Raw genomic sequence first — 55,874 nt, 5'->3', positions numbered from 1 at the left:
TTCGGTAACGACATCACCATCACCTTCGCCGCCGAAGCCGGTCAGCTGCAGCTGAACGTCATGGAGCCGGTGATTGGTCAAGCGATGTTCGAATCCCTGAGCCTGATGGAAAAAGCCTGTATTTCCCTGCGCGAGAAGTGCGTGGAAGGTATCACCGCCAACCCGGAAATCTGCATGAATCACGTGCTGAACTCCATCGGTATCGTGACCTACCTGAACCCCTTCATCGGCCACCACGAAGGGGATATCGTCGGCAAGATCTGTGCCCAGACCGGCAAGAACGTCCGCGAAGTCGTTCTGGAGCGCGGCCTGCTGAGCGCCGAGCAGCTGGACGAAATTCTCTCCATCGAGAACCTGATGAACCCGCAATACAAAGCCAAGCGTTTCACCCGCGAAGCTGCCGTATAAGCGAGTGTGGGCCGGGATCTTCCCGGCCCATAAAGTCAGTTCCCGATTGGTCTTTATCCCCAGCCCGATCGGGAATTGGCTTTTTGCCAAATAAAAACCAAAAACTAAAAAATGGAGTTATCGCTATGATTGGAATCGAGTTACTTGTCGTGCTCGCCGCTATCTATCTGGGGGCCCGGATAGGCAGCATCGGCATCGGCTTTGCCGGTGGTCTGGGGGTACTGGTATTGACGTGGGGTCTGGGCATGCCCATCCCGAGCGATCAACTGGTCAGCTACATCCCTTGGGATGTGATCATGATCATCGCGTCCGTCATCTGTGCCATCGCCTGTATGCAACTGGCTGGCGGGATGGACTATCTGGTCTCCCTGGCTGAGAAAGCGCTGCGCAAGAACCCCAAATACATCACCTTCGCCGCCCCGGTGGTCACCTACCTGATGACCATGCTGGCCGGTACCGGTCATACCGCCTTCTCTACCCTGCCGGTGATCGCTGAAGTGGCCAAAGAGCAAGGGATCCGCCCATCCCGTCCGCTCTCCATCGCGGTTGTCGCCTCCCAGATCGCCATCACTGCTTCCCCGATCTCTGCCGCTGTGGTTGCCTTCTCCGGCATGCTCGAGCCGTTTGGTGTTGACTACCTGACCCTGCTGGCCATCTGCATCCCCTCTACCTTCCTGGCCTGTATCCTGGGCGCCTTCATTGCCAACATGATGGGCAAACCGCTGGATCAGGACGAAGTCTATCTGGAGCGTAAAGCCAAGGGCCTGATCAAACTGCGTGGTACTACCAAGCTCGAGATCAAACCGTACGCCAAACTGTCTGTCTGGATCTTCATCGCCGCCATCGTTGCTGTCATGGCTTATGCCACTGCCATCTCCGGTAAAGTGGGCCTGATCACCAACCCGCCAATCCCCCGTGACGGTGCCATCATGGGCATCATGCTGGCCGCGGCCACCATCATGACCCTAGTGTGCAAACTGGACGCCACCCAGGTCACCAACATGCCGACCTTCAAGTCCGGTATGTCTGCCTGTATCTGCGTACTGGGTGTGGCCTGGCTGGGTAACGTCTTCGTGAAAGGCAACATGGACACCATCCAGCTGATCGCTGGCGACCTGCTGAACCAGTACTCCTGGCTGCTGGCCGTGGTACTGTTCTTTGCCGCCATGCTGCTCTACTCACAGGGTGCAACCACCAAAGCCCTGATGCCTGCCGCTCTGGCACTGGGTGTCAGCCCGCTGACTGCGATTGCCTCCTTCGCAGCCGTGAGCGCCCTGTTCGTACTGCCGACCTACCCGACTCTGCTGGCCGCGGTAGAGATGGACGACACCGGCTCCACCCGTATCGGTAAGGCGGTCTTCAACCACCCCTTCTTCGTACCGGGCACCGCCACCATCGCCATCGCCGTGGCGCTGGGCTTCTTCTTCGGCGGCATCCTGCTTTAATTCCATCGCCTGCCGATCGCCAAACAAAAATCCCCGCCAGTTGGCGGGGATTTTTTTATCTCTTTACTCTGTGCTTGGCTGTCTGCCAGCAAGAGGGCTGACCTCTTATCCGGATGGCTCAACCACGGCGACAGAAGACACCGCAACAGCGTGCCAGCGGCACTATAACCACCGCTGCCGGATTGCAGGAGCTGTAGGCCACCATGGTACTCACCACCACGCCAGAAGGCGGGATCTGTCGGATCAGACCGGATCCAGGGTATCCAGCGGCCAGCGCGGCACGGCTTTGACCACCAGCGGTTCGAACACGCCAGCTTTCAGGCGCTGCATACCGGCGTAAGCGATCATGGCGCCGTTATCGGTGCAATATTCAGTGCGCGGATAGAACACCTCGCCCTTGAGGCCCTCCATCAGCTCGGCCAGCTGGGCGCGCAGATGACGGTTGGCACTGACGCCGCCAGCAACCACCAGACGCTTAAGACCGGTCTCTTTCAAAGCACGACGGCACTTGATGGCCAGGGTATCAACCACCGCATCTTCAAACGCCCGAGCGATATCGGCACGGGTCTGCTCATCATCACCATTGGCGGCGATGGTGTTGGCGGTGAAGGTCTTGAGGCCAGAGAAGCTCATATCGAGCCCGGGACGGTCAGTCATGGGACGGGGGAAGTGGAAGCGCCCGGTGGTGCCCTTCTCGGCCAGACGGGAGAGCAGCGGACCACCCGGATAGTCCAACCCCATCAGCTTGGCGGTCTTGTCGAACGCTTCGCCAGCGGCATCATCGATGGATTCCCCCAGCAGCTGATAGCTGCCGATACCGTCGACCCGCACCAGCATGGAGTGACCACCGGAGACCAGCAGCGCCACGAAGGGGAACTCGGGGGCCTTTTCTTCCAGCATGGGAGCCAGCAGGTGGCCTTCCATATGGTGGACGGCGATAGCCGGCTTGTTCCACGCCATCGCCAGCGAGCGGCCAATGGTCGCCCCCACCAGAATGGCGCCAACCAGACCCGGCCCCGCGGTATACGCGATGCCGTCGATGTCATCTTTGCCCAGTCCCGCCTCTTGCAATGCGGCCTGGATCAACGGGATCGTCTTGCGAACATGATCCCGGCTGGCGAGTTCGGGGACGACGCCACCGTAGTCCGCATGCAGCTTGACCTGGCTGTATAACTGATGGGAAAGGATCCCTTTTTGATCGTCGAAGATCGCGATCCCGGTTTCGTCACAGGATGTCTCTATGCCCAATACACGCATTGCTAAAAAATTTCACTGCTAAAATGAGACGGCTATGGTAACCTTCGCGGGTTTTTTAAACCAGAGCGATCTCTGCGGGTTTACTTTCATTCCCTGTCCAGAGTATAATTTCGCACCATTTTAAGACATGCTGATCGATTGAAGGTCAGCTAACAATTTATCACTGAGGTGAAAGGCACATGCCAGTAATCAAAGTCCGTGAAAATGAGCCGTTTGACGTTGCTCTGCGTCGTTTCAAGCGTTCTTGCGAAAAAGCCGGTATCCTGTCCGAAGTTCGTAGCCGTGAGTTCTACGAGAAGCCGACTACCATTCGTAAGCGCGCCAAAGCGTCTGCTGTCAAGCGTCACGCCAAGAAGCTGTCTCGCGAAAACGCACGTCGTATCCGCCTGTACTAATCGGGAGATATTGCCGTGTCTCTGAAGGATCAACTCAAGGATCAGCAAAAGCTCGCTATGCTTGCCAAAGATAAGGCACGTCTGGGAGCGATCCGCTTGTTGATGGCAGAAATCAAGCAACGTGAAGTCGATACCCGTATCGAGCTGAATGATGAGGATATCCTCGCTGTCGTGACCAAAATGGTCAAACAGCGCCGCGATTCCATCAGCCAATTTGAAGCTGCAGGTCGCCAGGATCTCGCCGACAAAGAGTCCGCCGAGATCGTTGTGTTGCAGGAATTCCTGCCGCAACAGCTGACCGCAGATGAAATTGCTGCCCTGATCGAGCAAGCCATCACTGAAAGTGGTGCTGCCGTCATGGCTGATATGGGCAAAGTCATGGCTGTCTTGAAGCCGAAAATTCAGGGTCGTGCCGATGTCGGCGCCGTCAGTGCTCAGGTGAAAACCCGCTTGGCGTAACAGGCAACTCTCTTGTTTGGTCGAAGAAGCCGTGCTTCCCTTGGAATGCGCGGCTTTTTTATTTTCTCCGCAATGAAACAGGACGGTTATGGCAGGCAGGATCCCCCAATCCTTTATCGACGATCTGCTCGTACGCACAGACATAGTCGAGCTGATCGACTCGCGAGTGCGGCTGAAAAAAGCCGGTAAGAACTACCAGGCTTGCTGCCCTTTTCATAACGAAAAAAGCCCCTCTTTTACCGTTAGCCAGGAGAAGCAGTTCTACCACTGTTTCGGTTGTGGCGCCCACGGCAACGCCATCGGCTTTGTCATGGAGTACGACGGTCTCGAATTTCCCGATGCCATCGAAGAGCTCGCCAGCATGCAGGGCATGCAGGTACCTCGCGAGCAGAGCATCGGCGGCTCGGCCAATAGTCAGCCCGCTGTTAGCAAGGATCTGTTCGAGCTGATGAACCAGATCGCCCGCTTCTACGAGAGCAATCTCAAGAGTGCTCCCCACGCGGTGGAGTACCTCAAAGGGCGCGGTCTGACCGGCGAAGTAGTCAAGCGCTTCAACATCGGTTATGCCCCAAGTGACTGGGATCAGGTACGCCGCCGCTTCGGCGCCAGCCGAGATCACGAACAGCTGCTTATCTCGGGCGGCATGCTGATCACCCGTGACAATGGCCCGGGCAGCTATGACCGTTTCCGCGATCGCATCATGTTCCCAATCCGCGACAAGCGTGGCCGGGTTATCGGTTTCGGTGGCCGGGTGCTGGGTGATGGCACCCCCAAGTACCTGAACTCGCCAGAAACCCCTATCTTCCATAAAGGGCGGGAGCTGTTCGGTCTCTACGAGGTGAAGCAAGCACACAAGGACCCGCGCAGGATCCTGGTGGTGGAAGGATACATGGATGTGGTGGCACTCGGTCAGTACGACATCGACTACGCGGTGGCGGCGCTGGGTACTGCAACGACCAGCGACCATATCCACACCCTGTTTCGCACCACCGCCGAGGTCGTCTGCTGCTACGACGGTGACAACGCCGGTCGTGAAGCCGCCTGGCGCGCTCTGGATAATGCCCTCCCTCATCTGCAGGATGGCCGCGAGCTGAAGTTCGTGTTTCTGCCCGATGGCGAGGATCCCGACTCGCTGGTACGCAAGATTGGCAAGGAGGGCTTCGAAGCTCTGCTCGATGAAGCCCAGCCGTTCGCCGACTTCATGTTCCAGCGCCTAAGGCGGGACGCAATACTACTAGGTGAAGCAGGCAAGCATGAGATAGCTCATGAGGCTGCTGAACTCATCCGCCGCGTACCGGAAGGCTTTACCCGCGAAGGGTTGATCACCCGCCTCTCCAGCATGATGCGCTGGGGCGAGAACAAGCAGCGCATCGCCGAGCTCTTTGCCCGCAACAGTCAGCCCAAGGCCGAGGTCAACAAACCAAAAGCGATCAAGTTGACTCCACTGCGGCGGGCGCTGGCGCTGATGGTGCAATATCCGGCGGTAGCAGCCAAACTGCCCTCCATGCCGGAATTGGCCGGACTGCGCGTACAGGGCATCAAGTTCCTGCTGCAACTGCACCAGCAGATCCTGGCACAGCCCGGTATTACCACAGGTATCCTGCTGGAACATTGGCGCGGCACCAAGGAGGGAGAGATCCTCGCACAACTGGCAATGTATTACCCATTTGAAGAGATCAATCCGGATCAAGCTCCGGACATTCAGAGGGAACTGGAAGACACTTTCTTTGGCTTTACCAGTCAGGTTTTGAATCAGCGTATAGAAGAGTTACAAAACAAGGAAAGACCAAGCCAAGCGGAGATGCAGGAGTTAATGATGCTACTCAGGGAGATGAAGACTGAGAAAAGAAATGAGTGTGGGGCTTGATATTTGAGTGAATAGTCCCAATATGAATAACGTTGCCCGAATCGACGGGATGAAAAGCAAAAATTTTATAACCACCTGGCCCCGACAATACTGCGGGCAGGGGTTTCTCATGACCGACGCCGCAACCAGACATAGCATGTCTGGCGGTTTTCTATTAGAATTGGCTATTTGCGCAGCAGCGCACTGTACGCGCAACCTAGCAACACCAACCGGATGAGTTCTATGGAGCAAACCCCGCAGTCTCAGCTTAAACTCCTCGTTGCCAAAGGTAAAGAACAGGGCTACCTGACCTATGCCGAGGTGAACGATCACCTCCCGCAAGACATTGTCGATTCAGACCAGATCGAAGACATCATTCAGATGATCAACGATATGGGCATTCAAGTGGTTGAAAACGCTCCGGATGCCGATGACCTTATCATGGCTGAAGGTGGTACCGCCGATGAGGACGCTGCCGAAGCAGCGGCCCAGGCTCTGGCATCTGTTGAATCTGAGATTGGTCGCACGACCGATCCCGTCCGCATGTACATGCGGGAAATGGGTACCGTCGAACTGCTGACCCGTGAAGGCGAAATCGACATCGCCAAGCGGATCGAAGACGGTATCAACCAGGTACAAAGCTCCGTAGCCGAGTACCCTGAAGCAATTACTTACCTGCTCGAACAGTACGACAAGTACGAAGCCGAGCAGCTGCGTCTCTCTGACATCATCTCTGGTTTTATTGATCCGAACGAAACCGAAGACATTGCGCCTACCGCCACGCATATCGGTTCCGAGCTCGGCGAAGACGATCTGGCCGACGAAGATGAAGAAGACGAAGAAGACGAAGACGAAGATGGCGACAGCTCTGACGACGACGGTGATGGTGGTCCGGATCCGGAAGTCGCTCGCGAGAAGTTCGGCGAACTGCGTGCCCAGTATGAAGTGACCCGCCTCTCCATTCAGAAGAATGGTCGCGCGCACGAAGATACCCAGGCCGCCATCGCCCAGCTGGCCGATGTATTCCGTCAATTCCGCCTGATGCCCAAGCAGTTCGATCGCCTGGTCAACAACATGCGTGAAATGATGGAGCGCGTCCGCGTGCAGGAACGCATCATCATGAAGCTCTGCGTTGAGCAGGCCAAGATGCCGAAGAAAACCTTCGTCGCGGCCTTCACCAACAACGAGTGTGAAACTGCCTGGTTTGAATACCAGAAGCAGGCTGGCAAAGCCTGGTCTCCCCGTCTGGTTGAAATGGACGAGGATATTCAGCGCGCCATCGGCAAGCTGCAGCAGATTGAAGAAGAGACCGGTCTGTCGATTGCCCAGATCAAGGATATCAACCGTCGCATGAGCATCGGTGAGGCCAAAGCCCGCCGTGCGAAGAAAGAGATGGTTGAGGCCAACTTGCGTCTGGTTATCTCCATCGCCAAGAAGTACACCAACCGTGGTCTGCAGTTCCTGGATCTGATCCAGGAGGGTAACATCGGTTTGATGAAGGCGGTAGACAAGTTTGAATACCGTCGTGGCTACAAGTTCTCGACCTATGCAACCTGGTGGATCCGTCAGGCCATTACCCGCTCCATCGCGGATCAGGCCCGTACCATCCGTATCCCGGTACACATGATCGAGACCATCAACAAGCTCAACCGTATCTCCCGTCAGATGCTGCAGGAGATGGGTCGTGAACCGAACCCGGAAGAGCTGGCCATGCGCATGGGCATGCCGGAAGACAAGATCCGCAAGGTACTGAAAATCGCCAAAGAGCCTATCTCCATGGAGACGCCCATCGGTGATGATGAAGATTCCCACTTGGGCGACTTTATCGAAGATACCACCCTGGCTCTGCCAGCGGATGCGGCGACCAGCGAAAGCCTGCGCAACGCCACCCGCGAAGTGCTGGCTGGCCTGACCGCCCGCGAAGCCAAGGTACTGCGGATGCGTTTCGGTATCGACATGAACACTGACCACACCCTAGAGGAAGTGGGCAAACAGTTCGACGTTACCCGTGAGCGTATTCGTCAGATCGAAGCCAAGGCACTGCGTAAACTGCGCCACCCGAGTCGCTCGGAAGTGCTGCGCAGCTTCCTGGACGAATAGTCCTGACCCTGTGTCAAACTGCTCTGCCAAAGCCCCGCCATGCGGGGCTTTGTTTTGTCTGGCATTTACCCTTGCGACCCGCTTTGCACCCTCTATAGACCTGGACAATTAGTCGCCAAGTGGTTGATATGCCTATAGACTGCCCCTTCCTCTTCCCCTATAATCCACGCCGCTAAACGCACAATTTGGCCCCTTAGCTCAGTTGGTCAGAGCAGTCGACTCATAATCGATTGGTCACTGGTTCAAGTCCAGTAGGGGCCACCAGATTTAGAACGGCGTAGCAGGTTAGTAACCGCTACGCCTTTTTTGTATCTGACGTTTTTGGGTGCTTTAATGGGTGCTTTTAAGGGAAGGCTAGGCGCTTAACAACATGGGGCGAGCGTTCTTTTTAGGTGCCTATAAATGGACTGCTAGACGGCTATCTCTTTTATCTGTGTCGGAAAATGGACTAAGCGGAGGTTGTCCCGCTATCGCTGTAGCTTGAGTCGCATTCAGGTAATTTTTTGGAGAAATTAGTTTATCATTATCAGCATCTTCAAGTAGCCTATTACGAGGTTCTTAAACCGGAGATGTTGTTTATGACGAGCCATAAAACATTATTGGCGACTAGCTTAGCCTGTTTACTAAGCGCGTGTACTATCGCCCCCAAGGGAAACTATATAACTGCTCCATCTATTCCTGCCCCCGATGGCATGAGCGGGACATGGTTAGCGTCTGCTGGTGGGTCTCTTGGGGATGCGATTTATAATTTGTACATTACCCAAAGCGGTAAATACATGATATGTGGTGACTTTCTTGGTCAGGCTACAGCAGGAAGCTCAGGAAAGCTCACCCAGCATGATGGACAACTCTCAACCATTCAATCTGATGGCTATATCACTAACGTACAGCTCAAGGGTGATTCCCTTATCTTTAAAGATTATATGAATTTCACCAAGGGAGATGAACCGACCCCAAATTGCTACAAAGTGTTCAAGGATAGAGGCTTAATCCGATAGGCCTTCTTATTACCCGCCGCATCCGATAATTGGATCTTAGCGCTCATTTAAATAACGCAACTGGCGACACGCTACACAATGGCCGTCACTCGTATAACGGGGCGAGTGGTGGCCGTAGTGACAGGGCATTACGGGCTGATAGTACCGCTCCCCCTGCTCACGGGCTCGCCGCTTTCTAGCTCGGTTGATTGCGTCACTCGTCATCTAGCCCCCTCGCTTATTGCCAATATCAAGTTTTATCCAGTTTTGTCAGGCGTGAATAGCCGAAATCACGCGCCCCGTCCGGTCGGTATCCCTTGCCCCGCTCCTTGGTTAGATATGAGGCTCGCTTAACCGCCTCGGTGATATTGTGGTCATTGGTCATCAAGTAGCCATTTTCAGGAATGGATAACCGCCCCCCTTTGCGTTGCCAGATCTCGGCCAATTCCTCATACAATCGGGCGGGGTGGCGTAGCTTGTCGCCATCTATGAACAAGGCCAGATGGTAGTGCTGACGCTTGGCCTTCTCCTGCTCACGACACCAAACGTATTCTAGGCGCGTTTGATACTCTCGCCTTACATAGCGAGCGGCCAGCTTTAGGAATGCGCTCAGGCGCTCACTGGTGGCGGCTCCCTCACCCATGCTCAGGTCTAGCCGAACAAACAGCACCCGCCGATAACGCGCCACTGCTTCTACGATGCGCCGGATTATCTCGCTCAGTGGTTGGGTGTAACAGCCGCTCGCTGGCGTGGTGTTGATCGGGTAATCCTTCCCTTGATAGCAGTAAACGGGCTGGTGGGTTACGTGCCCATATCGCTTGCCCTGTTTGCGCTTGGTCTTGCCCGCTAGCTTGGCAGCAACGGCGCTTGGCAGGTCATCGGCTCGTTTCATTGGGCCGCCCTCTGCTCTAGCCCCTGCTTGGTTGTATTTCCCCCCAGATATAAACCTCTTACCCCATAGATATTATAAAATACCGCTCGTATTCCCGATTTCTCATTCCCCGCTAGGCCGCGCCATTGCTGTGCTTTGCCCTGTTTGGCGATCCCAATTAGCATGTCCCAATTAGCGTAAATCGATTCACAGCGGCTCAAGCCAGCGAACGGGCACGACAACGGGCGGCAAGGATTACCGTTGGTGGTTATTGTCATGGGTGGTATGCTCGATGGTGCCGGTGGGTTGAAAGTTTGGAGACCAAAACCCACCAGCGGACTTACTAGGCGGCGCTGTTCTTTTGGTCAGCGCCGTTTTCATATTGCTTCAGGTATTGGGCCTCTTGCTCAGGTGAGATCAACACCCCGCCCCGCTTGCCCCGCTTCAGATTCACAAGCGCAACCACTTTCCGCACATCCTCGACTGTGGCAAGCCAATACCGCTTCATCTGTACTCTGCCACCGCCGCTGTGTTGGTGGGTAAAGTACTCATCAAGTATCGATACTCCCATTTTGCGCAGATCTGACACCCCGTTGCGGTAATTGAGATCGCGGCAGTTGGCCAACCCAGTCAAAGCGGTACAACCTTTTTGCGGGCCTTGTTCCAGTAGGTGGTAGGCGGTCAATTCCAGCTTGGTTGCGATTTTGCTCATTGAGCCCCCCCCACACGACTGCGCAGCACCTCAGCCGGATCTTGACCAGCATCCAGCATATCTCGCACGTCATTACAGAAACAGGTCAACATGCCATCCAGCACGTCCTTACCCCAGTCATTCAGCTTGCCAGCCGTAAACATGGCATCAATGAATATCAGCGCACGGGCATTGCCCAGTTCGCCGCCATACTCGGTCAGCAGGCTCCCCACTATTTGGGATTGAATTGCGATGGTCAGTACCGCCACATCCAGCGGCAACGACACGCCAGCATGACGAAATTGACCGCCGTTGTGGCTCAGATACTGGCGGGCGGTCTCGTTTACCCGTTCGTTTAATGGCTGATTCATTCGCGAGCCCCCTTTGCGAGGAGGTGTTCGATATAGGCCTCTACATCAACCTGCTTGAAGCGCACGGCGCGGGGGCCAATATAAACGGGCTGGGGGAACGCCGGATCATCATGGCGGCGACGCCATAAGGTGGGCCGGGAAATACCTAACTGCTCACACACTACATATTGGGTTAATAGCTTGGTTGCCTGATTCATTGTCTCAGCTCCTGTTATGTGTTGAAACAGGAGCAATTTTGTTTGAATAACTCAGGCTTTGTGAGGGCAAAAAAAGGCGCTATTTATTCTCCGGTCTTGCCGTGCGCTTCCCCCATTTGAGCCTGATATCTCCCTATTTCAGCTTCAAGTGCGCGTATTTTTTCAAGTCCCTGAATGATTTCATACTCTTTATCCAACCATTCCATGGCAACAGAGGCAGGGTATAGCTCACCTGCAACATGAACAACTGGCAGTTTGTACATGCGTATCAATCGCGAGATCTCAGCATCAAAAGCAGTGTTAAACAAAAGCGGTGGACTTAGTTTTTCGTATTTCCTAACCTCTCGCTCATCAATTCCCATGAGGTCAGCCAACTCGGTCTGTGTCGGAGCAGCCCGCCCGTCAAACATTGGCAGCATTTTGCGGTGGAATTTAATAAACGCCTCGTTCACTTGCGCGGATTCCAGCGGCTCCTTTCGTGCTGGACGCCCCCGCGATCTTTCAGGCCAAGGATCTATTGGCTTAGATTTTGGTGCCCGAACCTTCCTATCTAGGTGGCGTTCAACACCATCGGCGACCAGTGCCAGCAGCTCATCACTAACCATGCTGCCCGCTCTAACGCAATCAACAAACAGACGCAACCTCTCGCGCACACTTGGCTCGGCAAGCTGCTCATTTTCAATTACATCCTCGAGCCATGCCTCATAACGCAGCGCGTCTTGATCCATCACCCACGCCCCCCGAAGTTAGCCGGAATCACGTTATCCGCCGCCAAATCCAACAACCGCCGCTCCCATAGCTCCAGTGCTCGCCGCTTCTCTGGCAGATACTCGTAGCGATCATAGTGTTTGCTGGATACATCATTCAGAGCGTGATTCTGTAGGCGGTCGCGCAGGTCTTTGGCTATGCCCAGCTCGCCCATCAGGGTTTTACAAGTTCGGCGGAAATCACGGGGGATAAAGTGCGCCATTTCGGCGCGTTTGCGGTAACGGTCAATCGCTTGGCTCAGTGAGGCCATCGGCATTGGTTCGCTCGGCTTAGTTGCGTGGGCAAAGATAAAGGGACTATCCCCCGTGGCCGCTTGTTGCTCTCTCAACACCCGTAAGGCGCTATCGGTGAGCGGGATCAGGTGAGGGCGGCCATTCTTGGAAAGCTCGGCGGTAATCGTCAGGGTTTTGGCTTGCCAGTCGATACTTGCCCAGCGTGAGGCGGCCAGCTCATAAGGGCGTTGGCCGCCCGTGAAGAAACAGAGCCGGATCAGGGTGCGCAGGGTCAAACCTAGGCTGGTGGGCTGCTCCATATCATCGAGCAACTGGCGAGCCTCTGCCCACGTCAGGAAGCGTTCCCCGACACGTTCAGCGGCCTTTTGCTTTGGTATGGCCGCCACCGGATTAAGCACCAAGCCAAATTTGGCATCGTCTATGAAATTGGCGGGGTCGTTGTCATGTTTGAGACCGTGATTAAACGCCGCCATCAGGTAGCTTCTGACGCGATTGGATTGGGTATCAGCGCCACGGCGGATCATGTGCGCCAGAATGATTTTTATGTCGTGCGCGGTCACGTCCTTGGCTTTGGTCGTGGGTTTGATGACTGGATACGTCTCTTTCTCCAAGGCCAGCAGCACGGCGGCATAGGTGCGCTTGCCATCCTTCTTCATCTGCTCGGTGTAGCTTTTGAATAGCTGTTCAACAGTGCCTTGCTGTTCATGCTCCCGCTGTTCTTGATCCCGCTCTCTTGTTTGGCGCGTCAGCTCATCTTTGGGGTCTAGGCCATCGCGGATCATTTGGCTGAATGCCTTGGCCTTTTCGCGGGCATCGGCAAGGGAGAGGGTTGGAAAGCGGCCAAGCTGAATGAAGGCGCGTTTCTCGTTGCGGGTATAGCGAAACACAAACATCTTGCCGCCACTCGGCAACACCTTGACGCCTAGCCCACCAGCTCCACGGGTGCGGTCATCATCCATCCTGTAATAGGCGCTTTCTTTCGCCACCAGCGCGGCGATCTCGTTGTGTGTTAGCGGCATAGTCGATTGGTCTCAGCTAAAGGCACCCAAACGTTAAAATGGGTGCTGTAATGGGTGCTTTTAAGGTGAAGCTACCCGATACTTTATGAGTTCCAATGATACAAGTGATTTGGCTATATGTCTGTGATTTAAGGGGTTTTTCTGACAATATCAAGACAAACTGAAACGTTGTGAAAACGTTAAATTCACGACTCATAATCGATTGGTCGTGGGTTCAAGTCCCCCAGGGGCCACCAAATTGAAAAAGGCCGCTCATGATGAGCGGCCTTTTTGCTTCTGCTGATCGGGCAATGTCCAGTGATGAGCTCGATGAGGTCATAGAAAAGACCCGCCATGGGCGGGTCTGGGCAGGGTCCGGATCAGGCGCCTCACTCAGAGACAAGGAGCCTAATGCTGAGCCTCAGGTTTGCTCGTTGCTGCCGCTCTGGATGGACGAGCGACGCCCGATGGCTGGCAGCATCCGGGTAACCAGATTGCTGCGCTGGCGCCAGGAGGTAAAGACAATGGCCAGCAGGTGCAGACCAATCAGCCCCTGCAGCGCCACCACGCACCACTCATGCCACTCGTCAGCCCCCAGTTCAAATCCCGTCTCGGTATTTTGAAACCAGCCGCTGCCAGCGGTGGCCAGCACAACCAGCCAGAGCGCCCACACGGCCAGCTTGCCGCTGCCGTGATGACCCGGTGCCGGAGGCTGCCGCTCACGCATCTCGCGCGCTTGCTGGCGAAAATCCTCACCGCTGGGGATTAGGGCACCAAGGCGAGCGTAGCCACGGGCGAAAGTGAGCCCCCAGAGCAGACGCAAGGAGACCAGCCCAATGGCGCCGTAACCCAGCCACTCGTGCCACTCCTCCCCCGCTTCGTTAACCCAGAGGTTGCCGATGCAGACCGCCGCCAAGCCCCAGTGGGTCAGGCGAACCAGCGGATCCCAGCGAAAGAGCTCACCCTTTTTGCTTGGCATATTTGTGGTACTCCTTCTTCAGGTCGTTGACCTTGGCCAGATGTTCGCGCGCCTTGGCCTCATCACCCGCCTTGAGTGCGGCCAGGCTGGCGTCCAGCTCGGTCTGTACCTCGTTCATCCCTTCAAGGAATTTCTCTTTCTTGGCGGCCGGCATGTTCTTCTGCTTGGCCACATCCAGCTGGGCCTTCATCTCGTTGATGTGCTTCTCCATGGTGGCTGCATCATCAGCCTTGACGGCCTGCTTGTAGTTGAAGCCAATCTTCTTCATCGGCTGTTCCAGATCACCCGCCACGGCAGGCAGGGTCATCAGGCCAAACATCAGGGGCAACAGCAGGGGGCGGACGGTTTTCAACATGGGATTTCCTTATATAACGACATGCTCGAATTGTTAGGGGTACTTATGAATCCAAACAAGAATTCATCACCAGCATGATGCCATGACTCATGGTGAAACGTTTGTGAAAAATGCTGTTTTTTGTGGCAAATAGTGACAAGTATGCCGCGCTTGTTTGCGCTTGGTAACTGATTGAACGCAGGTGACACGCAGCATGAGGATGGTTGAAAGCGGTAAACAGGGACAAAAAACCCCGCCGTAGCGGGGTCTGAATCAGCTGGCCATTTGCGTGCGTCAGTTACTCCTGTTCGCGAGCAATGGCGCGCCAGCCGATATCCTTGCGGTAGAAGACGCCATCCCACTTGATACGGCCAGCGAGCTGATAGGCACGCTGCTGGGCTTCTGCCACAGTGTGGCCGAGGGCGGTGGCGCACAACACGCGGCCGCCAGCGGTCAGGCTGGTATCGCCCTCCAGGCGGGTACCGGCATGGAACACCTTCTCGCCCGCCACTTCATCCACCGGCAAGCCGCTGATGGGGTGGTTGGTGCTGTAATCGCCGGGATAGCCTCCCGCCGCCAACACCACGCCGATAGCGGCGCGGGGATCATAGATAGCCTCTTTCTGATCCAGCTTGCCTGCGCAAGCGGCCAGGCAGAGCTCCACCAGATCGGACTGCATCCGCAGCATGATGGGCTGGGTCTCGGGATCGCCGAAACGACAGTTGAACTCGATCACCTTGGGATTGCCTGCACCGTCGATCATCAGACCGGCGTAGAGGAAACCGGTGTAGACGTTGCCTTCGGCCGCCATGCCTCGCACTGTCGGCATGATCACCTGCTCCATCACGCGTCGATGTACCTCGGCGGTCACCACAGGCGCCGGGGAGTAAGCCCCCATACCGCCGGTGTTGAGGCCGATATCACCGTCGCCAACTCGCTTGTGATCCTGACTGGTGGCCATCGGCAGCACGTGCTCGCCATCGACCATGACGATGAAGCTCGCCTCTTCACCTTCCAGAAACTCCTCGATCACCACCCGGGAGCCCGCTTCGCCAAAGGCATTGCCGGAGAGCATGTCGCGCACCGCGTCTTCCGCCTCCTGCAAGGTCATGGCGACAATCACCCCCTTGCCTGCCGCCAGACCATCGGCCTTGATGACGATGGGGGCCCCCTTCTCGCGCAAGTAGGCGAGCGCAGGCTCCACTTCGGTGAAGTTCTGGTACTCGGCAGTCGGGATGGCGTGACGGGCCAGGAAATCCTTGGTGAAAGCCTTGGAGCCTTCCAGCTGGGCAGCGGCAGCGGTCGGGCCAAAGATCGGCTGACCGGCGGCGCGGAAGGCATCCACCACCCCTTTCACCAGAGGCGCTTCCGGCCCGACGATGGTGAGGCCGACCTGCTTCTCTTTGGCAAAGGCCAGCAGCCCTTCGATATCGGTCGCCTCGATGGCGACGTTCTCGACACCCGGCTCAAGCTGGGTGCCCGCATTGCCCGGCGCCACAAAAACGTGGCGTACCAGCGGGGAGTGTTTGGCCTTCCAGGCCAGGGCGTGTTCGCGGCCACCGTTGCCAATGATCAGTACTTTCATCGTATCGCTCGCTTCTATTTGTGGTCACTGGACGGCCACCCGGGCCGTCAGTCAGCGGAAATAGTCAGTTGAAAAGAGACAACAAAAGGGCCGCCATCGGCAGCCCCTGACCCATCAATGACGGAAATGGCGCATGTTGGTGAACACCATGCACATACCGTGTTCGTCGGCGGCATCGATCACCTCCTGATCGCGCATCGAGCCACCCGGCTGGATCACGCAGGAGATACCGGCCTGCGCGGCAGCATCAATACCGTCGCGGAACGGGAAGAAGGCATCGGAGGCCATCACGGAGCCCGCCACGGTCAGCCCTTCATCCGCCGCCTTGATACCGGCGATTTTGGCCGAATAAACACGGCTCATCTGGCCTGCGCCGACGCCGATGGTCTGGCCATCTTTGGCGTAGACAATGGCGTTGGATTTGACGAACTTGGCCACTTTCCAGCAGAACAGCAGATCTTGCAGCTCGGCCTCGGTCGGCTGGCGCTTGCTGACCACGGTCAGGTCACCCAGAGTCACCATGCCGAGATCCCGCTCCTGTACCAGCAGACCGCCGTTGACGCGCTTGAGGTCAAAGCCTTGCGCCGGAGCCGTCCACTGCCCGCATTCGAGCAGACGCACGTTCTGCTTGGCGGCGACCGCATCGCGGGCCTCCTGGCTGACGGTTGGGGCGATGATCACTTCGACAAACTGGCGGGCCACGATGGCTGCCGCAGTGGCACCATCCAGCTCACGGTTAAAGGCGATGATGCCGCCAAAGGCGGAGGTGGGGTCGGTCTGGTAAGCGCGATCGTAGGCACTCAGCAGGTCGCTACCGATGGCCACACCGCAGGGGTTGGCATGCTTGACGATGACGCAGGCCGGCTCGTCGAACTCCTTCACACACTCCAGCGCCGCATCGGTATCGGCGATGTTGTTGTAGGAGAGCGCCTTGCCCTGCAGCTGGATAGCGCTGGAGACAGAACCCGGAGCTGCATGCTCTTCGGCGTAGAAGGCGGCAGCCTGATGGCTGTTTTCGCCGTAACGCATGTCCTGCTTCTTGATGAACTGGCTGTTGAAGGTGCGCGGGAAACGGGACTCCTCGTCACCCTCCTTGTTGTCACCGTAGGAAGGAACCATGGTGCCGAAGTAGTTGGCGATCATGCCGTCGTAGGCAGCAGTGTGCTCGAATGCGGCGATGGCCAGATCGAAACGGGTCGCCAGTTTCAGGCTGTTGCCGTTGGCATCCATTTCGCGAATAACCCGATCATAGTCGGCAGCTTTGACGACGATAGCGACATCCTTATGGTTTTTGGCGGCAGAACGCACCATGGTCGGACCGCCGATGTCGATGTTCTCGACCGCATCGGCCAGAGTGCAGCCCGCTTTGGCCACGGTTGCAGCAAAGGGGTAAAGGTTGACGACAACCATGTCGATGGGGGAGATAGCGTGCTGAGCCATGATGGCGTCATCCTGATCCCGACGGCCGAGGATGCCGCCATGAACCTTGGGATGCAGGGTCTTGACCCGGCCATCCATCATTTCAGGGAAACCCGTGTAATCGGAGACCTCGGTCACCGGCAGACCCGCCTCGCCAAGCAGCTTGGCGGTACCGCCCGTGGAGAGCAGGGCAACACCACGCTCGTTGAGTGCCTTGGCAAATTCCAGAATGCCAGTTTTGTCAGACACACTCAGCAGTGCACGGCGAATGGGTCGAGCTTGTTCCATCACACTATCGTCCTCAACATAACGGGGACCGTTCCATGGGAGGCGAGGCTCAACACAGAGAGTCCCCAAATAAATGGAAGTGGGGGATTTCGCAAACCACTCTCGCCCCGACATCCGGCAAAAGCGTTTTAGGAAATGCCCGCTTGGTGCGGCGCTCTGTTATGGGCGCGTATTCTACACAAAAAATGTGACCTGTGGTGGATTTTTTGAAACAGCAAAGCCTTATTTGGCGCGGCGTTAAACGTTTTCCACTTGATTTTCTCGAAACGTTTGCACTTTCAGTGTTTTATGGGAAAAAGGGTCGCCAGGAGATGTTTATCTGCCCCTTTTATGCCCTTGGCTGGCAATCCATGGGCAAAGGGGTGATAGTGGATTCCGGTTTTTGTGGCGGCATACATTCAAGGAGAGAGAGAGCATGTATCGGATCGGTGAACTGGCCAAGGCGTGCGGGGTCAAGGCAGATACCCTGCGTTTTTACGAGAAGAACGGGCTTATCTCACCGGGGATCCGCAACGAATCCGGCTACCGTCTCTACAGCGAACAGGACAAGCGGCGGCTGGAGTTTATTATCCGCGCCAAGTCGGTCGGATTCTCGCTGGCCGATATTGGCGAGCTGCTCGACCTCGATACCAACAAGGCCAAAGTCACCTGTCAGGAGGTAAAAGCGGTAGCCGACACCAAGCTGGCCCAGGTGGAGCAGAAGATCATCGAACTGACCCGCTTTCGCGACAATCTGCGCGAGCTCTCCAATATCTGCTGCGGCGGGCCGCGCTCGGCGGAGCACTGCGCCATCCTCGAGACGCTGGAATCTGGCGCTCCGGCCCATCACGAGCACCACAGCCACGACCAGCATGACCCGGTTCACGGCTGACATGGTACGCCTGACTGAGCGTGCCTGGCTCAGTGTGACTGACTCGGCGCCGCCGACGCATTGCTCTGGCGGCGATTTGGTGACAAAATCGCCGCGTTTTTAACCGGTGCCAGTGCATCCGGTTGCCGGGCGCTCAGCTGAACAGGCGCTCGCAGCGAAAACCACCATCCAGACACAAGAATCAACACACCAAGAGAAAAGAAGAGGAGCCATCATGGCCAAGATCCGGGTCGACCAACCCGTCCTCCCCCGTGAGGAAGATGCGCAAGGGGGCTGCTATGCCCATCAGCGCGGCGAGATAAAGGATAACCATCTGCACGCCCTGCTCTCCGATCCCCTGTTTCGCAGCCGGGTCGAGCGCAACAAGAAGGGCAAGGGGAGTTACCAGCGCAAGGCCAAATTCGGCAAGCGGTGGGAGCCCGGCCAACAGCAGATGATCCGCGTCTGCTGCTGAGCGGGTTTCTACCGACCAAAACAATCAGGGCGCCATTGGCGCCCTGATTGTTTTGACAGAAGAAGCGATATGGCAACGCCAACTCACCACCTCAAAGTTGCGCCTCAACAGGCCGCTCACTCATCCATAAACAGTTCGAGCAGCACGTTGAGATAGCGATGGCCGAGAGAAGTGAGCTGCCAGCTCTCTCCCAGATCCTCGATCAGCTCCTTGCTTTGGGCGATGGCGAGCACCGTCTCGACCCGCTCCAACGGCAAGCCGGTATAGGCCTCGAACTCCGCCTTGGGGGCCGGTTCAAACAGGCGGAAGCGGTTCATAAAGTATTCGAGCGGCAGATCGTCTGCCGTCACCTGCCACTGCTCGTCCAGATAGGAGCGGCTCTTGTCCAGATACCCTTTTGGATGCTTCACCTTGGCGGTGCGCAGGATCTGTTGGTTAGCGAGATCGGTCACCTTGCCGTGAGCACCACAGCCGATCCCCAGATAGTCGCCAAAGCGCCAGTAGTTGAGGTTGTGATGGCACTGGTAGCCCTCTTTGGCGTAAGCCGAGATCTCGTACTGGCGATAACCGCTGGCGGTGAGCATGGCGTGGCCCTGCTCGTAGATATCCCACAGGGTGTCATCTTCCGGCAGTTTGGGCGGTTTGGAGGCAAAGGCCGTGTTCGGCTCTATGGTGAGCTGATACCAGGAGAGGTGCGGCGGGGCGCAGTCGATAGCCTGCTGCAGGTCATAAAGGGCATCGTCCAGACTCTGATCCGGCAGACCGTGCATCAGATCCAGATTGAAGGTAGGCAACTTGATGGCATGGGCCAGTGCCGCGGCCTTGCGCGCCTCTTCCGGGCCGTGGATACGCCCAAGCCGAGTCAGCTTCTCCTGCTGGAAGCTCTGCACACCGATGGAGATACGGTTGATGCCGGCGCGCTGGAAACCGGCAAACTTGTCCGCCTCCACCGTGCCCGGATTGGCCTCCATGGTGATCTCGCAATCTGCGGTGAGCGGAATGCGGGCTCGCACCCCGTCTAGCAAGGCTTGCATCGCCTCCACCGTCAACAGGCTGGGGGTGCCGCCGCCGATAAAGATGGAGGAGAGTGGCCGCCCCTGCGCCCACTTCAGATCCTGATCCAGATCCTCCAGCAGGGCGGCGACATATTCGAGGTGAGGCAACTCCCCCTTCTGGGCATGGGAGTTGAAGTCACAGTAAGGGCACTTCTGGACGCACCAGGGCACATGAATGTAGAGAGAGAGCGGCGGCAGTTGCAGCATGGGGCTTCCAATAAAACGGGGGCTCAAGGCCCCCATTGTAGATGACTATGTGTAATTGACCGTGTGTAACCGACAAGGTGGCGAAGTAACTCAGTGCGCCGCAGCCAGCGCCGCTTTGAGCTTGGCCAGCGCCTGACCGCGATGGCTGAGCTGGTTCTTCAGCTCGGCGGGCATCTGGGCGGCGGTGCAGTCGTGATCCGGCACGAAGAAGACGGGGTCATAGCCAAAGCCATGTTGACCGCGCGGCTCGTCGATGATCATCCCTTCCCAGCTCGCCTGACAGATGATGGGAGTGGGATCGTCAGCGTGGCGCATATAGACCAGCACACACCAGAAGCGGGCGCTCTTCAGGTACTCGGGGGCACCTTGCAGCTCGCCGAGCAGCTTCTCGATGTTGGCCTTGTCACCGGCACCCACACCGGCAAAGCGGGCGGAGTAAACGCCGGGGCGCCCTTGCAGCAGATCGACTTCCAGACCGGAGTCATCGGCCACGGCGGGCAGACCGGTAATACGGGCGGCGTGGCGGGCCTTGATGATGGCATTCTCGACGAAGGTGGTGCCGGTCTCATCGGCATCGGAGACCGCAAACTCGCTCTGTGGGATCACCTGGATCTTCATATCGGCCAACATGGCGGCCAATTCCTTCACCTTTTTCTGGTTACCTGTTGCCAGGACAAGCTTGTTCATCGAGCACCTCCGCAAAAATAATCTGCGCATTCTATGCGGCGCAAGCGTTTAGTAAAAGCGTCAATTACACCCGCTGTGATGGGGTTACGGGGGATTTGCCGCCATCGAATAACCAGCTTTTTAATACATGTTTCCATAATGGAATAACCAAAGTGATTAAATACCATTTCTATTCATTACTGTGAGTCAGTAGACTCGCGCCCCAATTCATTAACCTGGCTGACTAAAGAGGTGACAGATGCCATTGATACTTTTACTCGTACTACTGGTGCTGTTCAGTCCGCTGGCTATCGACATCTACCTGCCCGCCATTCCGCAGATGGCCGAGCAGCTGGGCGCCGAAGTAACTCTGATGCAGGGCACCATCACCTGGTTCCTGTTCAGCATGGGACTGGGGCAACTGCTTGTTGGCCCGCTGGCCGATCGTTACGGTCGCAAGCCCATCGCGCTGGGCGGCGTGCTGCTCTATGGCCTGAGCGCGCTGGGGGCCGGTTTTGCAGCCAGCCTCGGTGAATTGATGCTGGCCCGGGTGCTGCAGGGCTTCGGCGCCTGCGCTACCTCGGTCGCCGCCTTCTCGGTGGTGCGTGACAGCTATGGCCCGAAAAAGAGCGGTCAGATGATCTCCTACCTCAATGGCGCCATCTGCTTTATTCCTGCGCTGGCCCCCCTGCTCGGTGGCTGGCTCACCGCCAAGGCGGGCTGGTCTGCAAACTTCTGGTTTATGGCCGGTTATGCGCTCATCGTCGGCAGCTGGCTGATGTGGCGGATGCCGGAGACCCGCCCGGAGGAGACCCGCAGCGAAGGGGCTCTCATCAGCTGGTCCCGCTACAGCCCGGTGCTGCGCTCCCCCAGCTTCCTGTTCAACGCGGCGCTGTGCATGCTGGCGATGGCGGTGATCCTCGCTTATGTCACAGCCGCACCGGTGCAGCTGATGGTGAAACTGGGGCTCGATATGAGCGGCTTTAGCTACTGGTTTACCGCCAACGCAGCCCTCAACATCCTGGCCTGCTTCATGGCGCCGCGTTTTATCGCCAAGGTGGGGCCAAGACGCACCCTGCGCATCGGCCTGCTGGTATTGATGCTCTCGGCCATCACCCTGACGCTGGCGATGCACATCGAGCATCCGCTGGCGATGATGGGGCCGGTATTCCTCTCCAGCATCGGCTTTGCCATGATCCTGGGCGCTGCCGCCGGGATGGCGCTGGCACCGTTCGGCCACTGCGCCGGTACCGCCGCCGCTCTGCTCGGCCTGTTCCAGATGAGCGGCTCCGGCGCCCTCGTTGGCTTGACTGGCGCCCTGATGCACGACCCGATCAGCCAGCTGGCGCTGCATATGTGGCTGCTGCTGCCGCCTCTGGTGATGCTGATGACCCGACGCGGCCGCCGCTTGTGTTTGCAATAAATCCTGTGCTCTGATGGGCACACTCAGGGGGCCATCGGCCCCCTTCTCGTTTGTATCGCCTTTACAACGAATGGCCATCCGGCAGAGAGCCTGTGATGGCGACCCCACTCACTCGATGTCAGCGGAGAACTCCCGATGAGCCACACTCTCAACGCAGCCCTGGTGGGCTATGGCTTTGCAGGCAAGACCTTCCACGCCCCCTTCCTCGCCACCACGCCGGGCTTGTCCCTGAGTTGGGTGGTGAGCCGCGATGCCGCCAAGGTGCAGGCCGATCTGCCCGGCTGCCGGGTCGGTTCACTGGAGGAGGTGCTAAGCGATGAGACCGTCGATCTGGTGGTGATCGCCACCCCCAACGACACCCACGCTCCTCTGGCCCGCCAGGCGCTGCTGGCAGGCAAACATGTGGTGATCGATAAGCCCTTTGCACTGGATCTGGCCGAGGCGCAAGCGCTGGTCGAGCTGGCCGAAAAGCAGCAGCGGCTGCTCAGTATCTTCCACAACCGTCGTTGGGACGGGGATTTCCTTACCGTGCGCCGTTTGATTGCCGAGGGGACGCTGGGACAGATCGCCCAGTTCGAATCCCACTTCGATCGCTATCGCCCCGAGGTGCGCCAGCGCTGGCGCGAAGCGGGTGGCCCGGGTTCCGGCCTCTGGTTCGATCTCGGCCCTCACGTGCTGGATCAAGCATTGCAGTTGTTCGGCCAACCGGACTGGTTGCAGGCCGATCTGGCCGAGCAACGCCCCGGCGCACTGGCGGACGACTACTTCCATGTGGTGCTGGGTTACGGTGCTCTGCGGGTTATTCTGCATGGCAGCTGTCTGGTCTCGGCCACCATGCCGCGCTTTGTCATTCACGGCAGCCAGGGTTCGTTCGTGAAATTCGGTATGGATGTGCAGGAAGATCAGCTCAAGCTGGGCAAGCGGCCACCAGCAGCTGATTGGGGCATTGATAGTGAACCCGGTCAGCTCAGCCGCATTGTCGATGGTCAGCTGCAGCAGCAGAGCGTGGTGGGTGAGGCGGGGGATTATGGCGCCTACTATCGCGGTGTCTGCGCCGCCATCAAGGGCGAAGGGAGCAACCCGGTGCCAGCAAGTGAAGCGCTGGCGGTGATGGCGCTGCTGGATCTGGCCCGTCAGAGCCACCTTGAGGGAAAACGGCTGCCCTGTCAGAAGCTGTCTGACTAAGGTGCGGGTCATCAGCCACTATTGAATAACCTTGACCTTGCTAAACCGCCATAAGATGGCAGCAAAGCGGTGTTTTATTGTGCAATTAGCGCCATTTAACGGCATCTTGTATTGATATCAGTCGTTGCAGTGGAGCTTTTTATCCACGGCACGAAAAAATGTCATTGTGATATCCGTTTTCATCGGTAACTAATGAGGCTATATTGCGCCCGCCTGCTGCCTCCCGGCTTCTTGTTTCAATACCGGGCAACGGTGGGCGCTGTGATGGTTGCACAGACCATCTCTCCATATTTATTTGAGGGAATGCACATGAACAAAGTACTGGTAGCCGGTATCCTGGGTCTGATGTTGACTGCTTGCGGTCAGAAAGAAGAAAAAGCTGCCGCTCCTGCTGCTGCTCCGGCCGCCGAAGTTGCTGCCACTGTAGAAAAAGCCGCTAGCGAAGCCACCTCTACCGTAGAGAAGGCCACCTCCGAAGCGACTGCAACCGTAGAAAAAGCTGCTACCGAAGCCGCTACCAAGGTTGAAGCTGCAGTGAGCGATGCCAAGGCCAACTAAGCCTGCACCTCATTCGAAGACGGGTCCGAAGGCAACTTCGGACCCGTTTTTTTATCTGTCGCTCAGGGGGCCGGATTAATCAGCGAGGTGAGGATGTGATCCTCCCAGCGGCCATTGATCATCAGATACGCCCGTGCGAATCCCTCCCGCTCGAAGCCGAGCCGCTCCAGCAAGGCGCCACTACGCTGATTGGCAGGCATATAGCAAGCCATGATGCGATGCAGATCGTGCTCCCGAAACAGGTAGTCAATGGCGGCTGACAGCACCTCTCTCATCACCCCCTGCCCCTGATGCTGCTGGTCGATGGCATAGCCCAGATGACACGCCTTGAAGACCCCCATCAGGATATTGCTGAAGTTGCAGGTGGCGATCACCCGCTCGCCAGCCGGATCGAGGGCCACCAGATTGACGCCGGTGCCGTTAAAGAACTGGCTGTAGCTGTCCTGCAGCCGGGCATGCCAGTAAGAGAGTGTGTAAAAGTGCTCGTCCCGCAGCGGCTCCCAGGGGGCGAGATGGGCGCGGTTGCGCCGGTAGAAGTCGAGCATCATGGGGGCCTGGTCCGGCGACAGTATGGTCAGGTGGGTGCGGGCCGTCTTGATATGTGGCAGCGCCATCAGGACTCCCGCTGTCTTAACCACTCATCGCGCAGCAAGCTGTAGTGGGCATGGTCCACAATCCGGTTGCCCAGCCGCTCTGCGCGCCGGGTCACCCCCTCCAGCTGCATCCCGAGCCGTTCACAAACAGCCCTGCTGGGCTCGTTATCGGTGGCGGCGCTGATCTCCACCTTCTCCATCCCCATCTCTTCGAAGGCGTGGTGGATCAGGGCCTGACAGGCACGGGTGATGATGCCGTTACCCTGCCAGCGCTCCGCCAGCCAGTAACCGATGACCACCTTGCCAAGATCGTGATCGATGCTGTTGTAACCTATGACCCCCACCACCTCCCCCTGATACTCGATGGCAGTGGTGAGCCCCTCGCCGCGGGCGAACTTCTCGATGGCACTGCGAATGAAGAGGGCGCTGTCAACGGGGCGCTGGATCAGTGGCGGCCAGGGTAGCCACTGGGAGAGGTACTCCCGGTTGTCATTGCAGAGGGCAAACAGTTCGCTCGCCATATCGGGCTGCAAGAAGAGCAGCGCAAGCTCGTCGTCCAACTGCCATGAAAACATGGGATTCTCCTTTCAAATCAGTGATCAAATCGAAAGCCAGCACCCAATGTAGCCAATCGCCACTGGCCGCGCCAGCCACTTTTACGGCCCTCCTCCGGCAGGCTTCGCAGAGGGTGACTGCGCACGGACTCTCCTCCCTCCAAAGAGGAGGGTGGGTGTCTGAAACCGGATAATGCTCTCCACATGGAGCCGGCGAATGCCCCAAAACGGCACTTTGGCAGATCCTGCTACCCCTTTGTGCTGCGCTGTCACTTTTGACAGGGGGCACTTTCCCCCACCGGCACTAGCTTCAAAACGCCCGACCTTCGGTCGGTTTATCAACCTCATCGATTTAAGGAAAGAAGAGATGAATAAAATTTATCTGGCCGTTGCGCTGGCCTGCTGGGGAAGCGCCGCACTGGCGGCGCAAGAGGTAGAGATCAACGTAACGGCAAACGGCATCCTGGCCATGACAGGCCTCAGTGCCGCGAGTGGTACCTTGCAGCTGGAAGATGGCGAGTTTCGCCAGGTGCGGGTGGTCAAGCTGCCCAACGGCCAGCAGCGGATCCGCTACGAGCAGGTCTGGAACGGCATCCCGGTAATGGGTCAGGTGGTGGTGGCTGACAAGAGCCTGAACGGCCAGCTGCAACAGGCCAGCGGGCGCATGCTGCGCCAGATCGATCAGGATGTGGCAAGCCCGGCCGCCACCCTCTCGCCACAGGATGCCGCCAGCAAGGCCAAAGCGGGCAGCAAGGGGAGCAACGAGCAGGTCAAACTCTACGTGATGCAGGATGAGAACGGGCTGGCCCGGCTGGTTTATCAGGTCTCCTTCATCGCCGAAGGTGACAAGCCAAGCCGCCCCTTCGTCATTCTTGATGCCCAGAGTGGTGAGGAGCTCAAACGCTGGGAGGGGATCAACCACAAGGATGCCACCGGCCCGGGGGGCAACATCAAGACCGGCAAATACGTCTACGGCACCGACTTTGGCCCGCTCATCGTGGATGACAACTGCCGGATGACCAGCCCCAACGTCGATACCATCAACCTCAACCACGCCACCTCTGGCGGCGCCATCCACCAGTTCACCTGCCCGGAGAACCGGGTCAAGGAGATCAACGGCGCTTACTCGCCCCTCAACGACGCCCACTACTTTGGCAACGTGGTGTTCGACATGTACCGCAACTGGTACAACACGGCGCCCCTCACCTTCAAACTGAAGATGCGGGTTCACTACAGCAAGAATTACGAAAATGCCTTCTGGGATGGCAGCCAGATGACCTTCGGTGACGGCGCCACCACCTTCCACCCGCTGGTAAGCCTCGATGTGGCGGCCCACGAGGTGAGCCACGGCTTTACCGAGCAGAACTCCGGGCTGATCTATTCAGGACAATCCGGCGGCATCAACGAGGCCTTCTCCGATATGGCGGGGGAAGCGGCCGAGTTCTACATGAAGGGGAGCAACGACTGGCTGGTCGGCGCCCAGATCTTCAAGGGCAACGGCTCCCTGCGCTACTTCGAGGATCCGACCCGGGATGGCAGATCCATCGGCCATGCGGCGGATTATCAGGAGGGGATGGATGTACACCACAGCTCAGGGGTCTATAACCGCGCCTTCTACCTGCTCGCCACCAGCAGTGGCTGGAACACCCGCAAGGCATTTGAAGTGTTCCTGCTGGCCAACCGCCTCTACTGGGGCGCCAACACCAACTACCAGCAAGGGGCCTGCGGCGTCAGCCGGGCGACCGCCGATCTGGGTTACAGTCAGGCGGATGTGGCACGGGCCTTCCAGACCGTCGGGGTCGATGCCAGCTGCGGCACCACGCCGCCACCGAGCGACAACGTGCTGCAAAACGGCGTGCCGGTGAGCAACCTCGCCGCCAGCAAGGGTGGCAAACTCAACTACACCCTGAACGTACCGGCGGGCACCAGGTCGCTGCAGATCAGCAGCAGCGGCGGTACCGGTGATGCCGACCTCTACGTCCGCTTTGGCAGCGCCCCCACCAGCAGCAGTTACGACTGCCGCCCCTACAAGGGGGGCAATAACGAAAGCTGCTCGTTCACCAATCCCAAGGCGGGCACCTGGCATGTGCAGCTGTCAGGGTTTGCAGCGTTCAGTGGCGTGACCCTCAAGGCCAGCTACTGATCCACCCGGTGCGGGCCTTGTCCCGCATCGCTCTACTCATTGCGCCACCGTTTCGCCAGCGTGCGGGCGGTGGCCAACACGGTTTCCCGAGCCGGGTTGGGCCGCTTGCCACCGCGCCACGCCATCATCACATCCCAATGCTCCTGCGGCAGATTGCGCACATCGAGCCTGACCAGCCGCCCCACCTCCAGATCCCGCTTGATAGCCAGCTCCGGCATCAGGGTGATAAACCCGTGTTCCAGCGCCAGATCCCGCGCTGCACTGGCGGGTTGCACCGCATGCAGGGGGCTGGCAGCCCGCCGCAGCCGCCGCAACTGCTGGATAAAGACGTCACACCCCGGCCCCCATACCTGAGGCGCCAGCCGCTGGTCGGCAATATCCTCCAGAGTGAGACCGTGACAACCGGCCAGCGGATGCAATGGCGAGGCGATAGCGATAATGGGGGAGCAGCAGAGCAGCTCCATCTGCAGGCCCGCAACTGGCGGACGCTTGAGTACAAAGCCGATATCGGCCTCGCCGGTCAGCAGCGACTGCATGATCTCGCCGGAGTGATCCGTGGTACAGCGGATTTCGAACGGCTCATCCACCAGCTCCATCAATAGCGAGCCAAACACCACCGAAGTAAGAGATGGCAGGCTGGAGAGACGGATACAAGGCAGCGCTGGCGCCCCCTGCAGTGCCAGCCGCCCTTCGCTCAGGATCGCCAGCGCAGAGCGGGCTGATGGCAGAAACTCCTCGCAGGCACGGGTCGGCGTCACGCCGCGCCGATGACGCTGAAACAGCGGCGCCCCGAGGCTCTCCTCCAGCTGGGCAATCCGCTGGCTCACCAGCGGCTGTGACCAGCCACGAATGGCCGCCGCCTGACTGAAGCTGCCCAGCTCGGCCACATCCAGCAGCAGTTGCAGATCGTCCAGATCCATAGACATAAATAATCCTGATATGAAATATAGGTAGTTGTCGTCTACCACTATATCTAAACCCTCTCCAGAATGAAGGTATCTGTGAATGAGAGGGCGCTATGGTCGATAGGGCGAGGTTTTGGGGACGCTGGTTTCTGGCGCTGGATACCACACTGGTGATCCTGGGTTTCTTTGTGGTGATGCCGATGATCAGCCTGCGCTTCGTCGATCAACTCGGCTGGGCGGCCGGTCTGGTGGGGCTGGCACTCGGCCTGCGCCAGCTGACCCAGCAGGGGCTGGGGATCTTTGGCGGTTCGCTGGCCGACCGCTTTGGCGCCCGCCCACTCATCGTCACCGGCATGTTGCTGCGCGCCGTCGGCTTTGCCACCCTGGCCTGGGCCGACAGCGGCGCCATGCTGATCTTCTCCTGCTTCCTCTCCGGACTGGGCGGTTGCCTGTTCGACCCGCCACGGGCCGCACTGGTGATCAAATTTACCCGTCCCCATGAACGGGGCCGCTTTATCTCCCTGCTGATGATGCTGGAGAGTGCGGGAGCCGTCACCGGTGCCCTGCTAGGCAGCTGGCTGCTGCGCTTTGACTTCACCTATGTCTGCCTGCTGGGCGCCGGACTCTTCACCCTGGCGGCTCTCTGCAACTGGACCCTGCTGCCCGCCTACCGCCTCTCGGTCAAACCGACTCCGATGCGGGAAGGGTTGGGACAGGTGCTGGCGGATCGCGCCTTCTGCCGACTGGTGCTGATCTTAAGCGGCTACTACATGCTGTGGGTACAGGTGATGCTGATTTTCCCCATTCTGGTCAAACAACTATCCGGCAGCACCACCGCCGTGGGCTGGATGTACAGCCTGGAAACGGCGCTGTCACTGGCGCTGCTCTACCCTATCGCCCGTTTTAGCGAGCGGCGCTATCGGCTGGAGAGCCGACTGATGGCAGGTATCCTGCTGATGACGGTGGGGATCGGGCTGGTCGCCTTCGTCAGCACCCTCTCCGGCATCTTCGTACTGCTGGCCTGCTTCTATCTGGGGATTATCATCTGTGAACCGGCCCGGGAGACCCTGATGACCAGGCTTGCCAACCCAACAGCCCGCGGCAGCTACATGGGCTTCAGCCGCCTCGGACTGGCGCTGGGGGGCATGACCGGCTACGTGGGCGGCGGCTCCCTCTATGACTTCTCGCTGCAACAGGGACAACCGGCCCTCCCCTGGCTGGTGCTGGGCACCATAGGCGTCGCCACCATGTTGCTGCTCGCCCGCTGCTTCTCCCGCCGCCCGGAGCTGGCTATCAGAGCCGCCGCCTGACGACCGCCCCACCTGCGGCAGCCCCGCCAACGGTGCTGCCGCTCACCCCATATTCTGCAAGTCATCACAGCAAAAGGTTGCGAATTACAACTTTTACGCTATTTTAGTTGTCATGCACAACTAAAAAGGAAACCACGATATGGATCCCCGTCCCCTGCGCGCCCTGTCGCGCGATCTGGTTCGCGAACTCGGCATGCTCTCCCAGCAGTGCGGCAATCTGGCCCTCACCCCCATCGAGGCTCACCTGCTGATCGAGCTGGAAAACGCCCCGGCTACCAACCAGCAGCTGGCAGAAAAGCTGCACATCGACAAATCCAACGCCAGTCGTCCGCTGGCGCGCCTCGCCGAGCGGGAGCTCATCAGCTGGCACCCGCACCCCTCCGACGGCCGCAGCAAGGAGGCCCGCCTTACCGTCAACGGTCAGGGGATGCTGCTGGAGTTGCACCGGGAGATGGACGGGGCGATGGAAGAGATGCTGGCGCAGTTGAGCCTGCCCGAGCGGGAGCAGTTGTGGCAAGGGCTGCGGCTCTATCGCAGCGCCCTCTCCCGCGCCCGCCGCCAGCGGGGTTACCAGATCCGCCCCATCAAGGCGGCGGACAATGCCCAGATCGCCTTGGTGATCCGCGCCGTATCGGCCGAATATGGTCTCACCGCAGACAAGGGCTATGGGGTCTCGGATCCCAATCTCGATACCCTCTCCCAGAGCTATCAGGGGGAGAAGAGTCGCTACTGGGTCATCGAAGGACCAGACGGTTCCATCCTCGGCGGTGGCGGTATCGCGCCATTGGCGGGAGAAGAGGGAGTCTGCGAGCTGCAGAAGATGTACTTTATGCCCGCCCTGCGCGGACTGGGCCTTGGCAAGCGGTTGGTGTTGCAAGCACTGGATGCCGCTCGTAGTTTGGGCTATCGCCGCTGCTATCTGGAGACCACTGAGGTACTGCGCGAAGCCACCAGCCTCTACGAATCACTGGGCTTTGAACACCTGCCCGGCCCCCTTGGCTGCACCGGCCACGGGGATTGCGAGATCTGTATGGTGCTGACACTGGGGTAGCCCCCTCATCCCCAACCCTTCTCCCGCAAGGGGAGAAGGGGGTAAAAACACTTCCGCGATCTTTCAGGCTGACCTCTGATGGTTCCCTCTCCCTCCGGGAGAGGGCTAGGGTGAGGGCTGCTTGCGACTGGTATATGCTGAACCATTACCCCCTGCATCCCTCCTTAAACAGGCAAAACGGCACAAAACAAGAGACCCCGCCGAAGCGGGGCCTCTTTTATCTTGTCTGCCGAGCAGGCAGGCACTTATCAGTGCTCGCGAGTCTGGCGGAACTCAACGTCCGGGTGGCGCTCCTGTGCCAGGCGCAGGTTGACCATGGTCGGTGCGATATAGGTGAGGTTGTCACCGCCATCGAGGGCCAGGTTGACCTCGTTCTTACGCTTGAACTCTTCGAACTTCTTGACGTCGGTCCCTTCCACCCAGCGGGCGGTGGAGACGTTGACCGCCTCGTAGATGGCCTCGACGTTGTACTCGCTCTTGAGGCGCGAAACCACCACGTCAAACTGCAGCACACCGACCGCACCGACGATGAGATCGTTGCTGATCAGCGGACGGAACACCTGCACCGCGCCCTCTTCGGAGAGCTGGACCAACCCCTTGAGCAGCTGCTTCTGCTTGAGCGGGTCGCGCAGGCGGATGCGACGGAACAGTTCCGGTGCAAAGTTCGGGATACCGGTGAACTTGAGATCCTCACCCTGGGTGAAGGTGTCGCCGATCTGGATGGTACCGTGGTTGTGCAGACCGATGATGTCACCGGCGAAGGCGTCTTCCGCCTGCTCACGGTCACCGGCCATAAAGGTCACGGCGTCGGAGATGTTCACATCCTTGCCGATACGCACATGGCGCATCTTCATGCCCTTGCTGTAAGTACCTGACACGATACGCATAAAAGCGATACGGTCACGGTGCTTCGGATCCATGTTTGCCTGGATCTTGAATACGAAACCGGAGAACTTCTCCTCGGTCGCCACCACTTCGCGGCTCTCGGCCTTGCGCGGCATGGGAGACGGCGCCCAGTCAGTCAGGCCATCCAGCATGTGGTCAACACCGAAGTTACCCAGTGCGGTACCGAAGAAGACCGGGGTCATCTCGCCAGCGATAAAGGCATCGTGATCGAACTCGGGAGAGGCGCCCTGCACCAGCTCCAGCTCGTCACGCAGTTGCCGGGCTAGATCTTCGCCGACGGCGGCATCCAGATCCGGGTTGTTCAGCCCCTTGACTACACGCTTCTCCTGAATGGTGTGGCCCTGACCGCTCTGGTAGAGATAGGTCTCATCCTTGTAGAGGTGATAGACACCCTTGAAGGATTTACCGCAGCCGATAGGCCAGGTGATGGGGGCGCACATGATCTTCAGCTCGCGCTCCACCTCGTCCATCACTTCCATCGGATCGCGCACTTCACGGTCCAGCTTGTTCATGAAGGTGAGGATGGGGGTATCGCGCAGACGGGTGACTTCCATCAGCTTGCGAGTCCGGTCTTCAACACCCTTGGCGGCGTCGATGACCATCAGGCAGCAGTCGACCGCCGTCAGGGTACGGTAGGTATCTTCGGAGAAGTCCTCGTGACCCGGGGTGTCGAGCAGGTTGACCAGACAGTCGGCATAGGGGAACTGCATCACCGAGGTGGTGATGGAGATACCACGCTGCTTCTCCATCTCCATCCAGTCGGATTTGGCGTGCTGGCCCGAGCCACGGCCCTTGACGGTACCGGCGCGCTGAATGGCCTGTCCGAACAGCAGGACTTTCTCGGTGATAGTGGTTTTACCCGCATCCGGGTGCGAAATGATCGCAAAAGTGCGTCTCTTGGAGACTTCACTCAGAAATTCAGCTGACATAATTCAACGTTCTTCTATTGAGCGGTGGCATCAGCCACCGTGGGAATAAATCCGGAATGCCGCTCACGGCACATGTATACGCAACGAAAGCCACGCCAGCTGGCGTTTTGCCAACCAGGTGGAGAGAGGGAGGAGGGTTGCGTTACATGGGTCTTCTCGCCTGAGTCAAAGCAAAATTGCGCGACATTATACCCGCGCGAGTGAAAAATACCCAGCATGACAAGAGATGATAATTTGGCCGCTCAGCCGTTTCACAGGTTCCAACTGAACAGGAAATCAAACACTCCGAATCGGATGGCAGCATCCGGACCACGTGGACTTGGCCCCCTCCTCATGCCAGCAACAACCACTCTTGATAAATTTTCATACTTGGACTTTCCCTACCCAGCTACAAATATGTAAATCGTATCTACATAATGGAGAGGTCATTACATGAAACATTCCACCCTGCACAATCAACAGATCGTCATTATCGGTGGTACCTCGGGTCTTGGCCTGGCCACCGCCCAGCAAGCGATCGAGCAAGGCGCCAAGGTCATTATCGGCGGTTCCAGCCGTGAGCAGCTTGCCACTGCGCTGGCTGAACTGGGCCCAAGTGCCAGTGGCCATCAACTGGATATTCTCGACGTCGACTCCGTCAATCACTTTTTCAACCAGCTGGATTCGCTGGATCATCTCGTCATCACCGCCGCCGTCATGCGACCAGGCAGCTTTCTCACCGCTGCCATCGAGGATTTGAAAATCAACATGGACAGCCGCTTCTGGGGAAGTGTTCATGCGATCCGCGCCGCAGCACCCAAACTGTCAGAACGCGGCTCCATCGTGCTCACGTCCGGGATGGTGACGCGCCGCCCACAACCGGGTAAAGCACTCCCTGCCGTTGCAGCTGGCGCCGTCGAAACACTGGCTCACAGTCTGGTTACCGAGCTGACCCCCCGTCGGATCAACGTTATCAACCCGGGCCCCATGCGCACCCCCATGCTGCTTAAAGCACTGGGCAATGACCCACAAAAAGTGGCTGCCGTGGCGCAAAGCCTGCCGTTGAAACGCTTGGGAGAGGGAGAGGATTATGCGCAGGCCGCGTTATTCCTGATGAGCAACAACAACATGAATGGTGAGGTGCTTCACCTCAATGGCGGCAGCGCCTGGGCATAACGCCCTTCTGACGGTCTTCTGCGCTCGCGCTTGCCAATCTGTCATCGCAGGCAAGAACGAGCGCAGGGGACGAGCATCATCGCCGTATCAGTGTGCTCCCCAATATCGATGACACCCTGGTGAGTGACAATACCCGGCCCGTCACTCGTCTGTCTCCACCCGGTTGCGCCCCGCCTCTTTCGCACGATACAGCGCATTGTCAGCACGCTGGATCAAGGCCGCCAGATCCTGATCATCGTCTCGCAGAGAGGCACATCCGATACTGATGGTTACCGGGTACGACATGCCGGGCAGCGCCCGGTTGGCGACCGTGTGACGGATCCGCTCAGCCACCCGGCACGCCTCTTCAAGGCTGGTATCCGGCAGCAGGATCAAGAACTCCTCTCCGCCGGTACGCCCCAACTGATCCTGGTGCCGCAGCTGACGATCTGCCGCCCGAGAGACCCATTGCAGCACCCTGTCTCCTTGATGATGTCCCAGGGTATCGTTGATCCGCTTGAAGTGATCGATATCGAACACCAGCAGACAAAATGGCGAGCCCTGCCTGCGAGCCAGCGCCAGCATATCGCTGCCCTGCCGCAGCACCCGACGGCGGTTGTTGATGCCGGTCAGCTCATCGGTAAAGGCCAGACGACGCATCCGACGGTTGCGATCAAGCAGCCACCCCATCGTCATCAGCGCCAGTACCCCGCAAAGCACCATCACCACCAGCAGCCAGAAACGACGCTCCTTGACCTGCTCCAGCTCCTGCTGCTGCAACTGCTGCTCGACTCGCAGTCGCTCGTTCTCCCCCTCCTGACGGGCCAGCTCGAACTCGCCGCGAACCCAGGCCGTGCTCTGTTCCCGTAACAGCTGATCGAGCCGCTGCTCCTGCACCAGATGCTCCCGCAATGCGGCCAGTGCCGCCGGATAGTCGCCTTGCAACTCGAGCGCCCGACTGCGTACCCAGTAGAGCTCGAGCAAAAAACGTACGTGCCCTTCCACCTTCAAAATCGGCTCAATCTTCTCAAGCGCACGCAAGGCTGGCGCCGGTTCCTGCTGTTCGACTCTCAACCTCGCCCGCACCAGCTCGAGATGCGCATGGAGGATGGGGTCAACATCGGGAGAGAGCACCTTCGCAGCTTGTGCCAGCAAGCGTCCGGCATCAGCGGGGCGATCCAGCCCGAGCAGAGCCTCGGCCTGCATCACCATGCGTTCGGCATGCTCAATCAGATATTGAGGCTGATTATAAAAGGCCGCACTGCGTTCAAGCTCGCCCAGCGCATCCTGATAACGCCCGGTCTGCAGATAAACCATCGCCAGTTGATCACTTAGCCTTGCCGAGCCAAACCCGTCGTGACTTCTGGCAAAATGCTCGCTCAACCGGTTGAGGGTGGCGAGCGCTTCGGCGTAGAGGCCCATACGACGAAATGTGGCTGCAATCTCGAGCTGCGCCTGGTGATACCAGGTGGGCAACCCCAGCTGCTCATAGATATTGTGCGCCTTGGTGAGATCCATCAGCCCCTGGCCTGAGACCCCCTGAAAAGACAGCATGGCCCCCCTGCGGGCCAGCGCCAGCGCCTCCAGCTTCGGCAAGGCGGCCTCTCTTGCCAGCCGCAGCCCCTCATCGTAATCGTGACGAGCCTTCGCTACCTCGCCGAGCAGCTGATTGAACCAGCCGCGGCAAATCGTCAGCTCCGCCACGGCGGCGTCATCACCCTGCTCTCGCGCAATGGCCAGCATCCGCTCCGCATTGGCGATGGCGGTACGGGACTCCTGCATGTCATCGGCCGATTGAGCCCAGCAAGCCAGACGACTGATCCGCATCTGCTGCGACGGCGGATAGGCGTTGCCGTCCCGCTGCAAACGGGCAAGGCGCTCCCGCAGCAACTCGATCGGCTGATAGACCCGCTCCATCCCTCCCAGTTCATTTTCCAACTGCTCGGGGGACAAGGGTTTGGCTGCCAGCCCGAACGCCGCCAGCAACAGCAGCAAGGCAAGTCGGCTCATACACACTCCGGATCAATGGGAAAGATCATCGGGCAAGCCGATGCCGGAAAATCACCATCTTTCCCCTGTAACAATGGTTGTAAAGGCTATCACCCGGACAGAGAGCCCGAATGGCAGGCTAGTCACATTTTACTGCGATATCATCGCGTTGGAATAAAAGCGGGGATGCACAGCGAAAAAGAGGAGGCGGGATAACAACCAAGAGGGGTTGCCCCCTCCCGGTCACTAGTGATGCTGCCAGCGCCGCAGCAGCCGACCGCGCAGGCCGCAATCGAGCAGCCAGCTGTTGTCAAATACCCGCAACAGCGCCTGCTTGGCGTGGCGGGACATGGCGACGGCGTGAAAACGGGTCTGGCGCAGGCGATAGCGGTTCATCTGATCGAGCAGGGGATGAGGCAGGCTCTGGGCGATAAAGTCGGAGATGACCAGCACATCCGCCTTGGCAAAGGCGGGATCATCGAGCTTGGCCAGCGCTTTATCCAGGCAGGGCACCAGATCGGTACCGCCGTGAAAACTCATGGAGAGGAAACGCTCCGCCTTGTCCAGCCCGGTATCCGCGGTGATCTCGAGGGTCGCCACCTCGGTGGAGAAGAGCATCAGGTAGCAGCCGCGCTTCTCATCCATCGCCACCTTGAGCAGCGCCAGAAACAGCGCCTTGGCACACTCCTCGGGATAACCACCCATAGAGCCCGAAGTATCGACACAGACGATAAAGGGACCTCGCTGCTGCAACTGCTGGCCACCCTGCTCCGGAGTGCGCAGCATGATGCGCTGACGCGGCAAGGTGCCACGTGACTGGTAACTGAGCAGGCACCGCTCCAGATAGCGGCGGTAGAACTCCAGCTCCAGCTCCGGCAGCCCCAGCATCACAGCTTCACTTGGCAGTAACCTCATCAGATCGTTCGCCTGATGGATGCCCACCAGATCGTCCGGCACATCGTCGCTGGGGGCTGGCTCCAGCTCCAGCACCTGAACCGGCGGCACAGGTTGCTCCTGCGCCCGCCGATCCCGCTCGCTGCGCCCGAGCAAACCGGCAATCTCCGCCAGCAAGGGCTCGCGCTGCAACATGCGGGCATATTGTTTGATCAGCACCAGACTGCGCTTGTGCCAGTGTCCTTGCGCCAGATCCCAAAGACCACCAGCGGAGATCTGGTTGGGATCGAGGGCATCGGCCAGGGTGCGGCTCGCCAGCAGCTGATCTTCAATCTCTTGACGTTGCTTCTCTCGCTCTGCTTCGGCGATCTGCTGCTGCAGTTGCAGCAAGCTTCCCACCAGACTGGCGCGCCACTTGTCGATAAAGAGCTGGCGCAGCCCCTCGGTGGGGTGGGCCGTCAGCTGACGCACCAAGGATCTGGCCTCCCCAGCGAAGGGGCTGTATTGCTCCAGCGACTCCAGCAAGCCGGGCAGGCGACCAATCAGCTCGGTCATCGGCAGTTGCCGGTGTGCCTGATAGAGCAGGTACTCCTGCTCCAGCGCCACCGGCACCGGCTTGTGACGGATCTCCTCACCAAGCTGCTCGCCCCAACTCTGCAGGCGCTTTTTCAGCAGCTTGCCCTGTAGCGGGGAGCGTTTGATAAATTCGGAAATCTTGGGCGAGGCCGCCAGCAGGAGCGCCACCTCACCCGCCAGCTCCCCTTCGCCAATTAGGAGCCCCAGATCCAGCATGCCGATCTCAAGCATGAGCGCCCCTTACTCGTCCAGCCTTGGCAACCGCTCGCGCCACTGGGTCAGCTCGCTGCGCAGCAGTTCGAGATCCCGGTTCAGCACGAAGAAGCTGTCTTCCACCTGCTGCAACCAGCGTGAGTCGATAAAGAGGTGTTGTTGGTGACGCTCGAACAGGCTGCGCTGCTGCTTGAGTATCTGCATCACCTTGCCGACCTGAACCAGCTGCTCGTCGAGCGACTGCAACCAGGGCGCCAGCACCACCTCGGGGATGGCGTTGCGCTCCATCAGCACCAACGGGATCTGCTGGCGCTGGATATCGAGCACCTGCAGCCGTAGCTCATCGTCCAGCACCAGCTCGTAATGGCCCTCTTTCGGGTTGCCGAACTCATAACCCACCAGCGCCTCACCGGTGGGATGCCAATGGGAGAGCAAGGTGCGATCGAACACCAGGGTGCGGGTAAGACGTTCGGGATCGCCGCCATCCAGCGGCGCCGGGGTGAGCAGATGGAAGTGCACCTGCTTGCCAAAGGGTCTGGCATTGGCAAGCGGGATCTCGATACCCCGGGCCCGCCGGCCAAACCACTGCTTGCGTTGCCGGGCCTTTGTGCACAGGCGCTGGGCCACGCTCTGCTTGAGCTGTTTGAACTGATCCCGCAGCGCCAGCAGCTGACGGGTCATCGCCAGTTGCTGATAGCCGTAAAGGCGGGAAAACTCGGTCATCATCTCCAGCAGGGCGGTGCGGGACTCCTCGTCATGCCAGAGACAATCCTTGAACAGCAGCAGATCTACCGGTGCGACCTCATCGCGGCCATTGAAGAAGGCGCTCGCCTTGATGAGCCGTACCGCCTTCTTCCAGCGGCGATCCGACACATAGCAGCGATGGGCCAGCTGGCTGTCGAGCTGCTGGCGCAGCTGATAGATGAGCTCGAAACAGGCATCCGGCAGGCGCACCTGTTCAATCTGGCTCTGCCACTGCTCATACTCATCCCCCCGGATCTGCAGGGATTCCGGCAGATTCTGGTGGGCGTGACCATCGCTGGCCAGCATGGATTGAAAGTTGGCTTTCTCCTGCACCCGGTCCATCCAGATCCGCACCAACATCCGGTCGTAGAGCGCTTCCAGCCCGCTGTCCTGCGCCGGCAGCTCGTTGGAGGCAGTCACCAGCAAGCGCATCGGGATGGGGTGCTGGCTGTCTCCGTTGCGAAACTGCCGCTCGTTGATGGCGGTGAGCAGGGTGTTGAGGATGGCAGGGCCCGCCTTCCAGATCTCGTCGAGGAACACCACTTCGGCCTCAGGCAGATAACCTGTGGTGAGACGCAGATATTTGCCATCCTCTTTCAGCGCCTGAATGGAGAGGGGGCCAAACACCTCCTCCGGCGTACTGAAACGGGTCATCAGGTATTCAAAGTGGCGGGCGTCGTGAAAGGCCAGCTTGAGGCGGCGGGCGATCAGGCTCTTGGCAATACCGGGTGGCCCCAGCAAGAAGACACTCTCGCCACTGAGGGCCGCCAGCAGACCGAGGCGCAGGGCATCCTGCCGTTCGTAGAGTCCCTCACCGAGGGCGGCCAGCAGCCGGGGCAAGCGCTCCTGGATGGGAATAAGACGCGCAGGATTCTGGGCTTGAGCTAAAGACGACATAGAGAGTGTTCCGAAGCTGGGATGATGTTAGCCCCAAGGCACGATATCCATTTGCTCGACCTTGGGTTTTGTCTTGTTATGATGTTTATTCTGGTATCGCTTGCCGCACAATACCCGCCTCTGGCAGGAAAACACGCAAAGGCAGTGCGATACCATATCGGCAGCGTGCTGCGCCCATGCATAGCCAGTGTCGTGATGGCACCATGCCCGCATGCGCCAGATGATGCGTTGCAAAGGGTGCAGCAAAAGCGGTTCGAGTGTACCCTGCGCAACACAATTTTCCCCAATGCAGATCAAGAGTGAGTCGCCTCAAATGCAAGATCCCGTTCGTCAGAGCATGTTGGCCCGCATGGGCATTCAAAGCTGGCAACTGCGTCGTCCGGCATTGCTGGGTGCAGATCTCGCGCCCGAGCTTGCGCAAAACGCCACACAGCTGGGCCAGACGGCACCGGCCACTCGCGCTCCGCTGCCCAGCGGCAAACTCTGGTTGCTGGCGCCTCAGCTGCCAGCCACCACGCTGCTGGCGGATATCTGCCAGTTGCTCGGCATGACCCCCGACGAGGTCTCACTGCTCAGCGAGCTGCCGCCTGCCGATCTGCAAGCGTCGGACGCTTCACCCCTGCTCTGGCTGACGGAGGCCAACCCCGCACGGCCAAATGCGCTGATCTGCCCGCTCGCCCCCAGCGCCGCGCAAAAGCGCGCCCTGTGGCAACAGCTGCGCCAACACCTTGCGGCCAACGCGGCGTGATCCTGCATCATGCCGCCAAGACCCACTGTAATGCCGCTCTTTTTACCTGATTTTACAAATGCCGCCTCTGCCAACCCCAGTGCCCAACATCTTGCCATCCGGAGCCCCCATGCCTGAGTTTCGTCCCCTGCTCGAGAGCGATTTCGACCTTGTCTACCCCATCGAGCAAGCCGCTCACAAGGAGCCGTGGAGTGAGGCCAACCTGCTCTCCTGCTTCGGTCCTCGCTATCTCAACGGCTTGATGCTGGTCGATGGTACCCCGGCGGGCTTCTATATCTCGGATCTGGTGGCCGGTGACAGCTCGCTAATGAATATCTGCGTGCATCCGGCGTTTCAAGGCAAGGGGTTGGGACGGGCGCTGTTGCAGGCCTATCTGGCGCGCAGCAAGCAAGCCGGGGCAGAGGCCTGGTTTCTCGAGGTGCGGGCGGGCAATAAAACCGCTATCTCCCTCTATGAGAGTGCCGGTTTTGCCGAGTATTGCCGCCGCGCCGACTACTACGGCACCGGCAACGACAGGGAAGATGCGGTGCTGATGTCGCGACTGTTCGATTTCGGCTGATCCAGCCTGCTCGTCGCGCCCAAGCCTTTTGTCCCCCTCAATCGAGGGGGGCATTGTCCAGCGCGGGATCCTGCAAGGCCAGGGTGGTATGCACCACCGCCTCGAATCCGGCACCGGAGAGCGGCATATAGAAGCCACGCTGCCAGGTTTTCCCCGGCATCCAGATCTGGTCGATATCCACCACTATCTTGATGGGTCTGAGGGGCTGGCCCGGCTGCTGGATATAGATGCCGGGCGGCGTGGCGACTTTGGGAAAGCGGCGCAGGATCTGCTCGCTGCCATCCCCTTTGCCCGGGTTAAGCCGCACCTTCACCAGCCGGGCAAGCGGGCCAGCCATCTCCTTGCTCTGCCAGAATTTCTTCTCCAGATCGCCGCAGCGGCGGCACTTGGGGGTCTCCAGCACATAGAGCAGCGGATAGCCCAACGCCAGCGCCTGTTGCTGCGCCTGCTGATACCCCTCGGCCCCCTGATACCAGGGATTGGCGGGCCCCTGTGATGACGTTCCGGCAAAGAACCAAAACGCAGCGCCCCCCACCACCATCAGCCCGACCGCGGCCAACGCCCCTTTCACCCACAGATTCATATCGTTAACCCTCTCTCTGCCTCCTAGCAGTATCGGCCAGTCTGCGCAAAGGGAGAGCTATTTGCGCTCTTTGTGATCCAAGACAAACAGCGAACACTTGTAAGCCGTAATATTGGAGTTTAAACTCTAGCCCGATTTTTAGTGCCCTAGCGGGCGTACAACTGTAATTAAAGGATGTTTAACTGATGCCGAAGCTTCATCTGGTTCGACTGATGCGTGAACGTATTGCCCAGCTTGGCAACAAGGCTGCCCTGCGGGTTCAGCAAGATGGCCAGTGGCGCGCCATCGGCTGGCGTACTCTGGGCCAGGCCATGGACTACTGCGCACAGGCGCTGATCCGTGCCGGCCACCAGCCAACCGAAATGGTCGGCATCTATGCCCGCAACATGCCGGAGTGGACCCAGGCCGATCTCGGCATCCTTGCCGCCCGCGGTGTCAGCGTCCCTATCTACCCCACCAGCACGCTCGAACAGCTGCGCTACATCGTCAAAGATGCCGGCATCAAGGTGCTGTTCGTTGGCGAACAACCCCAGTTCGATCAGGCGCTGCAACTGATTGAAAGCGGCGAGATCCGCCAGCTCATCGCCCTCGACGGCAGCGTCAACCTGCGCGGCTGCGAGCAGGCGAGCCACTTCCAGACATTTCTGGTCTCCGGCAACCATCAGCCCAGCGAGCAGGAACTGCGAGTACGGGAAACCCAGTACCGGATGGATGATCTGCTGACCCTGATCTACACCTCAGGCACAACCGGCGAGCCCAAGGGGGTGATGCTCGACTTCAGCAACATCGCCGCCTGTTTCGAGATGCACAACAGCCGCCTCGATCTGAACGAGCAGGATGTGTCGCTCTGCATGCTGCCGCTCAGCCACGTGTTCGAGCGGGCCTGGAGCTACTACGTGCTCTATTGCGGCGCCGAGAACGTCTATATCCGCGATCCGCAGAAGGTGATGGATGTGATTGGCGAGGTGCAGCCGACCGTAATGTGCGCCGTGCCGCGCCTCTACGAGAAGGCCTATGCCATGATCCAGGCCAAAGTCGCTCAGGCTCCGGCTCTGCGCCGCGCCCTGTTTGGCTGGGCGACCAAGGTCGGAAAACAGATGGTTGCCACCCGTCAGGCGGGCAAGTCCGCTTCCCCGCAGCTCTACGGCCAGCTCTGGCTCGCCGAGCGACTGGTGTTTCGCAAGCTGCGCGCCCGTTTTGGCGGTCGTACCCGCTTCCTGCCGGTGGCGGGCGCCCGCTTGGCCGACGATGTGAACCTCTTCTTCCAGGCGATGGGGCTCAATCTCAAGTACGGCTACGGCATGACCGAGACCACCGCCACCGTCTGCTGCTACGAAGACAGCCAGTTCAAGCTCGGCTCCATCGGCACGGCACTGAACGGCATCGAGGTGAAGCTGGGTGAGAACAACGAACTGCTGGTGCGCTCCCCCACCGTGATGCGCGGCTACTACAACAAGCCGGACGCGACTGCCGAAGTGATGACCGAAGATGGCTTCCTGCGTACCGGCGATGCCGGTGAGTTCGACAGCCAGGGCAATATCTACTTCACCGAGCGCCTCAAGGAGCTGATGAAGACCTCCAACGGCAAGTACGTGGCACCGCAGCTGGTGGAAGGGACCATCGGCAAGGATCGCTTTATCGAGCAGATCGCCATCGTCGCCGATGCCCGCCACTTCGTCTCTGCGCTGATCGTCCCCTGCTTCGAGTCGCTGGAGGAGTACGCCCGCTCCATCAACCTGCAGTACCAGTGCAAGACCGAGCTGCTGCGCCACTCCCGGGTGATGGAGTTCTTCGAAGCACGCATCGCCGACTTGCAAAAAGAGCTGGCCAAGTTCGAGCAGGTGAAGAAGTTCACCCTGCTGCCGAGCGCCTTCTCCATGGAGCTGGGTGAACTGACCCCCACCATGAAGTTGCGCCGCAAGATCATTGAGGCCAAGTACCAGAGCGAAATCGAGGCCATGTACAACCACGTCTGATATCGCTCAGGTTCAGAGAAATAAAAAAGCCGCTCACTCGAGCGGCTTTTTGTTGGCACTTTGGTTGGTACGAACCCGCCTTCAGGCCGTGGTGGTAGTGGTACCGAAGTAGTCGGCCAGGAAGTCATCGAACGATAGGCTGTCGCTGCGTTCGCGTTCGCGCTGCTTGGCCAGCGAATCCTTCGCCTCACCGGCAAAGTAGGCTTCATCCCAGTACTGCAGCTCCCCTGCCAGCAGCTCCTCCCGATAGCGGGTCGCCAGCTTGTCGCCATAGCAGCCGTTGTCCTTGCCGCTCTCCAGCAACTCCCTGAGCATGCGGGCGGAGTAGGTGAGCTCGGGGTCGAGCAGCTTCTCGCGGTGCATCGCCAGCGTCTCGCGATAGCGGTTGCGGCCACAGCAGCGATCCAGCAGGTCGGCCACCTGAGCCAGCTCGTCAAACAGCTTGAGACCGTACTCTTTGAGGCCAATGGCATTGCCCTGCTCATCTTCAAGCGTCAGGCCGGGACGACGCCCTTCCAGCACCACCTTGTTCTGGTTGCGGCGGTTGCGGGCAATCTCCTCGTCACTCAGCACCGGAGAGGGGCGCAGCAGGCACCAGACCAGGAACAGGTCGAAGAAGCGGATCTGATCCGCATCGATGCCGAGCGGGGTGAAGGGGTTGACGTCCACGGTGCGCAGCTCGATGTATTCGATGCCGCGCTGATCCAGCGCATCCGAGGGCTTCTCGCCGCTGCGCGGAGTGCGCTTGGGGCGGATCGGGGCGTATAGCTCATTCTCCAGCTGCAACACGTTGTCGTTGAGCTGACGATACTCCCCATCCACCTTGACCCCGATCTTGGCAAAGTCGGGATTGTGGGTGTTGATGGCGCGGCGCAGGCTGCTGACATAGGCTGGCAGATTGTCGTGGCTGATCTTGAGCCCAGCCTGGGCACTGTTGGTGTAACCGAGATCGGAGAGACGCAGCGCGGTGGCGTAAGGCAGATAGAGGGTGCCCTTGCCGGTCTTCTCGAACGGCAGGTTGCTCTTGCGCCCTTTGAGGAAGGATTCGCAGATGGCCGGAGAGGCACCGAATAGATAGGGTACCAGCCAGCCGAAGCGGTAGACGTTGCGAATAAGCCCCATGTACTTGTCGGAGATAAAGCGCTGGCTGCAGCACCCTTCGCACACCAGGTCCTGCCACTCGCTCCAGAAGCTGTCGGGCATGGAGAAGTTGAAGTGCACCCCGGCGATCACCTGCATCAGGCTGCCGTAGCGGTTCTTCAAGCCCTGACGGTAGAGGGTCTTCATCCGGCCGATGTTGGAGCTGCCGTACTGGGCCAGCCGGATGCTATCTTCCCCGCCGACGAAGCAGGGCATGGAGAGCGGCCAAATCCGCTCGTCACCCAGATGCTGAATCACATGGTGATGGATGTCGCCGAGCTGTTCCATCAGGCTGTCGATGGAGTCGGTGGCCGGGGTGATGAACTCCAGCAGGCTCTCCGAGTAGTCGGTAGTGATATTGGGATGGGTCAGGGCCGAACCCAGCGCCCGGGGATGGTCACTCTGGGCGAGTCGGCCATCCGGCGTGATGCGCAGGCATTCACGTTCGATCCCGCGCCGGATCCCCTTGAGCGCGGTGAGGCGCTCCGGTGATCCCAACGCATTCAGCAACTCGGTGAGCGACAAGCTTGTTGTAGTCATATTCACGGCTCATGTGAGGCCGCCCCATCCGGGGCGGCTCTTGATTTTTATAAAGCGTCAGTTACGGCAACTGCAGCGGATAGATGGGAAGATGAAGCTCCTTCAGGGGTTTTTCAAGCTTTTGCTTGTCTCCCACCACCACGATCACCATGTCGGCCGGATTGAGCCAACGGGCGGCACTGGCCTTGAGCGCCTCGGGCGACACCGTTTTGATCAGGTTGTTCTGGGCCTGCACATAGTCCGGTTTCAGGTCATACATCACCATCTGCAGCAGGAAGCCCGCCTTCTGGCCCAAGGTCTCGTAAGAGAGGGCATCCTGCTGGGAGACCGCGCTGCGCATATAGGCCAGCTCGACCGGGGTCGGGCCGCTCTTGCGGTAGTTGTCCATCTCCTTGAGGAACTGGCGGATGGCATCCACAGTCGCATCGGCCCGCACATTGGCGCCGGTGGCGAAGGTGCCTACCTCGCGGTTAGCGGAGAAACCGGAGCTGGCGCCGTAGGTGTAACCCTTGTCTTCCCGCAGGTTGAGGTTGATGCGGCTGTTGAAGTTGCCACCCAGATTGAAGTTCATCAGCCCGGCGGTGAAGTAATCCCCCGTGGTATCGAACGGCATGGCGCGACGACCGATGCGGATCACCGACTGGGGCGCCCCCGGCTTGTCGACCAGATAGATACCCGGCTTGGCCTGCTCACCCTTGAGCTTGAGATCCCCCAGAGTCGGCGTGGCCCCCTTCCACTCGGTCAGGAAGCCAAGTTGCTCCTCGATCTGCTTCTGCTCCACATCACCAACCACCACCACTTTGGCGTTGGTGGGGTTGTAGTAGGCCTGATAGAAGTGCTTCACGTCCGCCAGGGTCAGCTTGGCCACATCGGCCGCCACCCCATCGGTAGGTTGACCGAGGCGGTTTTGCTTGCCGTAGACCAGCTCGCGGAACGCCTGCCCGGCCAGCCACTCGGGCTGCTGCTGGGCCTGTTGCATCCCTTGCAGCAGCTGCGCCTTGACCCGCTCGAAGTCCGCCTCCCGCATGCCCGGGCGCTCCAGCACCTCGCGCACCAGCGCCAGGGTCTGGGGCAACTTGTCCGCCAGCGAGCTGACGGTGATGAGGTTGTTGTACTGGGCGCTGGAGACATCGATGGAAGATCCCAGCTTTTGCAGCTCGTCGCTCAGCTGAGCCTCGGTCAGGCGCACCGTGCCCTGCCCCATCATGGCGGCAGTCAGATTGGCCAGCCCAAGTTGCCCCTTATCTTCGGCACGAATGCCGCCCGGCAGGGCAATCATGATGGAGACGGCGGGGATCTCGTCACTCTTGGTGCCGATGATCTCGATGTTCTTGTCGAGCTTGCCGTGCCAGATGGCGGGTACCTTGACGCTCACCGCCTCACTCGCCTTGGGCTGCACGCTGCGATCGAAATTGTCTTTTACCGGTCGTTCGGCCAGCGCCTCGTCATGCTTGCTGTAATCCGGCAGCTCGCGCTTGGCGGGGGTAAAGTTCGGGGTAGCAACCTGCCACTCGGTCTTGCCCTTGGGCACCACGCTCAGCACCACCGCAGGCTTGCCGGCGATGAACTTGTCGTAGGCGGCCTTCACCTGCTCAGGTGTCACCTTGCCGATGGCATCCAGCGTCTTGAACACATAGTTGGGATCCTGGGCAAACACCTGACCCATGGCGAGCTGGCTCACCTTGCCGGAGACGCTATCCAGCCCCCAGATGGCTGAGGCGCGGTACTTGGCGATCGCCTTCTCCAGATCTTCCGGCTTGAGGCCGCGCTGGGCGAACTCGCCGATCACCTTGTCCACCTCCCCCTTGAGGGTCTTGAGGCTGCCATCCACCGACGGATTGGGATAGGCGTAGACCGTCAGGGTACAGGCCAGCTCTTCGCAGTAGTGGGACGCCCCCACATCGATCGCCTTGCCGGTTTTAACCAGCGACTGGTAGAGCATGGAGCTGGCGGAACCTCCCAGCACGTCGGCAAACATGTCGAGTGCCGGCTCCTGCGGGTCACCAAGGGATACGGTGGGGTAGCTGATATAGAGCAGCGGCAGGTGCACCTTGTCCTGCAGCGTCACGTAGCGGGTCTCGGGCAGGGTCACCGGCTTTGGCGTCGGCTCGGCCACGTCCGGACCGCGCGGGATGGAGCCGAAGTACTTCTCGATCCACTCGAGGGCCTGCTTGCTGTCGAAGTCGCCGCCCAGGGTCAGGGTGGCGTTGTTGGGGCCATACCAACGCAGGAAGAACTGCTTGAGGTCGTTCACATCGACCCGGTCGAGATCTTCCACGTAACCGATAGGCTGCCAGGAGTAAGGGTGAGTACGCGGATAGAGCGCCTCCCCTACCTTCTCGCTCACCAGCCCGTACGGCTGGTTATCGACCCGCTGGGCCCGCTCGTTCTTGACGGTGGCACGCTGGATCTCGAACTTCTTCTGGCTCACCGCATCGAGCAGGAAGCCCATCCGATCCGCCTCCAGCCAGAGCACTTTTTCCAGCTGGTTGGCCGGCACGGTCTCGTAGTAGTTGGTGCGATCCTTGTTGGTGGTGCCGTTCATGTCGCCACCGGCCTCGTTGATGATCCGCATATGCTCCTGATCACCGACGTGTTTCGAGCCCTGGAACATCATGTGCTCAAAGAAGTGGGCGAAACCGGACTTGCCGACCGTCTCGCGGGATGAACCGACGTGATAGGTCACATCGAGGTGCACCAGCGGATCGGAGCGGTCGGGGGCCAGGATCACGGTCAGGCCGTTGTCCAGCTTGTACATCTGGTAGGGGATGGCGAGCTTGCCCTCCTCCTTGCCCTGTTCGGCGATCAGGGTCGGTGCCGCCAGCACCGGCAGGGTGAAGCCCAGCAGAATCGTTAAAGGTATGACTTTGTTCACGGTAACCTCGTGAGTGACAAAAACAGGCTAGAAAATGTGACTGGCCAGCAGAAAAACCAGGGCATAACGGAACAATTTGCCGAGCCCGATCAGAATGAGAGAGCGCCAGAAGGAGAGGCGCAGCCAACCGGCCAACAGACAGAGACCATCACCGACCACCGGCGTCCAGGCAAGCAGCAGACACCAGTGACCATGTTGTTTGAGCCAGCCTAAGGCTTTTTGTTCCCCACGGCCTTGAAAATCTTCCGGTTTTTTCTTGAAGGTGGCGAGCCAGCCGAGCCACCAGGTGGTCATGGAGCCGAGGGTATTGCCCAGCGTCGCCCACAGCAGCAGGCTCGCCATACTCCACTCCCCCTTGGCCACCATGGCCCCCAGCAGCACTTCGGAGCTGCCGGGCAGCAGGGTGGCGGAGGTAAAGGCGCTTAAAAAGAGCCACCCCAGCCCCATCTCCATCATCTCGCTCATCCGGGATAGCCGTCGGCCGCAGGCATCCGCAACAGCAGCTTGCCGCGCACATGGCCCCCTTCGATGGCCTGATGGGCCAGCGCCCCCTCGGCCAGGGGGAATTCACCGCCGAGGGTAACCTTAACCTCCCCCTGACGCAGCAGCATCAACATCTGCCCCAGCTGCTTCTGGTCGGGGTGCACCAGCATGCCGACCACCTCGATCCCCGCCGCAGCCCCAGCATCCTTGACCTGCTGGGCGGTAATGGTAGGCACAGTCACCAGGCGGCCACCCGACTTGACGCAGGCCAGCGCCGCCTTGCCGCTCTCGCCGCCCACCAGATCCAGCACCAGATCGACCTGACCGGCCTCTGCTACCACCCGTGCTGGCCAGTTCGCATCGTGGTAATCCACCATCCAGCGCGCCCCCAGAGCATGGAGGAAGCCATGGTTGTCGGGGCTGGCGGTAGCCACCACCTCGGAGCCATAGGCGCTGGCAAACTGCACCGCAAGATGGCCGACCCCACCGGCACCGGCGAGGATCAAGACCCGCTGACCGCTCTGGAGGCCGCCGTGCTCAAGCAGCCCCTGCCAGGCGGTGAGACCGGCCAGCGGCAGCGCCGCCCCCTGCTGCAGGCTCACCCCGTCGAGTTTGACCAGCTCGCTCTCGCTTGCCACCACAGACTCCCCGTAGCCACCTGCGGTGAGGGGAAACCCAACCATGCCGCACACCCGATCCCCCTCGACCAGCGAGGTTACGCCGGGGCCTACCTTCTCTACCACGCCGGAGATGTCATAACCCGGCGTCCAGGGCAGCTTGTCCTTGTTCTGGGCCGCCGCCCAGCCAAGACCGGCGCGGGTTTTGGCATCGATGGGGTTGACCCCCGCAAAGCAGATGCGCACCCGCACTTCGCCATCGGCTGGCACCTTATCGAGGGAAGGGTTGAGCTTGAGTACCGAGGGGTCACCGAATGCGGTAATCTGTAGTTGCGTCATTGCACAATCCATCCTGTTGATTGATCAAGGGTCAACAGAATAACAGCGAGGACACCATGGCTCGAATGTTTCTTATTCCTCTGTTGCTGGCACTGGGGTGGTGGGCATTTCTGCTCTACTTCCGCATCCCGCTCAAACAGGGGGCCAAGGGGTTTTACTGGATCATCGGCATCGGTGGCGGACTGGCCGCCTTCCTCAGCCTGATGATGATGCTGACTCACTGAGTGCCACAGCCACTCGATAACGAAAAAGGCCACCGCGTTCCGGTGGCCTTCTCACTATCCGGGTTGCTGCTCCAGCGCCGGATTGAGGTAGTAGTGGCGATTGCTCCCCTGCCCCAGCACCCCTTGCGACAGCAGATGGTGGAACACCCGATCCACCTCCTCCAGTGAGAGTGACAGCGCCTGTGCCACCGAGCGCTTGCTGCACTTGAGCTCACCGCTCACCAGCGCACCGCGCACCTGCGCCAGCACTTCGGGGGCGGGCTCGGGGGGCATGATGGGCTCGGACTGGGCAGCCATCGCCAACGCTGCCTGCGCCTCTCTGCGAGCTTGCTCTTGCTGCCAGCGCCACATCCGGCGAAAGCGGTTCTCCTCGCCGATCAGGCTGACGAAGAAGGCGCCGAACACGTCGAGCAACACCGAGAGGAAGCAGACCAGCAGGAACTGCACCTGACTGATGCTCATCCCCACCCCGTCCGCCAGACTGCTCATCAGCCCCAGCATGGAGGATTGTTCGTTGACCGGCTTGGCATCGCGCTGCTGGCGCAGCTCATCCTGCTGCAAGCGCAGCTTGGTGTTGGCGTGCTGCAACGAGGAGACGCCACTGGAGATGCGCTCCAGCTCGATGTATTTGCGGGCCGCCTCCTCGTTGAGCTGGATCTGCCGCTCGATGCTGGCGATCTGCTCGTCGAAACGGGCAAGCTCCCGTTCGTGGCGAGCCTGCTGGCTCAGTACCGTGTTGGTGGCACTGTTGATGCCACCAATACTGCCGCCGATGGAGATGGCCGCCAGCACGCTGTAGAACAACAGCGACCAGAAGGCACCACTCAAATCCCGCCGCGCCTTGCGCTCGCCGTACTCGTACCAGACGTAAAACTTGCCCAGTTCGAAGATGATGGCCAAGCCGCCGAACAGCCACTTCATCAGCGGGTTGTCATCGATGGAGAGGAACAGCAGCAGGGAGAAGATAATGGAGGCCAGAATAGCCAACCCGGTGAAACTGTATACCGTCGTCAGAGCAAACCACCCCTTGGGGTAGCGCAATGTAGAGGAGTCCTGTGTGGTCATGATGAAGGGGTGTGCTGTGCAGGAAAAGTTGGCTGCCGATTATAGTCGCCAGACTCGCCCAGAGAAGGGCAAATGACTGAATTCCTTCAGATTGGCAACCAGCTGCCCAGAGTGCGACCAAAACGGACAAATCGGCAGCAGAAAAGCGATACAATCCCTCCCTGACTTGATCATGTAGTGAGATGGGGAACAGTTCCGCCCGGGTTCAGCTCCGGTCTGTACACTCATCCACCGTTGCAATTATCCGAGGCCATCATGAACAGTAAGACCACTTTGCTACTCGCCCTTCTTCTGGTTACCGGCAGCGCCGCAGCGACACAGCAATATCAAGAGAGCAGTGGCTCCGAATTCTCCGTCGATGAGCTTAAATTCAATCTGGACTGGGATGACAAGCAGTTCGGCTGGACCCAGAACGACTGCCTCGACTTGGGGGTCGGCGAAACAGCCCCGGCCGACTGCAGGGCGGTCAAATTCAATCTGGAAGATGAAGAGAACCGCAACCAGCCGCCGCAAACCAACCAGATCCCTGCCAACTTGCAGAGTGGTCAATAACGACAGGAGTACACTTGCGATGACCCAAGCCAAACACAACCCTGTTATCCAGCGTGGCGCCCTGTGGCTCTCCCTGCTGATGGCGCATGGCATCGCGGTTGCGGCGCCGCCAAGCAAAAATAGCGATGGCATCAAGATCTCCGGTGATGACATCAAGATCAATCTCGATTGGGATGACAAAGAGTACGACTGGTGGCAGGACAACTGCCTGGATCTTGGCATTGGCGACAGCAGGATCAAACTCAACTGCGACAAGATGGATGGCAAGTACCGGGATCACTACAACCGCAGCATCCACAGCGGCAATAACCCCGGGCAAGGTCACGACAAACAGAAAGATAAAAATAAGGGCAACGGCAAGAAGAACTGACCGCCCCCTTTCCTTATGCAGCAGGGGCATGGCGCCCCTGTGCTGATTGTTTTACCAATAATTCTCCGCACTGATATTGCCCGGCGCCCGCCGCAGATTCTTGGCCAACCCCAGCGCCAGCAAGGTCTGCTGGGTCTCTTTCACCATTTCCGGATTGCCGCAGATCAGCACCTGACTCAGCTCGGGTGAGAACTCCAACCCCACCCGCGCCTGTAGCTGACCATTGGCAATCGCCGCCGGGATCCGCCCTGCCATTGCATCGGGCCAGGGCTCGCGGCTGACAAAGGGGACATAGCGGAAACGCGCGCCATATTGCTCGGCAAAGCTGGCGATCAAATCCTGATAGCTCAGCTCCTCGCCTTTACGTACCCCATGCACCAGCACCAGATTCTCGAAACGGTTGAAGGCTTCCCCATCGGCCAGCATGGAGAGGAAGGGGCCGATGGCAGTACCGGTCGAGAGCAGCCAGAGATCGCGCCCGGCGGGCACCTCATCCAGCGTCAGAAAGCCGGTGGCTTGGGATTGCACCAGCAGGGTATCGCCCGCTTGCAGCGAGCCGAGGGACGGAGTCAGCTCACCGCTCGGGATCTCGACCAGATAGAACTCGTGATATGGCGCAGAGGGGGGATTGACGAAGGAGTAGGCGCGCTGAATGCGGCGATCACCCTGCTCGAGGGCCAGCTTGGTGAATTGGCCTGCCTTGTAGGGAGCCAGCTCGGCCGCTACTCGCAGGGAGAACAGAGTGGGTGTCCATTCGATGCGTTCGATGACGCGACCTTCTACCCAAGCCATAAGGATCTCCTCCAGTGGAACAGACCTTCACTCTACCCCCGGGCCGGAAAATAAAAAACCCGCGCAAAAGCGCGGGTTTTTTCTGCAAAAGCGAATCGCTATTACAGGGCAACAACCTGGATCTGTACGGTTGCTTTAACGTCAGCGTGCAGCTGAACAGCAACTTCGTAGTCACCGGTGTTACGCAGAACGTTGCCCATGCGGACTTCGCTCTTGGCAACGGCTACGCCGGCAGCAGTGATGGCTTCAGCCACGTCACGGGTACCGATGGAACCGAACAGCTTGCCTTCGTCGCCAGACTTGGAAGCGATAACCACGGTAGCCAGTTCGGCCAGCTTGGCAGCACGCTCTTCAGCAGCAGCTTTGTTGGCAGCCAGTTTGGCTTCCAGCTCAGCGCGACGAGCACCGAAAGCTTCGATGTTGGCCTTGGTGGCCATAACAGCTTTGCCTTGCGGGATCAGGTAGTTACGGGCATAACCAGATTTCACGGAAACTTGGTCACCCAGACCGCCCAGTTTGGCGATTTTGTCGAGCAGGATAACTTGCATTACCTTTCCTCTATAAATTTCGTTGAGTTAGGCTTAAGTGCCGGGCCGATTCTTACTTGTTGTGCAGATCGGTGTACGGCAGCAGAGCCAGGTAACGAGCACGCTTGATGGCGCGTGCCAGCTGACGCTGATACTTGGCGCGGGTACCGGTGATACGGCTCGGTACGATCTTGCCAGATTCAGTGATGTAGTTTTTCAGAGTAACGATATCTTTGTAGTCGATCTCGGTAACGTTCTCGGCGGTGAAGCGGCAGAACTTACGACGACGGAAATAACGTGCCATGGCCTTTATCCTCTAGTCAGTGATCCAGAATTACTCTTCGGAAGCAGCTTCAGTAGCTTCTTCGCGGCGCTCGTCGTCACGACGGGTGAAGCGCTCTTCTTTGGCCTTGGCCATCGGAGAAACTTCAGTCACGGCGTGCTTGGTGCGCATGATCATGTTGCGGATAACGGCATCGTTGAAGCGGAAGTTGGTTTCCAGCTCATCGATAACGGCTTGCTCTGCTTCTACGTTCATCAGAACGTAGTGGGCTTTGTGCAGTTTGTCGATCGGGTAAGCCAGCTGACGACGGCCCCAATCTTCCAGGCGATGAATGGTACCACCGGAGGTGGTGATGGCGCCGGTGTAACGCTCGATCATGCCGGGAACTTGCTCGCTCTGGTCCGGATGAACCATGAAGACGATTTCGTAATGACGCATTTTAGCTCCTTACGGATTAATTCAGCCTCCGCCCAGGTGCAGCCAGACCTCGGAGGCAAGGAACATAAAGGTGTTTAGTCGCTGCTTTTCTAGGGCGGCGTATTGTACGAAATCACATCCCTCACTGCAACTGACCGCCTTAAATGTTTTTCCCGATGGAAATCATCAGAAACAACAATTGATAATGATTATCACTTAGATCTATTCTCTCTCCATATCCTTATGGAGGGTGATGCCATGCAACCCGCACTGACGACTACGATTCCAGCCCGCAAATTCAAACTGACCCTGCTCGGGCCTGCCTTTATCGCCGCCATCGGCTATATCGACCCGGGCAACTTCGCCACCAATATTCAGGCGGGCTCTACCTTTGGCTACCAGTTGCTCTGGGTAGTGGTATGGGCAAACTTGATGGCCATGCTGGTGCAAACCCTCTCGGCCAAACTTGGTATCGTCACCGGCAAGAATCTGGCGGAGCACATCCGAGACCGACTGCCAAAACCGGCGGTCTGGGCCTACTGGGTGCAGGCAGAGATCATCGCCATGGCCACCGATCTCGCCGAATTTATCGGCGCCGCAGTCGGCTTCAAGCTGCTGCTTGGCGTGACCTTGCTTGAAGGAGCCTGCATCACCGCCGTGGTGACCTGGGGGATCCTGATGCTGCAATCCCGCGGCCAGAAACCGCTGGAGTTCGTGGTCGGTGGCCTGCTGCTGTTTGTCGCGGCGGCATACATCGTCGAGCTGATCTTCTCCCGCCCCCATCTGCCCAGCCTGCTGGAAGGGGCTCTCTTCCCCGGCCTGCCCAATAGCGATGCCGTCTATCTGGCCGCCGGTGTGCTCGGTGCCACCGTGATGCCCCACGTTATCTACCTGCATTCGGCACTGACCCAGCACACGCAGGATCAGGGCTCGGTCAGCCAGCGGCTGCACACCACCCGGGTCGATGTGGCGATTGCCATGACCATCGCCGGCTTCGTCAATCTGGCGATGATGGCGATGGCGGCCGCCGCGTTCCACAGCTCGGGCCACCAGCAGGTAGCGGAGCTGGAATCCGCCTACCAGACCCTCACTCCGCTGCTGGGTCAGGCTGCAGCCACCCTGTTTGGCCTCTCGCTGGTCGCCTCCGGCATCAGCTCTACCGTGGTGGGCACCCTGGCCGGGCAAGTGGTGATGCAGGGCTTTGTCCGCTTTACCATCCCGCTCTGGCTGCGTCGCGCCATCACCATGGCTCCCGCCTTCGTGGTGATCGCCATGGGTCTCAACACCACCGAAATTCTGGTGTTGAGTCAGGTGATCCTGAGCTTTGGCATAGCGCTGGCCCTGATCCCGCTGTTGATGCTGACCGGCGATCGGGCGCTGATGGGGCAACATCGCAACCATCCGGTCACACAAGCCATCGGCCGCCTTATCGTTGCACTGGTGATTGGCCTCAACGCCTATCTGCTGGTCGCCATGATCTAGCGAACCGTAAAACCGAGAAGAGGGGCTCATTAACACTGGTTCATATACAGGACCTTAAGAAAACACTTCATTTGAAATTCCTTCTAAGGTCCTGTTCTGTATCGATTTTCGCTGCTTGGTTCGACGGGCATTTTTCGCCAAGTAAACGGCAGCCCATTCCAGACGCTCTCTTATTTCCACCAACACCCGATGAGCCACCGCTTCCAATAACGGGAACCACCAGGTTCCGCTATTTTTCGCCGCTTTCAGTGTGGATAAACCGTCCCCCATCAGCGTCTGAGCTACCCGTCTTTTCATCACCAGCGACAACAGGCTGGCCCACACCAGCCCCTCGGCAATGGCTTTCTGACCTGTCACAAAGCCCTTGAGCCGGTTGTGCGACTTCCACTCCTTAAACAGCAGCTCCACCTGCCAACGACAGCGGTACAGGCTCATCACCCGCTCTGCTGGCCATGCCTCTCGTGGCAGATTGGTCATCCAGATACAGAACCGTTTCTCCTCGGCAAACCAGCGTCGGATCAGCCGATACTCGAACTTGCCCGATTTCACCACCATATCCAGTACCTCTGCCCGACAGTGCCGCCGTCCAGCATCCTTGAGTGACAGGCCCGCCAGCTTCGGCACTTCCCGTTCGTCACCGCGCCATGCCCGGATAATCTTCGGGTTCAGGCTCTTACTACCCCTGACCAGATAGAAACCGCCCGCCTCGTTTAGTTTCGCAAAGTAGGCCATATCGATGTAACCCGCGTCCGCCAACAGCAGGCTGTTATTGAGCCGCTCGGGCTCAGGCAGGAACTGGCGCTCTGACGCCGTATCGGCAGAGACCTGCATGCAAACTGGACTTTGCTCCAATAGAGACATGAGCATATGACACTCGATTGCCGCCGGGCTAATGGTCTTGAACCTTCCCGGAAACACTTCGGCCAGGCTTTTGTGGACGGCAAAGGAAGTACCATCCTGCAACAACACCTGTTTGAATGCGCCAAGGGATGCAGTCTTCATCTGTTGGCCGATACGCAAGGCGATAGCCCGTTCAACCAGCGCCTTCATGAACAGGGCGAACGACGCTTTGCGCAACTGGTTGTGAAAGGGCTTGTAGGAAACCTGATGGGCATCAACCAGTTGCAAGGCATTGAAATGATGGTGCAATCCAGCGATACCATCGACCTGGTCGCAGCCAAGTGCCCGCAAGAGTGCAGTCACCAGCATGGCAGGCGTAATGGCTCGTTTGCGCAAGCAAAATTGGCAGTCACGGGCAATGCGGTCGAGTTCGGCAGGAGAGAGAAGTTGCTCAAGATAGTGGTTGGCATCGATAATGGTCATGGCTTCGTGCGTGGCGGTTTTGTTTGGCGATAAAATCAGATCACAATCGAAGCCATTTTTATATCTATTTCAATTGGTTGCTGCTAAAGATCCTGTACATG

General features: G+C 59.0%; 54 protein-coding genes and 1 tRNA gene (1 of these 55 running past the window's edge). 24 read left to right on the top strand and 31 right to left on the bottom strand.

Annotated elements, in window-relative coordinates:
- Both aspA and AB5Y97_RS05960 read left to right on the top strand, forming a co-directional pair.
- A protein-coding gene (gene aspA, locus AB5Y97_RS05965) for an aspartate ammonia-lyase (protein ID WP_005340569.1) crosses the window boundary here: on the top strand, positions 1-408 show its 3' portion. Its footprint begins 1,035 nt before the window's first position; 408 of the gene's 1,443 nt are visible here — the last part of the coding sequence; its start codon lies beyond the left edge, outside the window; it ends in the stop codon at positions 406-408.
- Positions 409-533: 125 nt separating this feature from the next.
- Entirely contained in the window at positions 534-1,853 is a 1,320-nt protein-coding gene (locus AB5Y97_RS05960) for an anaerobic C4-dicarboxylate transporter (RefSeq protein ID WP_019444958.1), read from the top strand.
- 243 nt (positions 1,854-2,096) lie between these two features.
- Here AB5Y97_RS05960 and tsaD read toward each other — a convergent pair whose 3' ends face one another.
- A complete protein-coding gene (gene tsaD, locus AB5Y97_RS05955) occupies positions 2,097-3,110 on the bottom strand; it encodes a tRNA (adenosine(37)-N6)-threonylcarbamoyltransferase complex transferase subunit TsaD (RefSeq protein ID WP_201947111.1) in 1,014 nt (337 codons plus the stop codon).
- Between the two features lie 179 nt (positions 3,111-3,289).
- Here tsaD and rpsU point away from each other — a divergent pair, with 179 nt between their 5' ends.
- The 6 genes from rpsU to AB5Y97_RS05925 all read left to right on the top strand — a co-directional run bounded on the left by rpsU (position 3,290) and on the right by AB5Y97_RS05925 (position 8,908).
- Positions 3,290-3,505, top strand: a complete 216-nt coding sequence (gene rpsU, locus AB5Y97_RS05950) for a 30S ribosomal protein S21 (protein ID WP_005309452.1) — start codon at positions 3,290-3,292, stop codon at positions 3,503-3,505.
- 15 nt (positions 3,506-3,520) lie between these two features.
- Entirely contained in the window at positions 3,521-3,964 is a 444-nt protein-coding gene (locus AB5Y97_RS05945) for a GatB/YqeY domain-containing protein (protein ID WP_005349081.1), read from the top strand.
- An 88-nt stretch (positions 3,965-4,052) separates the two neighbouring features.
- On the top strand, positions 4,053-5,831 hold the full coding sequence (dnaG, locus tag AB5Y97_RS05940; RefSeq protein ID WP_201947110.1) for a DNA primase: 1,779 nt from the start codon (positions 4,053-4,055) through the stop codon (positions 5,829-5,831).
- Between the two features lie 183 nt (positions 5,832-6,014).
- Positions 6,015-7,910 carry an RNA polymerase sigma factor RpoD gene (gene rpoD / locus AB5Y97_RS05935; RefSeq protein ID WP_320643254.1) on the top strand — a complete coding sequence of 632 codons (1,896 nt, stop codon included), beginning with the start codon at positions 6,015-6,017 and terminating at the stop codon, positions 7,908-7,910.
- Between the two features lie 187 nt (positions 7,911-8,097).
- A tRNA-Ile gene (locus tag AB5Y97_RS05930) sits at positions 8,098-8,174 on the top strand.
- Positions 8,175-8,413: 239 nt separating this feature from the next.
- Positions 8,414-8,908: a hypothetical protein gene (locus tag AB5Y97_RS05925; RefSeq protein ID WP_368157368.1), complete on the top strand. Its 495-nt coding sequence runs from the start codon at positions 8,414-8,416 to the stop codon at positions 8,906-8,908.
- 229 nt (positions 8,909-9,137) lie between these two features.
- Here the strand turns inward: AB5Y97_RS05925 and AB5Y97_RS05920 are convergent, their stop codons facing one another.
- The 10 genes from AB5Y97_RS05920 to purH form a co-directional block, all read right to left on the bottom strand.
- Positions 9,138-9,779 (bottom strand): inovirus-type Gp2 protein, encoded by a 642-nt coding sequence (locus AB5Y97_RS05920; protein ID WP_368157367.1) that lies wholly within the window; start codon positions 9,777-9,779, stop codon positions 9,138-9,140.
- A 322-nt stretch (positions 9,780-10,101) separates the two neighbouring features.
- Positions 10,102-10,470, bottom strand: a complete 369-nt coding sequence (locus AB5Y97_RS05915; protein ID WP_368157366.1) for a hypothetical protein — start codon at positions 10,468-10,470, stop codon at positions 10,102-10,104.
- A complete protein-coding gene (locus AB5Y97_RS05910; protein ID WP_335829414.1) occupies positions 10,467-10,820 on the bottom strand; it encodes a hypothetical protein in 354 nt (117 codons plus the stop codon). The genes AB5Y97_RS05915 and AB5Y97_RS05910 overlap by 4 nt, the downstream gene beginning before the upstream one ends.
- A complete protein-coding gene (locus AB5Y97_RS05905; RefSeq protein WP_101531417.1) occupies positions 10,817-11,017 on the bottom strand; it encodes an AlpA family transcriptional regulator in 201 nt (66 codons plus the stop codon). The genes AB5Y97_RS05910 and AB5Y97_RS05905 overlap by 4 nt, the downstream gene beginning before the upstream one ends.
- Positions 11,018-11,100: 83 nt before the next feature.
- A complete protein-coding gene (locus tag AB5Y97_RS05900; RefSeq protein WP_368157365.1) occupies positions 11,101-11,748 on the bottom strand; it encodes a hypothetical protein in 648 nt (215 codons plus the stop codon).
- Positions 11,745-13,037 carry a site-specific integrase gene (locus AB5Y97_RS05895; protein ID WP_064338767.1) on the bottom strand — a complete coding sequence of 431 codons (1,293 nt, stop codon included), beginning with the start codon at positions 13,035-13,037 and terminating at the stop codon, positions 11,745-11,747. The genes AB5Y97_RS05900 and AB5Y97_RS05895 overlap by 4 nt, the downstream gene beginning before the upstream one ends.
- A 400-nt stretch (positions 13,038-13,437) precedes the next feature.
- Complete coding sequence (locus AB5Y97_RS05890; RefSeq protein WP_338773756.1) at positions 13,438-13,995, bottom strand: cytochrome b/b6 domain-containing protein; 558 nt, start codon at positions 13,993-13,995, stop codon at positions 13,438-13,440.
- Complete coding sequence (locus AB5Y97_RS05885) at positions 13,976-14,350, bottom strand: cytochrome b562 (RefSeq protein WP_005349056.1); 375 nt, start codon at positions 14,348-14,350, stop codon at positions 13,976-13,978. Before AB5Y97_RS05885 ends, AB5Y97_RS05890 begins: the two co-directional genes overlap by 20 nt.
- Before the next feature lie 277 nt (positions 14,351-14,627).
- The gene (purD, locus tag AB5Y97_RS05880; RefSeq protein WP_338773754.1) at positions 14,628-15,914 is read right to left on the bottom strand and encodes a phosphoribosylamine--glycine ligase; all 1,287 of its coding nucleotides are present in this window, start codon (positions 15,912-15,914) and stop codon (positions 14,628-14,630) included.
- Between the two features lie 114 nt (positions 15,915-16,028).
- On the bottom strand, positions 16,029-17,621 hold the full coding sequence (gene purH / locus AB5Y97_RS05875) for a bifunctional phosphoribosylaminoimidazolecarboxamide formyltransferase/IMP cyclohydrolase (protein ID WP_040067541.1): 1,593 nt from the start codon (positions 17,619-17,621) through the stop codon (positions 16,029-16,031).
- A gap of 415 nt (positions 17,622-18,036) precedes the next feature.
- On the opposite strand from purH, the gene zntR reads away from it, so the two are divergent.
- On the top strand, positions 18,037-18,492 hold the full coding sequence (gene zntR / locus AB5Y97_RS05870) for a Zn(2+)-responsive transcriptional regulator (RefSeq protein ID WP_005341244.1): 456 nt from the start codon (positions 18,037-18,039) through the stop codon (positions 18,490-18,492).
- A 214-nt stretch (positions 18,493-18,706) separates the two neighbouring features.
- A complete protein-coding gene (locus AB5Y97_RS05865) occupies positions 18,707-18,946 on the top strand; it encodes an alternative ribosome-rescue factor A (RefSeq protein WP_234920577.1) in 240 nt (79 codons plus the stop codon).
- A 116-nt stretch (positions 18,947-19,062) separates the two neighbouring features.
- On the opposite strand, the gene hemW is transcribed toward AB5Y97_RS05865, so the two are convergent.
- On the bottom strand, positions 19,063-20,208 hold the full coding sequence (hemW, locus tag AB5Y97_RS05860) for a radical SAM family heme chaperone HemW (RefSeq protein ID WP_201947106.1): 1,146 nt from the start codon (positions 20,206-20,208) through the stop codon (positions 19,063-19,065).
- Between the two features lie 90 nt (positions 20,209-20,298).
- Entirely contained in the window at positions 20,299-20,895 is a 597-nt protein-coding gene (gene rdgB / locus AB5Y97_RS05855; protein WP_005340539.1) for an RdgB/HAM1 family non-canonical purine NTP pyrophosphatase, read from the bottom strand.
- A 238-nt stretch (positions 20,896-21,133) separates the two neighbouring features.
- On the opposite strand from rdgB, the gene AB5Y97_RS05850 reads away from it, so the two are divergent.
- The 3 genes from AB5Y97_RS05850 (at position 21,134) to AB5Y97_RS05840 (ending at position 24,040) form a co-directional block, all read left to right on the top strand.
- Positions 21,134-22,297: a multidrug effflux MFS transporter gene (locus AB5Y97_RS05850; protein WP_201947104.1), complete on the top strand. Its 1,164-nt coding sequence runs from the start codon at positions 21,134-21,136 to the stop codon at positions 22,295-22,297.
- Between the two features lie 135 nt (positions 22,298-22,432).
- Positions 22,433-23,482 carry an oxidoreductase gene (locus AB5Y97_RS05845; protein WP_201947103.1) on the top strand — a complete coding sequence of 350 codons (1,050 nt, stop codon included), beginning with the start codon at positions 22,433-22,435 and terminating at the stop codon, positions 23,480-23,482.
- Between the two features lie 309 nt (positions 23,483-23,791).
- The gene (locus AB5Y97_RS05840) at positions 23,792-24,040 is read left to right on the top strand and encodes a hypothetical protein (protein ID WP_005340533.1); all 249 of its coding nucleotides are present in this window, start codon (positions 23,792-23,794) and stop codon (positions 24,038-24,040) included.
- A 62-nt stretch (positions 24,041-24,102) separates the two neighbouring features.
- Here the strand turns inward: AB5Y97_RS05840 and rimJ are convergent, their stop codons facing one another.
- Positions 24,103-24,654: a ribosomal protein S5-alanine N-acetyltransferase gene (rimJ, locus tag AB5Y97_RS05835; protein WP_139436559.1), complete on the bottom strand. Its 552-nt coding sequence runs from the start codon at positions 24,652-24,654 to the stop codon at positions 24,103-24,105.
- The gene (locus AB5Y97_RS05830; protein WP_005340529.1) at positions 24,654-25,208 is read right to left on the bottom strand and encodes a GNAT family N-acetyltransferase; all 555 of its coding nucleotides are present in this window, start codon (positions 25,206-25,208) and stop codon (positions 24,654-24,656) included. Before AB5Y97_RS05830 ends, rimJ begins: the two co-directional genes overlap by 1 nt.
- Positions 25,209-25,554: 346 nt before the next feature.
- Here AB5Y97_RS05830 and AB5Y97_RS05825 point away from each other — a divergent pair, with 346 nt between their 5' ends.
- On the top strand, positions 25,555-27,330 hold the full coding sequence (locus AB5Y97_RS05825; RefSeq protein ID WP_201947101.1) for a M4 family metallopeptidase: 1,776 nt from the start codon (positions 25,555-25,557) through the stop codon (positions 27,328-27,330).
- A gap of 32 nt (positions 27,331-27,362) precedes the next feature.
- On the opposite strand, the gene AB5Y97_RS05820 is transcribed toward AB5Y97_RS05825, so the two are convergent.
- Positions 27,363-28,256, bottom strand: a complete 894-nt coding sequence (locus AB5Y97_RS05820) for a LysR family transcriptional regulator (protein WP_005349020.1) — start codon at positions 28,254-28,256, stop codon at positions 27,363-27,365.
- Between the two features lie 92 nt (positions 28,257-28,348).
- Here AB5Y97_RS05820 and mdtH point away from each other — a divergent pair, with 92 nt between their 5' ends.
- Together mdtH and AB5Y97_RS05810 are read left to right on the top strand one after the other, a co-directional pair.
- Positions 28,349-29,545: a multidrug efflux MFS transporter MdtH gene (gene mdtH, locus AB5Y97_RS05815; protein ID WP_201947099.1), complete on the top strand. Its 1,197-nt coding sequence runs from the start codon at positions 28,349-28,351 to the stop codon at positions 29,543-29,545.
- A gap of 139 nt (positions 29,546-29,684) precedes the next feature.
- Positions 29,685-30,596 carry a bifunctional helix-turn-helix transcriptional regulator/GNAT family N-acetyltransferase gene (locus AB5Y97_RS05810; protein WP_201947097.1) on the top strand — a complete coding sequence of 304 codons (912 nt, stop codon included), beginning with the start codon at positions 29,685-29,687 and terminating at the stop codon, positions 30,594-30,596.
- A 248-nt stretch (positions 30,597-30,844) separates the two neighbouring features.
- On the opposite strand, the gene prfC is transcribed toward AB5Y97_RS05810, so the two are convergent.
- Positions 30,845-32,434, bottom strand: a complete 1,590-nt coding sequence (gene prfC, locus AB5Y97_RS05805) for a peptide chain release factor 3 (protein WP_085942070.1) — start codon at positions 32,432-32,434, stop codon at positions 30,845-30,847.
- 429 nt (positions 32,435-32,863) lie between these two features.
- Between prfC and AB5Y97_RS05800 the strand changes: the two genes are divergently transcribed.
- Positions 32,864-33,586 (top strand): SDR family oxidoreductase, encoded by a 723-nt coding sequence (locus AB5Y97_RS05800; protein ID WP_160880922.1) that lies wholly within the window; start codon positions 32,864-32,866, stop codon positions 33,584-33,586.
- Positions 33,587-33,727: 141 nt separating this feature from the next.
- On the opposite strand, the gene AB5Y97_RS05795 is transcribed toward AB5Y97_RS05800, so the two are convergent.
- The 3 genes from AB5Y97_RS05795 to AB5Y97_RS05785 form a co-directional block, all read right to left on the bottom strand.
- Positions 33,728-35,575, bottom strand: a complete 1,848-nt coding sequence (locus AB5Y97_RS05795; protein WP_368157364.1) for a diguanylate cyclase — start codon at positions 35,573-35,575, stop codon at positions 33,728-33,730.
- Positions 35,576-35,800: 225 nt separating this feature from the next.
- Positions 35,801-37,255 carry an ATPase RavA stimulator ViaA gene (viaA, locus tag AB5Y97_RS05790; RefSeq protein ID WP_342401531.1) on the bottom strand — a complete coding sequence of 485 codons (1,455 nt, stop codon included), beginning with the start codon at positions 37,253-37,255 and terminating at the stop codon, positions 35,801-35,803.
- 9 nt (positions 37,256-37,264) lie between these two features.
- The gene (locus tag AB5Y97_RS05785; RefSeq protein ID WP_201947090.1) at positions 37,265-38,878 is read right to left on the bottom strand and encodes an ATPase RavA domain-containing protein; all 1,614 of its coding nucleotides are present in this window, start codon (positions 38,876-38,878) and stop codon (positions 37,265-37,267) included.
- Between the two features lie 313 nt (positions 38,879-39,191).
- Here AB5Y97_RS05785 and AB5Y97_RS05780 point away from each other — a divergent pair, with 313 nt between their 5' ends.
- Together AB5Y97_RS05780 and rimI are read left to right on the top strand one after the other, a co-directional pair.
- On the top strand, positions 39,192-39,626 hold the full coding sequence (locus AB5Y97_RS05780; protein WP_201947088.1) for a DNA polymerase III subunit psi: 435 nt from the start codon (positions 39,192-39,194) through the stop codon (positions 39,624-39,626).
- A 109-nt stretch (positions 39,627-39,735) separates the two neighbouring features.
- On the top strand, positions 39,736-40,185 hold the full coding sequence (rimI, locus tag AB5Y97_RS05775) for a ribosomal protein S18-alanine N-acetyltransferase (RefSeq protein ID WP_021229034.1): 450 nt from the start codon (positions 39,736-39,738) through the stop codon (positions 40,183-40,185).
- Between the two features lie 37 nt (positions 40,186-40,222).
- Here rimI and AB5Y97_RS05770 read toward each other — a convergent pair whose 3' ends face one another.
- On the bottom strand, positions 40,223-40,768 hold the full coding sequence (locus AB5Y97_RS05770) for a hypothetical protein (RefSeq protein WP_005340504.1): 546 nt from the start codon (positions 40,766-40,768) through the stop codon (positions 40,223-40,225).
- A gap of 185 nt (positions 40,769-40,953) precedes the next feature.
- Here AB5Y97_RS05770 and AB5Y97_RS05765 point away from each other — a divergent pair, with 185 nt between their 5' ends.
- A complete protein-coding gene (locus AB5Y97_RS05765) occupies positions 40,954-42,744 on the top strand; it encodes a long-chain fatty acid--CoA ligase (protein WP_342401530.1) in 1,791 nt (596 codons plus the stop codon).
- An 81-nt stretch (positions 42,745-42,825) separates the two neighbouring features.
- Here the strand turns inward: AB5Y97_RS05765 and gshA are convergent, their stop codons facing one another.
- The 4 genes from gshA to AB5Y97_RS05745 all read right to left on the bottom strand — a co-directional run bounded on the left by gshA (position 42,826) and on the right by AB5Y97_RS05745 (position 48,738).
- Positions 42,826-44,424: a glutamate--cysteine ligase gene (gene gshA / locus AB5Y97_RS05760; protein WP_368157363.1), complete on the bottom strand. Its 1,599-nt coding sequence runs from the start codon at positions 44,422-44,424 to the stop codon at positions 42,826-42,828.
- 61 nt (positions 44,425-44,485) lie between these two features.
- A complete protein-coding gene (locus tag AB5Y97_RS05755; RefSeq protein ID WP_368157362.1) occupies positions 44,486-47,299 on the bottom strand; it encodes a M16 family metallopeptidase in 2,814 nt (937 codons plus the stop codon).
- Positions 47,300-47,326: 27 nt separating this feature from the next.
- Entirely contained in the window at positions 47,327-47,764 is a 438-nt protein-coding gene (locus tag AB5Y97_RS05750) for a YqaA family protein (RefSeq protein ID WP_042656294.1), read from the bottom strand.
- Positions 47,761-48,738: an NADP-dependent oxidoreductase gene (locus AB5Y97_RS05745; protein ID WP_201947082.1), complete on the bottom strand. Its 978-nt coding sequence runs from the start codon at positions 48,736-48,738 to the stop codon at positions 47,761-47,763. Before AB5Y97_RS05745 ends, AB5Y97_RS05750 begins: the two co-directional genes overlap by 4 nt.
- A gap of 56 nt (positions 48,739-48,794) precedes the next feature.
- Here AB5Y97_RS05745 and AB5Y97_RS05740 point away from each other — a divergent pair, with 56 nt between their 5' ends.
- Positions 48,795-48,962: a hypothetical protein gene (locus tag AB5Y97_RS05740; RefSeq protein ID WP_201947125.1), complete on the top strand. Its 168-nt coding sequence runs from the start codon at positions 48,795-48,797 to the stop codon at positions 48,960-48,962.
- 54 nt (positions 48,963-49,016) lie between these two features.
- Here AB5Y97_RS05740 and AB5Y97_RS05735 read toward each other — a convergent pair whose 3' ends face one another.
- On the bottom strand, positions 49,017-50,027 hold the full coding sequence (locus tag AB5Y97_RS05735) for a Preprotein translocase subunit SecY (protein WP_201947080.1): 1,011 nt from the start codon (positions 50,025-50,027) through the stop codon (positions 49,017-49,019).
- Positions 50,028-50,282: 255 nt separating this feature from the next.
- Between AB5Y97_RS05735 and AB5Y97_RS05730 the strand changes: the two genes are divergently transcribed.
- Together AB5Y97_RS05730 and AB5Y97_RS05725 are read left to right on the top strand one after the other, a co-directional pair.
- Positions 50,283-50,579, top strand: a complete 297-nt coding sequence (locus AB5Y97_RS05730) for a hypothetical protein (RefSeq protein WP_201947078.1) — start codon at positions 50,283-50,285, stop codon at positions 50,577-50,579.
- Positions 50,580-50,598: 19 nt separating this feature from the next.
- Positions 50,599-50,949 (top strand): hypothetical protein, encoded by a 351-nt coding sequence (locus AB5Y97_RS05725; protein ID WP_064338790.1) that lies wholly within the window; start codon positions 50,599-50,601, stop codon positions 50,947-50,949.
- Between the two features lie 51 nt (positions 50,950-51,000).
- On the opposite strand, the gene AB5Y97_RS05720 is transcribed toward AB5Y97_RS05725, so the two are convergent.
- The 4 genes from AB5Y97_RS05720 to rpsF all read right to left on the bottom strand — a co-directional run bounded on the left by AB5Y97_RS05720 (position 51,001) and on the right by rpsF (position 52,989).
- Entirely contained in the window at positions 51,001-51,741 is a 741-nt protein-coding gene (locus tag AB5Y97_RS05720) for a ferredoxin--NADP reductase (protein ID WP_064338791.1), read from the bottom strand.
- Between the two features lie 101 nt (positions 51,742-51,842).
- Positions 51,843-52,289, bottom strand: a complete 447-nt coding sequence (gene rplI / locus AB5Y97_RS05715) for a 50S ribosomal protein L9 (RefSeq protein WP_005340490.1) — start codon at positions 52,287-52,289, stop codon at positions 51,843-51,845.
- Between the two features lie 52 nt (positions 52,290-52,341).
- Positions 52,342-52,572: a 30S ribosomal protein S18 gene (rpsR, locus tag AB5Y97_RS05710; protein WP_005308890.1), complete on the bottom strand. Its 231-nt coding sequence runs from the start codon at positions 52,570-52,572 to the stop codon at positions 52,342-52,344.
- A 30-nt stretch (positions 52,573-52,602) separates the two neighbouring features.
- Positions 52,603-52,989 (bottom strand): 30S ribosomal protein S6, encoded by a 387-nt coding sequence (gene rpsF / locus AB5Y97_RS05705; RefSeq protein ID WP_005308887.1) that lies wholly within the window; start codon positions 52,987-52,989, stop codon positions 52,603-52,605.
- A gap of 237 nt (positions 52,990-53,226) precedes the next feature.
- Here rpsF and AB5Y97_RS05700 point away from each other — a divergent pair, with 237 nt between their 5' ends.
- Positions 53,227-54,450, top strand: coding sequence for an Nramp family divalent metal transporter (locus AB5Y97_RS05700; RefSeq protein WP_005358049.1), 1,224 nt, complete (start codon positions 53,227-53,229; stop codon positions 54,448-54,450).
- A gap of 54 nt (positions 54,451-54,504) precedes the next feature.
- Here the strand turns inward: AB5Y97_RS05700 and AB5Y97_RS05695 are convergent, their stop codons facing one another.
- Positions 54,505-55,773 carry an IS4-like element ISAeme4 family transposase gene (locus tag AB5Y97_RS05695; protein WP_041206016.1) on the bottom strand — a complete coding sequence of 423 codons (1,269 nt, stop codon included), beginning with the start codon at positions 55,771-55,773 and terminating at the stop codon, positions 54,505-54,507.
- Positions 55,774-55,874: the final 101 nt, after the last annotated feature.

This window comes from Aeromonas sp. R10-2, assembly GCF_040908445.1.
GTDB lineage: Bacteria > Pseudomonadota > Gammaproteobacteria > Enterobacterales > Aeromonadaceae > Aeromonas > Aeromonas veronii.
This window is presented reverse-complemented; position numbering and strand designations above follow the sequence as displayed.

Excerpts from the sequence above, each read along its gene's own strand:
- AB5Y97_RS05960 (WP_019444958.1), top strand. The coding sequence starts at position 534 with ATGATTGGAATCGAGTTACTTGTCGTGCTCGCCGCTATCTATCTGGGG.
- tsaD (WP_201947111.1), bottom strand. The coding sequence starts at position 3,110 with ATGCGTGTATTGGGCATAGAGACATCCTGTGACGAAACCGGGATCGCG.
- rpsU (WP_005309452.1), top strand. The coding sequence starts at position 3,290 with ATGCCAGTAATCAAAGTCCGTGAAAATGAGCCGTTTGACGTTGCTCTG.
- dnaG (WP_201947110.1), top strand. The coding sequence starts at position 4,053 with ATGGCAGGCAGGATCCCCCAATCCTTTATCGACGATCTGCTCGTACGC.
- AB5Y97_RS05920 (WP_368157367.1), bottom strand. The coding sequence starts at position 9,779 with ATGAAACGAGCCGATGACCTGCCAAGCGCCGTTGCTGCCAAGCTAGCG.
- AB5Y97_RS05915 (WP_368157366.1), bottom strand. The coding sequence starts at position 10,470 with ATGAGCAAAATCGCAACCAAGCTGGAATTGACCGCCTACCACCTACTG.
- AB5Y97_RS05910 (WP_335829414.1), bottom strand. The coding sequence starts at position 10,820 with ATGAATCAGCCATTAAACGAACGGGTAAACGAGACCGCCCGCCAGTAT.
- AB5Y97_RS05905 (WP_101531417.1), bottom strand. The coding sequence starts at position 11,017 with ATGAATCAGGCAACCAAGCTATTAACCCAATATGTAGTGTGTGAGCAG.
- AB5Y97_RS05895 (WP_064338767.1), bottom strand. The coding sequence starts at position 13,037 with ATGCCGCTAACACACAACGAGATCGCCGCGCTGGTGGCGAAAGAAAGC.
- AB5Y97_RS05890 (WP_338773756.1), bottom strand. The coding sequence starts at position 13,995 with ATGCCAAGCAAAAAGGGTGAGCTCTTTCGCTGGGATCCGCTGGTTCGC.
- AB5Y97_RS05885 (WP_005349056.1), bottom strand. The coding sequence starts at position 14,350 with ATGTTGAAAACCGTCCGCCCCCTGCTGTTGCCCCTGATGTTTGGCCTG.
- purD (WP_338773754.1), bottom strand. The coding sequence starts at position 15,914 with ATGAAAGTACTGATCATTGGCAACGGTGGCCGCGAACACGCCCTGGCC.
- purH (WP_040067541.1), bottom strand. The coding sequence starts at position 17,621 with ATGGAACAAGCTCGACCCATTCGCCGTGCACTGCTGAGTGTGTCTGAC.
- zntR (WP_005341244.1), top strand. The coding sequence starts at position 18,037 with ATGTATCGGATCGGTGAACTGGCCAAGGCGTGCGGGGTCAAGGCAGAT.
- AB5Y97_RS05865 (WP_234920577.1), top strand. The coding sequence starts at position 18,707 with ATGGCCAAGATCCGGGTCGACCAACCCGTCCTCCCCCGTGAGGAAGAT.
- hemW (WP_201947106.1), bottom strand. The coding sequence starts at position 20,208 with ATGCTGCAACTGCCGCCGCTCTCTCTCTACATTCATGTGCCCTGGTGC.
- rdgB (WP_005340539.1), bottom strand. The coding sequence starts at position 20,895 with ATGAACAAGCTTGTCCTGGCAACAGGTAACCAGAAAAAGGTGAAGGAA.
- AB5Y97_RS05850 (WP_201947104.1), top strand. The coding sequence starts at position 21,134 with ATGCCATTGATACTTTTACTCGTACTACTGGTGCTGTTCAGTCCGCTG.
- AB5Y97_RS05845 (WP_201947103.1), top strand. The coding sequence starts at position 22,433 with ATGAGCCACACTCTCAACGCAGCCCTGGTGGGCTATGGCTTTGCAGGC.
- AB5Y97_RS05840 (WP_005340533.1), top strand. The coding sequence starts at position 23,792 with ATGAACAAAGTACTGGTAGCCGGTATCCTGGGTCTGATGTTGACTGCT.
- rimJ (WP_139436559.1), bottom strand. The coding sequence starts at position 24,654 with ATGGCGCTGCCACATATCAAGACGGCCCGCACCCACCTGACCATACTG.
- AB5Y97_RS05830 (WP_005340529.1), bottom strand. The coding sequence starts at position 25,208 with ATGTTTTCATGGCAGTTGGACGACGAGCTTGCGCTGCTCTTCTTGCAG.
- AB5Y97_RS05825 (WP_201947101.1), top strand. The coding sequence starts at position 25,555 with ATGAATAAAATTTATCTGGCCGTTGCGCTGGCCTGCTGGGGAAGCGCC.
- AB5Y97_RS05820 (WP_005349020.1), bottom strand. The coding sequence starts at position 28,256 with ATGTCTATGGATCTGGACGATCTGCAACTGCTGCTGGATGTGGCCGAG.
- mdtH (WP_201947099.1), top strand. The coding sequence starts at position 28,349 with ATGGTCGATAGGGCGAGGTTTTGGGGACGCTGGTTTCTGGCGCTGGAT.
- AB5Y97_RS05810 (WP_201947097.1), top strand. The coding sequence starts at position 29,685 with ATGGATCCCCGTCCCCTGCGCGCCCTGTCGCGCGATCTGGTTCGCGAA.
- AB5Y97_RS05800 (WP_160880922.1), top strand. The coding sequence starts at position 32,864 with ATGAAACATTCCACCCTGCACAATCAACAGATCGTCATTATCGGTGGT.
- AB5Y97_RS05795 (WP_368157364.1), bottom strand. The coding sequence starts at position 35,575 with ATGAGCCGACTTGCCTTGCTGCTGTTGCTGGCGGCGTTCGGGCTGGCA.
- viaA (WP_342401531.1), bottom strand. The coding sequence starts at position 37,255 with ATGCTTGAGATCGGCATGCTGGATCTGGGGCTCCTAATTGGCGAAGGG.
- AB5Y97_RS05785 (WP_201947090.1), bottom strand. The coding sequence starts at position 38,878 with ATGTCGTCTTTAGCTCAAGCCCAGAATCCTGCGCGTCTTATTCCCATC.
- AB5Y97_RS05780 (WP_201947088.1), top strand. The coding sequence starts at position 39,192 with ATGCAAGATCCCGTTCGTCAGAGCATGTTGGCCCGCATGGGCATTCAA.
- rimI (WP_021229034.1), top strand. The coding sequence starts at position 39,736 with ATGCCTGAGTTTCGTCCCCTGCTCGAGAGCGATTTCGACCTTGTCTAC.
- AB5Y97_RS05770 (WP_005340504.1), bottom strand. The coding sequence starts at position 40,768 with ATGAATCTGTGGGTGAAAGGGGCGTTGGCCGCGGTCGGGCTGATGGTG.
- AB5Y97_RS05765 (WP_342401530.1), top strand. The coding sequence starts at position 40,954 with ATGCCGAAGCTTCATCTGGTTCGACTGATGCGTGAACGTATTGCCCAG.
- gshA (WP_368157363.1), bottom strand. The coding sequence starts at position 44,424 with ATGACTACAACAAGCTTGTCGCTCACCGAGTTGCTGAATGCGTTGGGA.
- AB5Y97_RS05750 (WP_042656294.1), bottom strand. The coding sequence starts at position 47,764 with ATGAGCGAGATGATGGAGATGGGGCTGGGGTGGCTCTTTTTAAGCGCC.
- AB5Y97_RS05745 (WP_201947082.1), bottom strand. The coding sequence starts at position 48,738 with ATGACGCAACTACAGATTACCGCATTCGGTGACCCCTCGGTACTCAAG.
- AB5Y97_RS05740 (WP_201947125.1), top strand. The coding sequence starts at position 48,795 with ATGGCTCGAATGTTTCTTATTCCTCTGTTGCTGGCACTGGGGTGGTGG.
- AB5Y97_RS05735 (WP_201947080.1), bottom strand. The coding sequence starts at position 50,027 with ATGACCACACAGGACTCCTCTACATTGCGCTACCCCAAGGGGTGGTTT.
- AB5Y97_RS05730 (WP_201947078.1), top strand. The coding sequence starts at position 50,283 with ATGAACAGTAAGACCACTTTGCTACTCGCCCTTCTTCTGGTTACCGGC.
- AB5Y97_RS05725 (WP_064338790.1), top strand. The coding sequence starts at position 50,599 with ATGACCCAAGCCAAACACAACCCTGTTATCCAGCGTGGCGCCCTGTGG.
- AB5Y97_RS05720 (WP_064338791.1), bottom strand. The coding sequence starts at position 51,741 with ATGGCTTGGGTAGAAGGTCGCGTCATCGAACGCATCGAATGGACACCC.
- rplI (WP_005340490.1), bottom strand. The coding sequence starts at position 52,289 with ATGCAAGTTATCCTGCTCGACAAAATCGCCAAACTGGGCGGTCTGGGT.
- rpsR (WP_005308890.1), bottom strand. The coding sequence starts at position 52,572 with ATGGCACGTTATTTCCGTCGTCGTAAGTTCTGCCGCTTCACCGCCGAG.
- rpsF (WP_005308887.1), bottom strand. The coding sequence starts at position 52,989 with ATGCGTCATTACGAAATCGTCTTCATGGTTCATCCGGACCAGAGCGAG.
- AB5Y97_RS05700 (WP_005358049.1), top strand. The coding sequence starts at position 53,227 with ATGCAACCCGCACTGACGACTACGATTCCAGCCCGCAAATTCAAACTG.
- AB5Y97_RS05695 (WP_041206016.1), bottom strand. The coding sequence starts at position 55,773 with ATGACCATTATCGATGCCAACCACTATCTTGAGCAACTTCTCTCTCCT.